Here is a 57671-nt window from a genome sequence, read left to right as displayed (position 1 = left end):
ATGAAAGAGAATTAACAGCCCTGGAAAACTTCACCAAAATGCCGCGCGAACAATTCACCGACCCCATGGGACCAACTTATGCCGATGGTCACTTTTTGAAAACCAAAGAAAATGGCGATTGCCTGTTTCTGAAAGAGGATAATGGCTTTTTTTCCTGTGGTGTGTATGAGGCGCGAGCTGATATTTGCCGCAACTATCCGGTTAACGAGCACCATTGGAAGTGGTGTAATGAGAATAGGGTGAAGTAAACTACTTTAAAAGCTCCACTAATGGAATCAAATCAAACTCCCCTTTGTCCGGATGGGCTGTTTTAATGTACTCCTTATTCATCATAAAAAGGCGGCTATTGTAGGTATCCTGTGCATAGCAATTATCCTCATGAAAGTAATCCTCATCCACCGAGGTAAAATTAAGCTCACAATGCGATAGCTCCCACTGATCGCCAGCTTCGTTCATATACAATAAAGGATAACCGTGCGTGCGGCAAATAATGGGGCGGGCTTTGTAAATGGTGCATTGGTGCTCTTTTAGGAAGAAGCACTGCTCTCCTGCTTCAGCAGGAGCCGAATCGTTTAACACATCGGGATACAAGGCTTCTACCTGTTGCTTAATGTAATCGAACTCAATGGGAAATACATCAAAATTCAAGCAGCATTTATCGCATCCTTTTTTACAGGCCATGTTACTTTGGTGTTCGTCCCATAGTTGAATTGTCGCCGCATCAATCTCATCGCGCAAGGCTTTATAATTATCCAGAGTTGCCATATTTAAGTGTTTTGGGCAAAGGTATTAGAAACTGTTGAATTGCTGAATTGTCGAATCGCGTAATTGATAAATTAATTAAACGAAAAGTTTCAACCAAGTATAAACGGATGCGATTTCTATGAGCATCTTGTCAATTAAAGATCGCATCCTACCCCACAAGAAGCGCACTCGTTGCACCACTTGCATTTTTCCTGTATCTTGCCACATCATTAACCTTAATCAAATGAGCGCACCGATCGATTCTTTACAATCTCTTGTTTCTAAATACATTAACACCACCAATCGCAGTGTTTTCCTGACGGGTAAAGCCGGTACAGGCAAAACCACCTTATTACATCGCATTAAAGAACATACGCACAAAAACATGGTGGTGGCCGCTCCTACGGGTATTGCTGCTATTAATGCCGGTGGTGTCACACTTCACTCGCTGTTTCAGTTGCCTTTTGGGGCTTTTATACCCGACAACAATGGCATTGACCCAAGCCGCATGCAAACATTGGCGCACTTCAATACGCCCCGCTCACTGATTAAGAATATCCAAATGCATTCGACCAAGCGCAATCTCATTCGTAATATGGAGTTGCTGGTTATTGACGAGGTGAGTATGTTGCGGGCCGATTTACTGGATGCCATTGATTTGATTTGCCGCCATGTGCGACGCGATCACAACACACCGTTTGGTGGTTTGCAAGTACTGTTTATTGGCGATATGCTGCAACTACCTCCTGTGACAAAGCAAGACGAATGGAATTACCTGAGCCGTTATTATAAGAGCCCTTACTTTTTCGATGCACAAGTTCTGCAACATCATCATCCGGTGCACATTGAATTACAGAAAGTGTACCGACAATCGGATCAACAGTTTGTGGATTTATTGAACCACTTCAGAGACAACCAGGTGACCAATGAAGACATTCATTTGCTCAACCAATATTACCAGCCGGGTTTTAACCAGCAAAACAACGATGGCTACATCCAGTTAACCACACACAATGCCATTGCCGATGCCAAAAACAAAGAGTGCCTCGGGGAATTAAGCGGTCAGCTCTACTCTTTCGACTCAACCATAAAAGGCGATTTTAAAGAGCATCAGTATCCTTTGCAGGAAACCATGCAATTTAAAAAAGGCGCCCAGGTCATGTTTATCAAAAACGATTTCTCGGGACAGCAGCGTTACTTCAACGGAAAGATTGGCACCATTACACACATTACTTATGATGAGATTGAAGTGAGTTTTAGTGATGGAACAGAACCCGTAATTGTTGAGCCTTACACCTGGGAAAACAAAAAATACTCGCTTAATAAAGAAACCAATGAGGTGGAAGAAAATGTGGTGGGAGAATTTATCCAGTACCCCATTAAGCTGGCCTGGGCCATCACGGTGCATAAAAGCCAGGGTTTAACCTTTGAGAAAGCCATTATTGATGTGGGCAAAGCCTTCGCTTCAGGTCAGATTTACGTCGCTCTCTCGCGCCTGACATCACTGGAAGGGCTGGTCCTTAAAACACCTATTCCGCAGCACGGCATTGAAGCCGATGCCTCGCTTCGCAGCTTTGTGAGTCAGAAAATGAACCCTGATGAGTTACAACCCATATTAAATCAGGAATCGCAACGCTACTTTAACGACTTTGTGTTGAAAGCCTTTGATTTTAACAACCTCATCATTTCACTTCATCAGCATGTAAAAGGCTATTCAAAAGATGAAAAACGGTCGAAGAAACAGCAATATAAAAGCTGGGCAGAGCAATTACGAAAAGACACCGAACCACTGTTGAGCGTAGGAAACAGCTTTCGCTCACAGGTTTATCGCATAGCCCATTCGGGCGAAAGCAATTATGTGAATCTGCTGATTGAGCGGGTTGATAAAGCCATTGCCTATTTTCATCCGCTTATAAAGAAAAACCATAGCACTATTGTTGCGCATATCGAAGTGGTGAATAAGCTCAAAGGTGTTAAAGCTTATCTGACTGAACTGAAAGACCTGGCCGCACAGTATTATGCACTGTTGCACAATATGCTTAAGGCCAAAACTCTGCTGGAGTCATCGCTGAAAGGCCTTGATGTTAATAAGGAAGATATTGACCAGCCGGAGTTGGATAAACAGCCTGAAGAGAAAAAAAGAAAAACCAAAACATCAAAAGAGAAAGCGGTAAAAACGCCTAAAGTGGCGACTTACCTGATTACTTGCGCCCTCTACAAGCAGGGTAACGACATTGCCGCTATTGCCAAAGAGCGCGGCTTGGTAAAAACAACCATTGAATCACACATTGCTCGTTGCATAAAAGAAAACATATTGACACTCAATGATTTTGTTGACCATGAAACGCGCGAAGCTATTCAACAAGGCGTTAGAGAATGTGAGGGAACGGCTTTGTCCGAAATTCGGGAGCACCTGAAATACAAATACACTTATCCGGAAATCAAGTATGTACAAGCCTGGATGCAGTCCGATGGGGTGTTATAAAACTCCACCTCTGCTTTATCAGGAAACTATGAATGGAAAGTTTAAATGCAGAGGCGGAGCTTTCTGGTTAAGGGGTTGTTAGAATATTATCAATAAGGTGATTATTATCAATATAATCAGTTGATACAACAATACCAGCTGTGGAAAATCAGGTGATTTTATCAATCCAACCAGCCTGGCCGAAAGAGCTTTCTTCATAAAATTAGCGTTAAAGTTAGGTCGATAATCAAGCAAAATTTGTGCCGTAATTACGGAAATAATGCATTAATTGTAAATTTGGAAATCATTTATTCAAGCGACCTCTTTATCTCCACTATTTTATCTTTACATTTGTAACAATAGAAGCATCAATACATCATATTTATGGAGGTAATCAACAGCGACTTCGGTCGATATTTGGAAGACTTTAAACAAGATACGATAATAAAACACTGGCCTGGTAAAACCATTACAGAGTCAGATAACAACTTGTTCTCTTTGCTAACAATGAACCACCATCCAGTTCATTTAGATCAGTACTATGCAGGTCAGCAACAACATGGTCAGGTTTTAGTTGTGGGAACACTTGTTTTCTCGCTTGTTGTCGGACTAACTGTTCGTGACATTAGTGGAAAAGCCATTGCAAACCTTAATTACTCCGAAATTAATCATCACGGCCCTGTTCATATTGGTGATACGCTTTATGCTGAAACAGAAATACTGTCTGTTCGTGAATCTAAAAGTAAAACCGATCGCGGAATTGTAAAAGTAACGACTAAGGCATACAACCAGAAAGAAGAAATGGTGTTATCTTTCTCAAGAGAAGTTCTCGTGAAAAAAAGACCAATCAATGAATAAACAATTATATACCGGTCAATTTGTTGCCCGAACCTTGCTTTTTACGGCAGGGCACAACTGGCATTATTTAAACAAAGCATTTGAATCAGATGCCGATGTTATTGTATTGGATCTGGAAGATGCGGTTCCTGATACGAAAAAAGAAGAAGCGCGAACCACCATCATTGAAGTATTAGATTCTGAATTACTCGATAAAAGACCTGTTTTTGTTCGTATCAACCCAATGGAAACCGGTGACACGCTAAAGGATTTAGATGTTGTGGCCGATCCCCGATTGTATGGATTCGTGTATCCCAAAGCCTATAATGCCAAAGACATTGAGGTGTTTGATGCACAATTGACCATGAAGGAAAAAAATCTGGGTATAACAAATGGTCATTTTAAAATCATCGTCCTGCTCGAAACCCCAGAATCAGTTTTAAATGCACATGAAATAGCTAAGGCATCCGATCGTGTTGTAGGTCTTCTATTTGGCAGCGAGGACTTTTTGGCTGAGATTGAAGGAGAACATGGTGAGGGTGGTCGCTCTATTTTAGCACCACGGCATATGGTATCTATGGCAGCACGAGCAGCTGGCATTGTTCCAATCGATACGCCTTATGTGAAAATTGGCGATACGGAAGGCTTAAAGATTCATATTCAACAGGCTAAGGAACTGGGATTTGAAGGCATGCTGGTGATGACACCTAAAGAAATTGATATTGTCAAAAGAGCCTATACGCCAACCAAGGAAGAAGTTGATAAAGCAAAAGACATACTTGACTTATCTGCTCAGACCAATAAAGCCGACAGAGGTATTTCGGTAAAAAAAGGTCTATTTATTTCACCACCAACTGTGTCGAGAGCAAAAAAAGTGCTGAAGCGCATTGAAAAAATTAACGCATTCGAAGCATTTATAAAAGATGAATAATTCAATGACTATTGGTAAAGAGGAACTAATCCGTGATTTAAAAAATGCCGGAATTCCGGATGGTGCATTGCTTCATCTCAAAGTATCGCTTAAAGCAATAGGAAAAGTTGAAGGCGGACCTAACACATTATTAGACGCTCTAATAGAAACTGTGGGGCCCAAAGGCACATTAGTAATCGATTCGTTTATCACCTCTTATCCATTACCTCTCAACGAAGAGAATGCTAAAATTATCAGTACCGAAGCCTCTCCCTCCTATGCTGGTGCACTGGCCAATGCTATGATACAACACCCGGATAGTGTTCGCAGCCAACACCCCATTCAGCGATTTACTGCCATTGGCCCATTAGCCCATGAGCTAATGAATAAGCACACACCCGAAAGTGGTGGATATGATGTGCTTGACCGAATGGCCGAGATGGATGCCCTCAACCTTTCCATTGGAAGAAAAACAGTAGGCGTTGGCACCACTCATGTGGCCATTGAAAAAATGGGTTTTGTAAAGAGGGGATCTCAAATGGGTTTGAATTATCAATCATCAGACGGTAAGGTTCGTACTTTTGAGGTTAATTGGAATGGTGGCTGTGGCCGCGGATTCCCAAAATTCCTCCCTCTATATGAAAAAGCCGGTTACCTGAAATGGGTAAAAATCGGCCATGCCGATGCGGTGGTTACCAACATGAAAGGCACACTTGATGTTGAAATGCAAACCCTGAAAGAAGATCCTGCTTTTTATTTTTGTGCTGATCCAACATGTAAAGATTGCCAGTTAAACTGGGAGCACTCAAAAGGTAATTGGTTAAAAGTAAAGTACCATTCATTAATCGCTATTATTAGAAACAAGCTGAATAAATAAAATGCTGAACAAGCTCCGAGAACTCTTTAAAGAAAGCTTCTTCTATGGCATTGGTAATTTTTTAACTAAAGCCAGTGGCCTATATCTTTTGCCACTTTACTCCACTTATCTAAGTAAAGAAGAGATTGGCTTAATGGGGCTCTATGAGACCGCCTTCTTTTTTTTAATGGCCATTGCCGCCTGGGGTACCAAAAGTGGATTTACACGTTGGTACAACGAAATGAAAACGCGACAAGATCGACAATCGCTGTTTTTTACCACTTATGCTTTTAATGTGGTCAGTAACACAATCGGAGTTGTACTCACTGCTTTAATTCTCTTTAACCTGAATGTGTTTGAAACCGAAGGTAGCGAACGCATTATCCCCTATTTTTGCCTGGCTGGTTTATTCCGTTTACTGTACGATGTGCCTTTTATAATGCTCAGAGTGCAGCAAAAAGCCTTTAAGCAAACCTCTTACCAAACACTGAGTATTGCCTTTACTATCCTTTTCACCTTTTACCAGTTGGAAGTTGAAAACAATGGCTTTGAAGGCATCTACATCGGGCAATTAATGGCTAATGGCTTAACATTTTTAGTAACCTTGCCCTTAATTATTAAAAGCTGCCACTTTCGTTTTAAATCCAAGCTGTTAGGAGAAATGATTCGCTATGGGTACCCATTGGCTATCTCTAATGTATTGCTGCATGTGTTAGCTATTAGCGATCGTTATATTCTCGAAGCTTATTATTCTCTGGCTGATGTTGGCAGTTATTCGGTGGCCACTAAAGTAACTAACCTCTTGCAGTTTTTGGTAATGGGTACTTTCATTACTTCATACACCTATCAATATTACAAGTCACTGAATGAAGAGGATAACTCACGGTACCACATAAAAATATTCAGCTATTTTATGCTCTTTATGGTATTAGCAGGAATAGCCATAACTTACTTCGCAAAAGAGATAATTTTCATCATCATGGCAGGGAAAGTCGAGTATTTTGATGCCATCCCCGTTATTCCTTTCCTAATGGTCGGTCTTATATTCTCAGGCATGCAACAGGTGTTTAAGCTGCCACTTACTAAAGCGAAGCTTACCAGGCTGATTTCAATAGTGACCATTGGAGCTGGGGCCTTAAATGTTGGTTTAAACTTTCTGGTCATTCCGCAATTCGGGAAAGAAGGAGCGGCTGTAACAACAGCCATTACGCAGTTAACCGCTGCCCTTTGTTTTCTGTATCAAAGCCGTAAAATTGAAGGCACGCAATATGAATGGCGTAAAATTGCTTTATTACTAACTTTGGGCATTGTGTTCTGCGGGGGATTCTTTCTGATTCCATCGTTTAGCATTGTTGTTGACATCCTGATAAAGATAGGCTTACTGGCCTTATTTATTCTGTGCCTGTTCGTCTTTAATTTTTTCGAACCTATTGAAAAACAACGCATAACAGAAGCCTGGCTTAAATGGAATAAGCCACGAGCTATAATCGATAATATTAAAAGCTTAAATAAAAAATAGTGCAACTTAAAAAGTCAATCATACAACTATACCGGTTTTTACGGGGCAAATCTCCACTCATCCGTTCTACCATCAAAGTTAATCACGAATGGGTTGGCAGTTCAAACGGTGGTTTTTTTGTGGCTCCTGAATACATTAAGCCAGGGTCGGTAGTTTATTCCTTTGGCATCGGTCAGGATATTAGTTTCGACAGGTTGTTGATTGAAAAATACAATTGCCAGGTTTTTGGCTTCGACCCGACACCAAAATCAATCGACTGGGTGAAGGAACAAGGTGCTATCAACAATTTTCATTTTGTGCCAGTTGGGATAAGCGATAAAACAGGCGAACTGGAGTTTTTCCTGCCCGTAAATGATAATCATGTATCAGGCAGCTTGGTTGACAACGCTGTAACCAATTCAGATAACACCATAAAAGTGCCGGTTAAAGACCTGAAGACAATTGCCAAGGAATTAGGTCACCAAAGCATTGATGTGCTAAAAATGGATATTGAAGGCGCCGAATACGATGTTATTCCAAGCATTCTTGAATCAGGCATCAACATCAGGCAGGTTCTTATTGAATTTCATCATCGTTTATATCCACAAGGCAATCAAAAAACCAAAGAAGCCATAGAATTGTTAGCTCAACATGGCTATCGTGTTTTTGCCACATCCGAAATATTAGAAGAAATTTCTTTTATCAAATCTGAAGTATAAATGCAGAAAGCACTTAATCAAAATCAGCTTGACTATGTCCTTTTTCACCTGAATCAACACATTGATTTAACAGATGAGATTAAAGAAACAATTTGCTATTCGGACAATTTAAATATTAATAACAAACTAATATTCAAACCTTCTAATAGCTCTATTTCATTAAACAATCGAATTGATTATAATGGCGAATCTATTCCCTGTCTGTTTCCAGTTGATGATAAGCAGCAATGGTTTGACCAAGTGGGTGATTCAGTTATTTTTTACCAGGATATACTAAAATCCGCCTTTTACTTATTAAGTGCATACCAGGAGTATAACTCCGAAAGTGTTGACCACATGGGACGCTTTCAGTATAAAGATTCCATTCAGGAGCAGCTGCAGATTATTCAAAAACCCATTGTCAACTATTATTTCGAAATAATCAGCGATGGTATTGAATTGTTTTGCCAGATTAACAACATTGCGTTTCAGCGTAAACGCTTGTTCGATAATTATGGATTTATGCTCACGCATGATGTCGACCGGGTTGACTACTTTCACTGGAGGGAAACTGCTTACAAAGTGATGCAATTATTAGGATTAAAGAAAGCGCACTATGACAAAAAACGTCTTGCAAAAGCCACTTTCGATGCTCTCCTGCCAACATTCTTCCCTGGTTATACCAATGATCCCTGGTGGAATTTTAAAGAACTTCGACGATTCGAAAAATCACTTAAGCTTAAGTCGACCTGGTACTTTCTTAACCGCGATGGTTCGCCGCACGATGCTAAATACAACCTTGAAGAACCACGCATCAAACAACTGGTTTTTGATTTGGAAAGTGAAGGCTGCGAAGTTGGTCTGCATGGCTCCATTAAAACAGCCAGTGATGCTAAAGCCATGAAGAAAGCCAAACAGCGCTTTGAGAAAATAGCGAACAAACCAATTGTTGGTACGCGCCAGCACTTCCTCAAATTCAATTATGCCTGTACACTAAAAGTTCAGCAAGAAAATGGTTTACTATATGATACTTCAATGGGTTTCGCCGAACATGATGGCTTCCGTACCTCCTACTGCTATCCGTTTAAAGCCTACGATCATACCAATGACCAAATGATGGATATATGGGAGTTTCCTTTAACAATAATGGACACTACTTTATTTGGCTATAGAAAATTGAATTACAACGAAATGCAATATACATTTCAACAATTAACTGAAGAAATTGCAAAGTTTGGAGGATTAATGGTTATGCTGTGGCACAACTGCAACTTTGACGAATACGAAAACCCAGGCATCAAAGACTATTACAATACACAGCTTCAAACCATTGTGAACACCCAACCAGAATCGGTGACCGGAAAAGACGTGCTGCAAAAATTACCCTAAACTTTTCATCTTATTTTGGATGGCCTCATCAATTACAGCGGCACGGCTTCCAAACGTGTGTTCTCTTAGAGTTCGCTGCTGACCTTTTTGCGCAATCGCCTCCATTTCGGCTGGATTATTTAGCAACCAGGTTATTTTTTCTTTCGCCTCATCTATTGATTGATAAGATACTAACTCATCTTTTTTAAAGTATAACTCTAAGTCAGGCTTCCAGTCTGTTAATAAACAACTGCCCATGCCGGTAACCTCATACATACGCATATTAGCCGCAAAATCTTTGGCAATATCACCATGAATATTAAAGGCTATTTTAGATTGTGCAATTTCTTTAAACATCTCCATTGCAAATACCGGCTCTTTAATTTTTTGCAGCAAAGCATTGCTCACCTTCGACGATTGCGGAAAATACTCAAGCTTACTGACTTTTTTAAAACCAGCAACCTTATCATTAATCACATTAAGTCCGGTTTTCTTAAAAACACGGCTGGCTACATAAGCAATCTGACGAGCAGCCAATCCTTTTGATGATTTTGTGTTTAAATTAATTAGAAGATTAATACCAACATTTTCTTTAACTAAATTTTCAAGCAATTGAATCCGTTCTTTATGAAAATTCTGATCCAGGATTAAAGAACCTGTAAACAAAAAATCATGCTTATTCTTTTGCACATTTTTTACCTCATCCAAGATGCGACTATCAAAAGCATGAGGTACCACAATGCATTCGGGCAGCCCATTTGATTCCAGCAAGTCTTTAAAGTATGGTGCACAAACTGTAATCAAATCAAAAGCCTTAAAATCGGAATAATATTGAGGAGATATTGGTGAACAACAGTTGCCTATGGCTAATTTTATAGATGGGATCTGTCGTTTTAAAAACTCGATAAAATCCCCGTTAAAGCTATAACTATCTTGCAACCAAATAACTTCGGGCTTTAACTGCTTTAATTGAGCCACTAAAATTTCTTTATCATTCTCTGGCTTACTATTATTCTCTTCACACCATTGTTCCTGAAGAGGGCGTGCATTGGCCACAATTTCATGGGCATCGTACCACATTTGCCTGAACGCAAAAGCATAAGCATCCGACCAGGCAAAGCGCTGTTGCATTAAATGCGCATGCTGCTGCTCATAATTCAATGCCTTCACCTTTGGGTTATTAATGTAATAATAACTCAAAAAATCTTTGTAATAAGAAGTTATCTTAACCAGTCGGTAACTCATAGCTGAATATGTAAGTCCTACAAAAGTGCAAAATCTTTAATGATTTTTGGCAACCAACGCCTAATTCACAAGTCATCATCCCTGGTTAATTTTTGTTAATTCAAAGATTAATTGCCATCTTTTCTCACTCATCTAAAGGCATTTTATATTTTTGCAGTAATTCTGAAACATGGCAAGCAACAAACAAATAACAAGCGGTCGCAAATTACGCAGCTCCTACATCACTACAACCATCAGTATTGCATTGGTTCTATTCCTGTTAGGCATTATCGGGTTGTTGTTTTTAAATGCGCAACGTTTATCGACGTATGTAAAAGAAAACATTGGGTTCACTATCCTAATCAAAGATAATGCGCGCGAAGCTGAAGTGAAGCGATTAGAAAAACTACTAAGTACCTCGCCATACATTAAGCAAACCGAATACATCGATAAAGACCGTGCGGCCAATGAATTGAAAGACGAATTGGGTGAAGATTTTGTTGAGTTCTTAGGTTACAACCCGCTACTGTCATCAATTGATGTTAAGTTATTTGCTAAATATGCCAACCCGGATAGTTTGGTTAAAGTGGAAGCAGTCATCATGGATTTTCCGCAGGTCAAAGAGGTTATCTACCAAAAAAACCTGATTCATTTAGTTCATGAAAATGTGCGTAAAATTGCCATTGTGCTGGCTGGTTTTGCTGTGATGCTACTACTCATTGCAGTGGCACTTATCAACAATACCATTCGCTTATCGGTCTATTCAAAACGCTTTATTATTCGCACCATGCAGCTGGTTGGTGCTACCAAAGGTTTTATCAGGCGCCCCATACTTTGGGGTAGTATCCTGCACGGTTTTGTTGGTTCAGTTCTTGCCATCGCACTATTGGCCGCTATGATTTACCTGAGCAGTCAGGAGTTGGCGGGCGTTGTAGGTTTTAACAACATCGATTTAGTCTTTATATTATTTGGCATTGTAATCCTACTCGGTATTTTCATTACTTTCTTATCCACCTTTTTTGCGGTTAATAAGTATTTGAATTTACGAACCGACGATTTGTACTTCTAATACACTAAGACTATTGCAATTTATTATTAAATAATTGAACATGAAGGAAGAAGATAAAAAATTTCAATTTGCGCTGGCAAAAGAAAACTACATACTTTTAGCTATTGGATTCGGCATCATCATCTTAGGATTTGTATTGATGATTGGAGGCCGTAGTGAGGACCCAACTGTATTTAACGAGGAAATTTTCAGTTTCCGCCGCATAACACTTGCTCCTATCGTGGTGCTGTTTGGTTTCATGTTTGAAATCTATGCCATCATGAAAAAGCCAAAGAGCGATAAATAATTCACTATTAAAGTATTTTAATTCCTTGCATGTTACGCGAGGTCTATAATTTCTTGATCTAATTTTATGGGAGTTTTTGAAGCATTAATTCTTGGAATTATCCAGGGATTAACAGAATTTTTACCTGTAAGCAGTAGCGGCCACCTCGAAATTGCTAAAGCCATTTTTGGCGATAAAGTTATTGCCGAAGAAAGTATGTTTATGACTGTGATGCTGCATGGCGCCACAGCCATTAGCACCATTGTAGTATTTCGTAAAGAAATATGGAAAATCCTCACGGGATTATTACAGTTTAAATGGAACAGCCAAACTGCTTTTTCAGTTAAAATCATTTTATCTATGCTGCCAGCAGCTTTTGTGGGCATTACTTTTAGCGAAGAAATGGAAGTGCTGTTCGACAATCAGATTCTCTTGGTAGGTTTTATGCTGATTATCACATCTGGCTTATTGTATTTTGCCGACAAGGCAAAAAAAACAAAGAAAAAAGTGACGTTTCAAAGTGCTATTGTCATTGGTGCGGCTCAAGCATTAGCAATCATGCCCGGCATTTCGCGTTCAGGCGCAACTATTGCCACCTCGGTGCTTTTAGGTGTCGATCGCCGAAAAGCAACACGTTTTTCCTTTCTAATGGTGGTGCCTTTAATTTTGGGTAAAATGGCAAAAGACCTGCTGTCAAGCGACTTTACTACTGCCGGCGCGCAAGTGCTTCCTGTTATTGTTGGCTTTATTGCAGCATTTGTAACCGGACTATTTGCCTGTACATGGATGATTCAACTTGTTCGTAAAAGTAAGTTGACCTATTTCTCGGTCTACTGCGTCATTGTGGGTTTAATCGCCATTATTCACCAAGTATATTTTTAAAAATTAACAATGAAGATAGAGTATAGTGAAGAGCGCTTTCGTGAAGGGCAGGTTTTGTTGATTAACAAGCCTTTGGAATGGACATCGTTTGATATTGTTAATAAAATTCGCTTATCGTTAAAGCGCTATTTAGGCATTAAAAAGATAAAAGTAGGCCACGCAGGCACACTTGATCCACTAGCAAGCGGATTGGTTATTGTTTGTACCGGCAAAGCCACTAAGCAAATCGACCAGTTTCTGGGTATGGATAAGCAATACCTGGCCAATGTTCGATTGGGCGCTACCACACCGTCTTTCGATTTAGAAACAGAGCCGGATAAACATTTTGAGACGATGCACATCACCCAAGAAATGATGGATAAAGCCATTGCCTCATTAACTGGAGAAATCGAACAGGTTCCTCCCATGTTTTCTGCACTGAAAATCAATGGTCGAAAAGCATATGATTTGGCTCGACAAGGAAAAGAGGTCGAATTGAAAGCCCGAAAAATTACCATCAGTGAGTTAAAATTGCTTAAATGGGAAGAAAAAGATTTGCAGCTAGACGTAGCGTGCAGCAAAGGCACATACATCCGCTCTTTGGCGCGCGACTTGGGCTACGAGCTTAATTCAGGTGCTCATTTAAGTGGTTTAATTCGCACCCGAATAGGACCTTATATGCTTTCCGAAGCCATCTCAATTGAGGAATTTGAAAAAAATCTTGCTACTTTTGCAACAAAATAAAAAACGCCACGTATAAGGTACGCTTATTGTGTGCAACTTTTTTAGTTTAACTGCGTTGTAAACAAGCAATTTAAACAAACCTGTCATCTTGCAGCTTTTGCAGGGTGATTTTCTTTGTTTCGTAGATGATACAAGCAAATTAGTAAAACGAATATATATGAAGTTATCAAAGTTTAAGTATAAACTGCCCGAAGAGCTAATTGCCCTCCATCCCACCCACAATCGTGACGAATCGCGTTTAATGGTTTTAAATCGTCAGACCAAAGAAATAGAGCACCGCATTTTTAAAGATGTGATTGAATATTTCGACGATCAGGATGTGATGGTTTTTAATAACACAAAAGTGTTTCCGGCCAGATTATATGGTAACAAAGAGAAAACGGGTGCCGAAATCGAAGTATTCTTATTGCGTGAGCTTAACCGTGAGCAACGCTTGTGGGACGTACTGGTTGATCCGGCTCGTAAAATCCGTATTGGTAACAAATTATATTTTGGCGATGATGATAATTTAGTGGCCGAAGTTATTGACAACACAACTTCGCGCGGACGTACACTGCGCTTCCTTTACGATGGTTCTTATGAAGAATTCAAAGAAACCTTGTACGGCATGGGTGAAACGCCACTTCCAAAGATTATCGATAGAGAAGTTGTGCCTGAAGATAAAGACCGCTACCAAACGATTTACGCTAAGCACGAAGGAGCCGTAGCCGCCCCAACCGCTGGTATGCACTTTAGCCGCGAGCTTATGAAGCGACTGGAAATTAAAGGCGTGGATTTTTCAGAAGTAACACTTCACGTTGGTTTAGGTAATTTCCGCCAGGTAGATGTGGAAGATTTAACCAAGCACAAAATGGACTCGGAACAAATTTTTATTACCGAAGCTGCTACAGATATTATCAACCGTGGCAAAGACCGCAAGAAACGTGTGTGCGCCGTTGGAACAACTGTTATGCGCACTCTTGAAAGCTCGGTTTCTACCTATGGACACGTTAAGCCTTTTGAAGGATGGACCAACAAATTTATCTTCCCTCCTTACGAATTTCAGGTGGCTAATTCGATGATTACCAACCTGCATCTGCCGCTTTCAACACTCATGATGATGGTCGCTGCTTTTGGAGGTTACGACTTCATTATGGATGCCTATGAAGTGGCTGTTAAAGAAAAGTACCGCTTTGGAACCTATGGCGACGCTATGCTAATTATCTAATTAACTCATATATTGACATTAAAGCCGGCTCTTAAAGCCGGCTTTTTTATTTCCATAACCGTTCCTTTTTTGTAACTTGTGTTAACCACAGTAAAATTTATCAGGTTATGGTACGTCTATTTGTCCCTATCAATTATTCCGATTACTCTGTTAACGCTGTAAACTATGCCATTAAATTGGGGCAAAAAATTCCATCAACAATCACCTTAATCACCTGCAAAGATCCAATTATCAGCAAAGAAGAGTCAGGCAACAAGGAGCTTAAGTTGGATGAGTTTAAAAAGGCCATTGAAGCAGGTTTTAACGAACAACAAAAGCAAAACATTAACTTGAGTTCTCGGATTGTCACTGGTTATCCCGAAGATATTTTGGTAGAGATTAGCATTCAGGAAGAACCAGATGCTATAATAATGGGCACACGCAGCAAAGGCGAAACCATTAAAGAACTATTGGGAAGCATCACCAGCGATGTGATTAAAAATGCCAAAGTACCCGTATTGGCTGTTCCGGCCAATTCAACGGTTGATACTGACAAACTTAGCAACATTCTGTTTGTTACTGATTTTGGCGATAATGATTATCGCTCTCTGCACAAGCTCATTCGCTTAATCACACCGTTTCAGACCCATATTTTTGCAACACATTTTAAAGCTGCCCAGCCCGATAAATGGGATAAAAAACGCCTGGAAGAGATGCGCCTTTATTGTAAGCAAACCTACCGCAACTATAACATCAGCTTCGATTTTATTACAGGAGATGATTTTATTTCCGCTTTGGATACTTTTATCGAATCCAATCAGATTGACCTGATAGCTATGACTCGACATAAGCGCAATATGATTTCAAAAATATTACACCCAAGCATTACGCGTAAAATATTGTTTCATACAGATATACCTTTATTGGTTTTCCACGAATAAAGAAACTTTAATTAACCCGGATGGATTTTATCTATAAAAGCAGTAATTTACATGCTTAGTTGAATAAGTATACAAATCAAACTCCTTGCATTACTAAAGACAGAGTTAATAAATCAAGATACTATGGGAACAGGTAAAAAAAGAATTGGGATTTTATCAGCCGGTGGTGATTGTCCCGGAATCAATGCGGCCATCAGAGGTGTTGGAAAAACAGCCATTGTTAAATATGGCATGGAAGTGGTTGGAATAGCCAATGGTTTTAGTGGCCTCATGGATATGGAAGCAACCCATATGGAAGAGAAAGACCTTTCGGGTATTATCACTGTTGGAGGTACCATTTTGGGAACTTCGCGCTTTAAACCATTCAAAAAAGAAGAAGGCGAAACAGAAAATAAGCCCCAAATCATCAAAGAAAATTACGATAAGCTTGGTTTAGATGCATTGGTGTGTATTGGCGGTAATGGTACACAAAAAACGGCTAATTTACTAGCTCAGGAAGGTCTTAATGTTATCGGCATTCCAAAGACCATCGATAATGACGTATATGGCACCGACGTTACATTTGGTTTCGACTCGGCGGTGGACATTGCCACCGAAGCCATTGACCGCCTTCATACAACAGCTAACTCACATAAGCGCGTGATGGTGATTGAACTGATGGGACACAACGCGGGCTGGATTACCTTGCACTCAGGCATTGCTGCTGGTGGTGACGTTATTCTGTTGCCCGAATTGGACTTTGACCTCGACAATGTTTGCAACTGCCTGATGGAGAGAAGTAAAGTTGGTAAACCCTACTCCATTGTTGTGGTGGCAGAAGGAATTGAAAAACCTAAAAAGAAATCAGCAGCCAGTTATATTGGTCGTAAAATACAAAAAATGACCGGCATGGAAACGCGTGAAACCATTTTGGGTTACATTCAACGTGGCGGAACACCAAGCCCTCAAGACCGCATTTTAGCAACCCGCTACGGGGCACACGCTGCCGAATTAATACACCGTGGCGAATATGGCACCATGGTATCACTTAAAAACGATGTTATTACTTCTGTTCCTTTAGAAGACGTTGGTGGCAAACTAAGACTGGTTAATCCTGACCATTACCTGATTGATCAGGGCCGAAGCATGGGTGTATGCTTTGGATAGGTCGATAGGCAAAGAAAACGTTAGAATGAGTACTACAAAATAGTAGCAGCAACAGGAAGAAGTATCAATTCCAGTTGCTGTTTTTTTGTTTCATTCTATAAAATCAACACCTCAATATTAAGTGTCATTTATAAACTATTATAATTGTTATATTTGCGCAAAACATTGGATTATGCAAGCAGAAGAAATCAAGCAGTTGAACGAGCAGTTTGCCAACTCAACACCGCAAGAAATATTAACCTACTTCATTGAACGTTTTGGCGATAAAATAGGGCTAGCCTCTAGCCTTGGTGCCGAAGATCAGGTGCTGACCGAAATGGTAGTAAACATTAATCCGGATACCACTATTTTCACCCTTGATACCGGTCGTTTATTTCCGGAAACGTATGATTTAATTGACCGCACCTCTAAAAAATACAAGAAGAACCTGAAAGTATATTTCCCAAAGAAGAAGAAGGTGGAAAAAATGGTCAATGCTAAAGGCATTAATCTGTTTTTCGATAGCGTGGTAAATCGTAAAGAATGTTGTTTTAATAGAAAAATTGAACCTCTTCAGCGTGCTTTTAAAAAGTTAGATGTTTGGATTTGCGGTTTAAGAGCCGAACAATCGGTGACCCGAACAGATATTCAGAAAGTGGAATGGGATGCAAATAACAATATGATTAAAGTTAATCCGCTAGCTGATTGGAGCGAAGAAAAAGTTTGGGATTACATCAAAGAAAAAGGCATTCCATATAATACGCTGCACGACAAAGATTACCCAAGCATTGGTTGCCAGCCATGCACACGTGCCATTATGGAAGGTGAAGACGTGAGAGCCGGCCGCTGGTGGTGGGAAAACCCGGATACCAAAGAGTGTGGATTACACAAGAGATAAAACGATATTAAAAAAAACAAGGGCCGTTCTCTATTAATAGAACGGCCCTTGTTTTTGTCTTATTATCTAAAATCTGAATATCAACCCACCGGAAAAGTCACCCTGAACAGTTAAAACTCCAGTGCTAACACTAGCACCCGAACTCGTACCACCCGAACCTATCCCAACAAACAGTCCGCCTCCTGAAAAATACATTGGTAACAACAATCGTCCTTGCAGGCGGATACCAATTCTGTCACTAAAATAGTACTTAATACCGCCTCCTAAAGCAGCCGAAAACGATACATGATCGGAAACACCATGCGTCGTCATATTAAACCAGGTAATACCCAATGATGCCATTCCAAATGGAACCAAAGGGCCATCGTTTAGCTCCCTAACTGTTCCCAACTGGAAATAGTCAATGGCCATATCATAATTGGTGCGTTCCCCGGTCAGAAAGTCTTCAAAACGGGCACTGGTTTTGGCTCTCGTATACGAAAATTCGGCCAAAGTACCCGACGAAAGTGCAACCGATAGTATTCCTCCAAAATGATCCGAATTGTCCATCTTGAATTTAGCCCGATACAGATTGATATGTCCATTTAATGAATAACCATAAATGGGTGTTAATTCAATTCGAGGCCTTGTTGTTACAGGTTTTTTTGCAGGTTCTTCCCACTTATAAGTTTGCTGTAAGGTTCCTCCTGAACTCCTTGGATTTTGCCCCATCAAACTGGCTGAAACAAAAGCTGCTGTTAATAGAACAAGTGTTTTGAGTTTGGTTAATTTCATAGTTATAGGTTAATAATTAAACTTCTTTGAAAAGATAACAATTACTACCCTATTTTGATTACTGAAAACCGCATTAAATAAACCCAAGTATCTGCACACAAATAACCAACAATACCATTGCCACCGGATAAACGGTTGCATAAGCAATTGCTGCAGCATTACTATCAGTCATACTATCAACTGCTGCTAATCCGGGTGTACTGGTCATAGAGCCCGTAATTGTTCCAAGCAAGGTCAGAATATTTAGTGACTTCATAAAATAAGCGGCCACAACTGCCATCATCATCGGAAATAGGGTTAAGATACCTCCTACAACAAATAATTGTGCACCATAATTATTATAAGTATCCACCAATGTTGCACCAGCTTTTGTTCCTACAGAGGCCAAGAATAGCATTAAACCCAACTGACGAAGCAGTTGATTGGCTGCACCTGACATACTCCAAATAACAGGCCCTGTACGTCCAATACGAGCCAATATCATGGAAACAGCTAACACCCCTCCTGTTAAACCCAGGCTAAACGAGAATGAACCACCAAATGATAAGGACATCTTGCCAAACAATACGCCCAAAACAATTCCCGCAGCAACAGGGAAAAAATCCGTATCGGATAACTTTTTATCATTGTTACCAAAAATGCGAATGACCTGCTTCATGTTCTCGCGGCTACAGGCCACCATCACTTTATCACCCATCTGCAACTTAACCGATGGTGATGGTGTGATATCGATTCCACTTCGTCGAATGCGGGTTACTGTAGCCTGGTAATTGGTCCATAAATTGAATACGCTTAATGCTTTGTTGACAGCCTCGGTATTGGTTACCAATATGGATTGTACTTCATAACCGGCATCCAATGGGATTTCCTCTTTGGTTTCTGAACCAATTAACATTGCTATTTTCTCCAAAGCATCTTTTGTTCCAACCGCTCGCACTAAATCACCTTTGCTTAATACAGTATTTATATTGGGCGTTGTTGTACAACCATCGTGCATCACTCGCGAAATAACCGCTTGTGTCATAGAACGGACGCGGAGATGACCAATTGTTTTGCCAATGACATTTTCGTTCTCAACCATTAGGTTGCGGTGCATTATTTCAGGAAAACCCGATTCGGCACTTTTTTCATAATCCTTCTCTGCCTTTTTAATATCGGCTTTTATAATTTTAGGATAGAACTTGGCAAACAATATAACACCTATGACGCCGAAGGGATAGGCCACACCATAGCCAATGGACACCAAAGGCGAATTAGTCGTTTCAATAGCTGCTGCCAAACCAGGAGTCGAAGTCAATGCACCCGTTAACAGACCTGTCACAATTGGCATATCCAATCCAAATGCATAATACAGGATATAAGCCATTACAGAGGCTGAAATAATTACCACAGTTGCCAGCAAAGCTAAATTACGTCCATTCTTCTGAAACGAATCAAAGAAACCAGGACCTGCCTGAACACCAATGGTATAGATAAATAAAATAAGTCCAATTTTTTCAAGAATACTTGGCATCACAATACCGAAGTGCCCGAAAACCAAAGCCACAAAAATGATGGCAGATATGTCGAGCGACACACCCTTAACCTTTAGGTTTCCAATAATAAAGCCAAGACAAATAATAACGAATAAAGCAAAATAGCTGGTTTGTATTAATTCCATTACGAATAAATTGTTAAGTAGAACAGATGTTATCGATGTAATTATGGATAATTCGGAAGTTGGATTTAAATATTCGCAAAGATACACTTTCCATCTCAACGATAGTTTTATAATTTTAGATAATTATAGCATAGACCAAAAGATGAAAGACATAAGACAATAGACAGCTAGTCGTGTTCCGCCCATCTTTTATCTTAAGTCTTGTGTCTTAAATCTTAAAAAATGAAACGAGTTCGGATTATTGTTGATGGAAGAGTTCAGGGAGTTGGATTTCGCTATTTTGTGGCTAATGGTGCCCGAACGCATAACATTAATGGTTATGTACAAAACCTGCCCGATGGCAAAGTGGAGATTGATGCTGAAGGCGAAAGCGAAAACCTGCATCATTTTTTAGTGGAATGCAAACAAGGACCTCAACTATCAAGAGTTGATACGTTTATGGTGAGCGACATTCCGTTTTATGGCTATCGGCAATTTAAGATCAAACAACGTTGAAAGGATATTTGATTTTCGATGAGAGATCTAATATCAAAGACTTAACTCTGAACTAAAAAAAATGAAAATATCCTGTAACATCTCAATAAACCAGCGCGTCCTATAACTGTCAATTGGCAAAAATCTATGACTGTAGAAGAATTTAACCAAGCCGTAAATCTCTATTCTGATGGTGTTTACCGCTTTGTTCTTAAAAACATTAAGGACGAAGACAAAGCGAAAGACATCATTCAGGATACGTATGAGAAATTGTGGAAGAAACATGCGGAGGTTAATTTTCAAAAAGTGAAAAGTTATTTGTTTTCTGCCGCCTACCACACGCTGATTGACCTGACTCGTCGTGAGAAAAAACAAGCCCAATGGGATGAAGTTGACTTTAAAAACCATTCACACTCCGAAGGCTACAGCGACCTGAACGAAGTATTGCACAAAGCCATTGAACGCTTGCCCGAAACGCAGCGTATGGTTGTGATGATGCGCGATTATGAAGGTTATTCGTACAAGGAAATTGGTGAAATTTGTGGCTTAAACGAAGCCCAGGTGAAAGTTTACATCTTTAGGGCCCGAAAATTTTTGAAAGAATACATTGGTAAAATAGAAGTTTTAGTTTGATGATGATTAATAAAAGTAATTACGAAGCCTATCTGTTAGACTATCTTGAGGGAAGCATTTCCACGCAGGACAGGGAAGCTTTATTGTTATTTTTTGATTTAAACCCTCAACTAAAATCCGAGCTTGATACCGATATTAGCCTGTGTTTAAACCCTAAAGCCCAATTGGCAGATGACTTTAAGGAACAGTTATTAAAACACGAAGCAGATGTTTACGACTTGCCTGTTAGCGATTATCTCTTCATCAAAAAACAGGAAGAAGGCTTAAGCAAAACTGAGCAGTCTGAATTATTACTCATTGAGCCCAATAAGCATAAACAAGAAAAAATAAGTTTAGATTATCAAAAAACAATTCTTAGGTCAGATACGACTGTTTTGTATGATGATAAATCAAAACTACGTCGTTTTGCCTTGTTTCCAGTATTTAAGCAATATGTCATCAGAAGAAGCATTGCAGCCGCTGCCATTATCGCCGTATTTGCTTCTGTTTGGTTTATAACTGAAACACCTGATATTAGCACGCCTCAAGTGGCAAATACTGTAACTTCTCATGTAGATGAATTAGAAAAACCAATTGTAGCCGAAAGCAAAATATTAGAAAAGCCATTACCAGATGAAAAACAGCCATCGAAAGACAGCTTATTAAAATTAGCTAATGATCCGATGGAACTGAAAAAAGAAAGCGCTGCAAAACAAAAACCGGCATCAACAAAAAATGCTAATTATTTGGCAAGTATTGGTCATATAAAGCCATTGAACAATCATAAAATTAATGCCTACGAACATGGTTTAAATGTGATGATGCCTCAATACATGAATAACAACCTGTTACGTGAGGAGCTGGCATCTATTTACCGAAAAATAGAAGTGGACGAAAGCAGCAATCCTTCTATTTCATTTGCCCTGCTTGAAGGCGGTGTGAAAGTGATGAATTTCTTGTCGAAAGAATCGGTTAAAATGCAAAAGTACTACAACGACAATGGCGAAGTGGTAGGCTATAAGGTAAAAGGTGAAAACCTGGAACTAAACAGAAAAGTAAAATAAATCAGGCGCTTACTTTCTCTATCGGCATTGAAAAATAAAAGTTAGAGCCTTTTCCCGATTCCGATTCGAGCCATATTTTACCACCCAATAGCTTCAACATTTCTTTACAAATGGACAAACCCAGACCTGTTCCGCCAGTGCGATTTGCCAGCTCAATCTCGGCCTGCTTAAAACGCTCAAAAATGGTTTGGTGTAGCTCTGGTCGAATGCCAATACCCGTATCTTTCACAAAGAAAACAATGTCATTTTTATCTATTTGATAACCAAACTGAATACACCCTTTATGCGTGAATTTAATAGCATTATTCACCAGATTATGAAACACACGCGTCAGCTTTTCTTTATCTGTATAGATTGATAAATCCACACCTTCCCTCTTTATCTCAAGCTTAACATTTTCTTTCATTAGTGGCTCAAAATAAGCTTGTACATTATCCATTAACTGGCATATGGCAAACTGCTCATTATGTACATAACTATTACCCGACTCAAGTAATGAAGTGTCCATTACGTCATTAACAATTGATAATAATTGCTTCGAACTATTCAGGATAATCTCAAGGTATTGCTTCGTTTCATCCGGACTAACGCCTTCTGTTTGGGCTATTTCAGTAAATCCCACAATGGCATTCATTGGCGTGCGCAGTTCGTGTGAAATATTTTCGATAAAAGCCGTTTTTAACTTCTCATTTTCTCGCGCCAGACTTTCGGCTTTGCGCAAGCGTTTTAAATGTGTTTTGCTTAAAAAGAAAAGTAAAACGGCTGTAGCAAGCACATAAAACCACCCTTTATAATGTTGGATGAGCGTGAGCATTGCCTCATTCTCAGATAATTTAGCAGCCACATTGTCTGAGAATAAAATCCAAAGCGCACCCAAGACCAGATAAATGGCCGATAGTCGATACTCAAATGGAATTTTATAATATAGTTTCTGCAATCCTTTCATGTGCGTAATTATTAACAATAACAACGATGTAATATCGTAAATAATTACACACATGTCATGCAAAGGTACGTGGTATTTGACTAACCGACCTAAATCATTGATTGAGCTTTATAAGCGAATATAAACATAATACATATGTTACATCTTCAATATAAAATAGTACGGTTTTAATGTTTATTCATCATATTTAAAAAAGGAGATCCGCTCGTGAAGCTCTTCTGAATATGCACTTAACTCATTGGCTCTCTCCGACATGTTTTCGGCTATCTGCGCATTGGATTGAGTCGAATTATTAAGTCCCTGAATAGCATTATTAATTTCAGTGACAGCGGTACGTTGCTCTTCACTTGAAGAAACAATTTCAGCCAATAAATCAGATGTCTTATTGATTTCGGGTACTAATTCAGATAACTTTCCTGCTGTGTTGCCAACAACTACCATTCCTTCGGAGAATCGTTTATTAATCGTGTTTGCAGATTCTTTACTTCGGTCAGCTAATTTACGCACTTCAGCTGCCACAACAGCAAACCCACTGCCATATTCTCCAGCCCTTGCTGCTTCAACCGAGGCATTTAACGATAAAATATTGGTTTGTTGCGTAATTTCTTCTATCGAGGTCAATTCTTTCCGAATAGAGTTCATAGAATCAATGGCCTGGTTTGACGAATCGTTTCCTGACTTGATTTCCTTGGCAGATGTTTTAGCAATCTGTTCCGTCAATGAAGCATGTTGACTATTTGATTCTATAGTGGCAGTCATTTCTTCCATCGAAACAGAAATTTCCTCCACTGAAGCAGCTTGCGAATTGGTTGATTCTGCCAGTTGTTTGGATATATTACGTGTCTTTCTGCTCTCCCCATTAAGTACCTGAGTGGTTTCATTAACCGATTTAATTACCGAACGAATCGAGCCTATCATCAGGTTAAGATTGCCGCCAATCTCTGAAAATTCATCATTCCCTTTATCATTATACTGCTGGGTTAAATCCCCGCTGGCCACTTTCTTATTTACATTGATGATATCACGTATCTTAAAATTAGTATTACGTATGAAATAAATACTAATGGCAGAAACAATCATCAACACAAACAACATGATTAGAATTATTTTATATATAGCTACCCGAATATTAGCCTGAACATCATTCGAGTGAGCATCAAGACTTGACTTAATGATGAATAAACCAACAATATCGTTATCATCGTAGTTTTCCATTGGGTAACCAAGTATATCTTTACCATTATTCCAGGGGCTGGTATTGGGATGCCCATGACAAAGTAAACATCCTTGCTCTTCGGACAAGCGGACTGGGCGCATTACCCACAATTCATTTGTTTCTTCGTGTGTATATGTTAGCACTTTTAAGGCCGGTTCTGTTTCAAATCGCTTAATGAGATCCGCCTCTATCTCATTGGCTGCATTAGCACTATTTCTTGCGTGTAGTGAGGCTACGCGGAATGTATAATTATCATCACCTGTTACATTTTCACCGACGGCCATTGATGCGAAAATCGGCACTTTTTTAAGCAAGTCTTTTTTATCGTCCGCTGATATCTCACCATCTGGATGCAATGCCTTCAGTTCATCAACTTCTGCCTCCATATCAAATTGTGTTGCTACATAGGAGCGCACAGCTTCCATACGACTTAAAATGGCTTTTGTCTTTCGCTCAAGCGTTTCTACCCCTTGCTTTTTTAACATTGATGAAGCAACGTAAACAGCAATACCTGTTGCCATAAAAATAGGAACAAAAATGATTAGCACCAGTTTTGTCCTGAAACTCACTTTACTCATTAAAGTCTTTTTAAATTTCCCAATTAGCACATCCTTTTAATGATATTAGGATGTTTTTATCTTTAACGCAACTTTATCATTAGAGTTTCACGTAAAATTCAAATAATTCAAGAAATCCTCTTAGTCACCTGTTAGACTAATATTTAAAAATCTTATTTTTCCTTTAAAAAAGGATTTGTGATACATAACTAATGATAACAATTCCACAGACATCCAGAATAATGCCTTATCAATTATTTTGTTATTCATTTGGTATAAAATGTAAACGCACAACTGAAAGAGATAAATAATTACATTATACATGGAACTTCCCCATCGGCGGATATATGACAAATAAAAACGGACATTTTTAAAAAAAATGTCCGCCCTAGTATAATACTAACCACCTAAAAAAACAAGCTACTCATATACCAAAACTGCTTTACCATCAACACTCTCAATTCCCTTTGGAGCTATTGGTGTTTCTTGAGTGCAGTCGACATCAGCATACCATTTTTCAACATACCTGATTGAGGTTTTTGTATAACCTTCTACCTGCTTTTGGAAAAGAATGGTATTGGCACTTTGATGAACTGGTAAATAATGCAATGGATGACCGCACGCATTTTGCCCGACCTCAACAATTGACCATTCTTCAATATTAACACACTCAACACTTTCTGAAACTCCCTTGAGTTCGGCATAGGTTTCTTCTAACCAAGCCTTATACTCTTCTTTTGTCCGCTCATCGTCGCTGCACGATGCAAAAATCACCAACGACACAATCAATAATGTGAAAATTCTCTTCATGTTACACCATTTTTAATCCTTTATATCAAGACGCAAAAAAAGGAAAAATGTTGCAAAAATCATCGCACAAACCTCACTCTATACATTTAACTAACAACACCTTACAATATACTCATCTGACTATTTTAAAAGAATTTCGGACAAGTAGTCTAATAAAAACACGCCAATCGAAAAACAAACATTACTTTTTTATATAAGAGCATTACTTTTTTCACCTGTAGTAGGTTGATTTTTATCTTTTAGATTTCTCTATTTTTTAGAAAAATCTCGATCTTTTTTTCAAAACAATAAAAAAAGGGATGATTTTAATAACCATCCCATTCATCATTTCTGATGCTATTTCACATTTATTCTAATGCTGTATCTTAAGATCCATTTCGTAACCTTCAATTTTAATAATCGGTGAAGATTCATCAACATTGCCAAATTCGTACAAAAATTCAAGCTCATTACTATCGCCAATTTTCCTTCTGATAGTATATCTTTCTTCAGGTAAATCTATATCAGGATATTGAACATTGCCCGTTATTTTATGAGCCTTTACATTCTCCAGAGACATATTGGCTTCGATGTATTTTCCTTTGAGTTCAATCTTTTCAAAATCACTCCCTACGAATTCTATTTCTAACTCTTCTTCGTAACCAGATACAATACAGCTCTTCTCCAGCCTGGAAATAGTAAACTCGTTATACTTTCCTTCTTTTGAATCAATAGTGGTTATTGTATTCAGCTTTATTTCATTCTCATAACCCTCGCGCATTGTCAGAGAGCTCAAATTCCCGCCTTTTATTTCGAGATATTTGGCATTTAAATCTAATTCTCCAATGTTGTTAAACTCCAACCCGCCTTCATAGGCCGAAAAATTAAGTTTTGTTACATCATCGAACTGAAGACTGGTGTATTTACTGGTTAATTGTGCATCATTAACACTTCGTGTAACCAGACTTCCTTCATAGGTTTCTATGTCTAATCGCTCAACCTGGTCAATATTAACATCGGTATATTTTGCATCTATCCTCACCTCCCTGCACTCAATCGCATTAAATTTACATTCGTATAAATTAATGCTTGTGCGTTTGTTATTTCTCATTTTCACAGACGAATATTTAGCTTCGCCAATCAATGTTTCCGATACATTATTCAGAAGCAAATGCGAATCATATAAGTCTAATTTACAAGACCCAACAATATCATTATTAAACTTTAAGTTGGAATACTTGAGGTTTAAATCAATATTGGCATTTTTGGGCAACCAAATCAGACAACGCTTCACCTTGAATTCTTTGAGTTTAATCGACTCTTTCTTATTAGATTTAAAAGTCACCTTGCTCCATTTCATTCCCATAATTTCCAAATCGAAATTACTCTGAAACATCAAATCCACTTTCACTTCATTTCCACCTGATAGAGAAGTTAAAATCGTCGATTGCATAGCTTCTTTTAGCCGTTTGAGCTCTTCAGGCTTACCGTCGGCTAAATACTCCAATTCAATTTTCAAGCTTTGACTTTCACTAGGCAATACTTCGGCTGTTATATCATACAAATTAAGCTCGATATTCGGCGAAGCTCCCAATTTTACTTCATTACTATAGGTAATAGGTTCAGCAGTCTGTGCCAATACATTGATGGACAGAACCAAACACATTACACCAATTAAATACCCCTTAAATACTGATTTGCTGAGATTTATTTTCATTTTTCTGAGTTTTGCGTTTTTCACTAATCAACCGTTCAATAATTCGAAGACGTTTTTCATAGGTATCCAGCATAATTAACACGGCGCGCTCATTGTAACCATGCTGTTTAATATCATTTAATCCATTATTATATATCGTATCCAATAAGGCCAACTCATCTAACAGCATTCTATCCAGTTCAATATCAACTGAAGGCATGGACTTAAATTCATCCCATTTTAAATTAACCTGATTGATGTAGCTAGTTTCCTGCTGTGCCAACTCCTTGTTAATAGCTGCCAAGCTATTAATTTGTGCCTGCATCATCATTTCGTGCCGTACAAACCAGCCAACAGCAAAAATAACTCCGACAGCGATTGCAGCTTTTGACAGCCAACTTCTCCAACGAATTGCAGGCCGCTTTAATTCTTTATCAATGTTGTGCCACATGCGTTGCACCTCGGGCTCATAAACATCTTGCTCTGCCCTCTTTTTTTCAAAATATTCTTCCCAACTATCAGGCATACAATATGGTTTTTAGTTGATTATTCAATATTTTTTTAGCTCGATGAAACTGCACTTTGCAATTATTAACTGTTTGACCTGTCAACTCTGCTACTTCATTAAAACGATAACCTTCTATTGCTCTCAAGGTAAATACAATGCGAGCCCCATCGGGCAATTCCTGAATTGTTTTCATCACTTGTTTTATCGGTAGCCCATCAGCCATTTCTTCCACTTCAACATCCGGCACCTCATCTACATATTCTGAAATCAGTTGCATTTTCTTTTGTTTCCGAACCAAACTAATAGCCTCATTGACCACAATCTGCTTCAGCCAGGAAGTTAAAGCCTTAAACTCCTTTAATGTATTAATCTTTTTAAATGCCTTTACAAAAGCATCCTGAACCACATCTTCGGCATCAAACTGATTACCCAAAATACGATAGGCCACATTATACATTGGCTTCACATATTGCTGATAAAGTGCGTAACGAGCACGTTCATCACCACACTTACAACGCTCAATTATTTGCTCAGTCAGATTAATCGATTGACTCAAAATTCAGGTTCTTTACTTAAAAGATGAGTGAAAAGTAAAAAGGTTAAAATAAGCAGTGAAAAAATTTTATTCAGACAGAAATTGCTGATAAAACTGGTAGTTTTCATCATCGTAACAAACAAACACAACCTTTGTAAGCACTTTACTTTTAAAACTCTTTACCGCATTGATAGCTACTTGAGCTGCTTCTTCTTTTGGGTAACCGTATACGCCCGTGCTTATATTTGGGAATGCTATTGTTTGAAGATGTTGAGACTCGGCCAACTTTAATGAATTAATGTAACAGGCGGTCAGTTTATCTTTTTCTCCATTATTTCCACCCTTCCATATGGGACCAACCGTATGTATCAGTTTTTTGACCGGCAATAAACCGCCAGTTGTCATAACAGCTTCTCCGGTTGGGCAACCTCCCTCTTGCTCACGAATTAAACTACATTCATTCATAATTTCAGGACCTCCGGCTCTGTGTATGGCACCATCAACGCCACCTCCACCCATCAAGCCAGAGTTGGCTGCATTAACAATTGCATCCACGTGCATTTGAGTAATATCTCCTTTAACTAGTTGCAGTTCCATACTATTTATTTTAGGTACTTGTCTTTTAAATAATCCATCAACTTAACGATGCGTCTGGCTTTAGTATCTTCTTTTTTGGCCTCATAAATCCAAGTAACGATCTCCTGTTGTTGGTTGGCCGTTTCTTGATTAAATGCTTCAACTAACCGGCCATCCTCCATCTCAAAACACTCGATAATGTCCTGGGGAATATCGGTCGGTAAATTATCCGGGTAAAGTTTTATATGTACTATATCGCCAGCTTGCTTACCTATCGCTTTTCGAATAGCTGCCTTTACTGGCAACATCATATTTCCATTACCTATGGGCATCAGGCGCGCATGTTTTATTTCGCATTCATCAATAAAACCATGCACTTTTATCCAGTTAAACCATGAATGTTTATCCGGTTCTATTTCGAGTATCTCGGCATATGTCCAGCCGCCTTTCCCTTCAAACTTTTGAAGCCGATATTTTTTGTCGACAAGTGGTTTTTTATTGGAAACCTTATTCATTGATATTGCTTTCAGTGCTTAATTCCCATCAAGTTAATTCCTTTTTATGAATTATCTTTGTCGCATGCGTCATAAACTTACAAAACAAGAACAAGCCTTTGTACAGAAAGTGCGTCAAACAGCTGGCAAAGCCATTAACCAATATCAAATGATAGGTGCTGATGATACGGTGATGGTAGCCGTCTCTGGCGGGAAAGACAGTTTGGCCTTGTTGGAGATTTTATCGTCGCGTCGAAAAGGTATGCCTATTCATTACAACATTCACGCAGCACACATTATTACCGAAGATGTACCTTATCAAATAGATACCGAATGGTTACAAAGATTCTGCAACGAATTGGATGTAACGCTTCATCTGGTTAAAACACGCGCTAATCTGGAATCAGCAGGCAAGAAAAAACCTTGCTTTGCCTGCTCACGTAATCGTCGAAAAGAACTATTCCAACTAACACATGCTTTGGGCATTAAAAAACTGGCATTTGGCCATCATTTAGATGATGCTGTAGAAACACTGGTAATGAACATGGCGCAACATGCCAACATTTCCTCCATTCCAGCTCAATTGAGCATGTTTGAAAATAAACTTGAGGTTATACGCCCTTTAATCTTATTAACCAATGCAGAAATGAAGGAATATGCCCGGTTAATGAACTTCCAATCACTCAAACAAGAGTGTCCTTACGAGGACCATACCATTCGTCAGAAAGCGCGTGATATCGTTGAGCAAATGACCAACATTAACCCCAAAGCACGCATCAATCTGTTCAATTCAATGAAGAAGATTGATTTTGAGTATTTGCCGTAACGAAAAAGTCTCAAAAAACTAATTATCAAATTACAAACATATTAGTTTGGCGTATTTTTTGCTTGCAAAAACATCGTAAAATTAAACCAAACCTAATATGAAAAGAACTACGTTTTACCTGATCCTTGCATCAGTTATTCTATTCGCATGTGAAAAAGATGATATTTCACCTTCAATTACTACCATTCTTGAACAGCAAAAAGAATTCACAATTACTGAAACTAAAGAGTTAGAAAATGGAGAACAACTTATTAAATTTACAATTAAACAACCGTTAGATCACAACAACCCAAATGGTCATTATTTAATACAAAATGGCTCTCTACTTCACCGAAATTATAAATTACCCATTATTTTTATGCCAAGTGGATATGGAAGAAGTCAAATTAGACACTATGATTTAACACGTTTTACATTCTCAAATAATAAAACATCGGGTCAACCCAATATTCTTGCAGTAGACCACCGATATTATGGCAATTACAGTGAGGATTTTGCAAAGCAGGACCCTAAATATCTAAACATTGAGCAAGCCGCCAAAGATCTTCATCAGGTGGTGAAAATATTTAAGAAATCCTATAAAAGTAAATGGATAAGTATGGGATATAGTAAAGGTGGCATGACTTGTATCTACCATAAATACTTTTTCCCAGAAGATGTAGATGCAACATTGTCTTTTGTTGCCCCCTTGACTTTGAAAGAAGAAGATGATCGATTCTATGAGTTTATTAAGAATATCAACACCTCCGAGGAATATGATAAAATGCTGCAATTCCAGCGTTTACTTTTACTAAAACGTGATGAATTATCGCCATTATTAGAAGAATGGTATCAAAGTCATAACCTGGTTATGGACCGCGAACCTGATAAAGTTATTGAAGGAATTGCTTTAGGTTATCCTTTCACCTATTGGCAATACAGATCTTACTGGCGAAAAGATGAAAGTTCAATTTTAGACGCTCCTACAATAGAAGACAATGCTGAAATTGTTTTCAAATTTCTTTCGGAAACCTATTTCTTAGATACATATTCAACCTTACACGATCTTAAATACGACCCATATCTTTATCAATCAAGAACTCAACTTGGTTACCCTTTATATGCTGAATACGAGCAATTATCAGATTTACTTAAATACTATAAAAACCAAAGCGAAAACACTTATGATTTTAACTCTAAACCCGTGCAAAATGTCATTAACTGGCTTGACCAAGAAGGCAATAATATAATCCACTTCTACGGTAGTAAAGATCCATGGACAGCAGCCATGTATAACAATACACCTTACTGTGATGCCCTCACGTTAACTGCTCAGGGAAAGGATCATTTGATAGATCTTTTATCATTATCAACAGATAGTTATGCCATTAGCAAACTTGAAAAGTGGACAGGATATACAATAGAGAACAATTATAGTGTTACAGTGTTAAAAAACAATACTCGCACTTGGTTACTCGAAGAACTTTCAATACCGATTATACCGAAATAAAAGATCGATAGGGCTATCCAACACTCACATTAAGCAACCTCAAAAACTGTCGCATTTTATCGGGCACTCCCAAGTAGATATGAAAATAAGACGACCAGCAATTTTCACTTCGGTAAATGGGCATGTCTATTTTTGTTCCTCGCGCAGTTTTTGCAGTTGCTTTTGCTTGTTCAACACAATCTTTGGCGATTAATGAATAATGAAATTCGTGACCTTTAAATATTTCATTTTCAATTTCAACCGAACGATACCCTAACTTTAACTTCATATTCTTAAGCGACGTTTCATAATCAAAAAGCCCAAGCATTTGATGAGCTGAACCATCTTTCAATTCAACCGATTGTCCCAAATACATCATTCCACCGCATTCAGCAATCAACTTTCCACCCTTCTTTTCAAATTGCTTTATGGCGTTGAGCATGTCTTTATTGGTCGCCAGTTGATCAGCATACAATTCTGGATAACCGCCCGGGAACCACAACAAATCACATTCTGGTATCTTATTATCATGCAGCGGACTAAAATACATTACCTCTCCTATTTGTTTTAATGCATCAACATTGGCCGGGTACATAAAATTAAAGGCTTCATCGTGTGCAATGGCAAAACGTAACAAACCATTTATTTTATCTTTTACTTCAAATTTATAAGCATTAAAATCTTTTGATGAGATACTTAAAAGCTGATTCAAATCAACATACTTATCAATTAATGCTGCTGAGGCTTCAACAGCTTTCATCATATTCGAAGTATCTGTGAGTGATAGACCAAGGTGACGCGACTCCAGTGCTAAGCGCTCATCTTTGGGCACATAGCCCAAAGAAACAACACCAGCATCTTCAGCGGCTTCTTTTAAAAACTGATAATGCGACTCACCGGATACACGATTGAAGATAACCCCTTTGACTTTCACATGTGTGTTGAAATTTTTATACCCATATAACAGCGGAGCCACTGAATAGGCAGTAGCCGCGGCATTGACAATCAGCACTACGGGCAAATCAATAAGTTGGGCAATTTCGGCAGAACTGCCTTTATCGCGCTTCGCTCCATCAAACAAACCCATGACACCTTCAACAACACCCACATCAGCATTTTGCATTTGTGTTTGAAAAATAGCTTTCACATGATCTTCATCCGACATCCATAAATCAAGATTATATGATGAGCAACCGGCAACTTGCGCATGGTGCATAGGGTCAATATAATCGGGACCACACTTAAATGGCTGGATTTTCAAACCCTTATCACGCAAAGCTTTTATTAAGCCTAGGGTGATAATCGTTTTACCTGAATTACTGGATGGTGCGGCAACTAAAAAGGCATTCTTCATTCTTCTTCTGTTTAAGTATCCTTGCGGATTGAACAACAAAGATAAGAAAACATGTAGCTTCACTATCGCTATATTCAGCACTAACAAAGCTGTTCTTTTTGCTCAATTTTACTCGCATATCTGCAATTTGAACGAAACAAGACATCACTTTTAAAAACCAATTTATCTTTTTTAATACTTGCATAATGCTGTAAACCAAAAAATAGCAGTACCTTTGCGGCTCATTTGGATTTTAGCTATGCAAGAGATTAGAAACGTAGCCATCATCGCGCACGTTGACCACGGTAAAACCACACTGGTTGACAAGATGTTAATGGCTGGAAAGCTTTTTAAAGATCACCAGGAAGTTGGTGAACTCATTATGGACAATAACGACCTTGAGCGTGAGCGTGGTATCACTATCTTGTCGAAAAATGTGTCGGTAATGTGGAAAGGGGTAAAAATTAACATTATCGACACACCGGGTCACTCCGATTTTGGAGGTGAGGTTGAGCGTGTATTAAACATGGCCGATGGCGTTTTGCTATTAGTAGATGCCTTTGAAGGGCCTATGCCACAGACTCGTTTTGTACTTCAGAAAGCAATCTCACTTGGCTTAAAACCAATTGTGGTGATCAACAAGGTTGATAAACCCAACTGTCGCCCGGAAGAAGTTCACGAAGATGTATTTGACCTGATGTTCTCATTGGACGCTACTGAAGACCAGTTGGATTTCCCATCGGTGTATGGTTCAGCCAAGGAAAACTGGATGAGCACCGATTGGAAAAAGAAAACCGATAACATAGAGGCCGTTTTCGACGCTATCTTAGAGCACATCCCAGCTCCTGAATACAATAAAGGAACGCCTCAGCTACAAATTACTTCATTGGATCACAGTAAATACTTGGGGCGTATTGCCATTGGTCGTTTACATCGTGGTGATTTAGCAGTGAATCAAGACGTCAGCCTTGTAAAACGTGATGGCAGCATTACGCGCACACGCATCAAAGAATTAAATGTATTTGACGGTTTAGGGCGAACAAAGGTTGATAAAGTATCATGCGGTGAGCTGTGTGCTTTAATTGGTATTGAAGGTTTTGATATTGGTGATACAATCGCCGATTTTGAAAATCCGGAGCCTTTGGAACCAATTGCCATTGACGAGCCGACTATGAGTATGTTATTTACCATCAACAACTCACCGTTCTTTGGTAAAGAAGGTAAATATGTAACATCACGCCATATTAAAGATCGTTTAGATAAAGAGTTGGAAAAAAATCTCGCACTGCGTGTGGAAGAAACAGATTCAGCGGATGCGTGGAACGTATATGGACGAGGCGTTCTTCATTTATCGGTTTTAATCGAAACGATGCGTCGCGAAGGTTATGAACTACAAGTAGGTCAGCCACGTGTTATTATCAAAGAAGAATTAGGCGAAAAACTGGAACCGGTAGAAGATTTAACCATCGATTTACCTGAAGAACATTCAGGAACAGCCATTGAAATGGTATCTAAGCGCAAAGGTGATTTAAAATCCATGGAGAAAAAAGGTGATCGTGTTCATTTGGAATTCAACATCCCATCTCGTGGAATAATTGGCCTGCGAAGCAACATGCTAACAGCTACCCAGGGAGAAGCGATTATGGCGCACCGCTTTATTGAGTTTCAACCTTGGAAAGGCGATATTGAGAAACGTATCAATGGTTCACTAATTGTGATTGAATCAGGTACTTCTATCGCATACGGAATGGATAAACTTCAGGATAGAGGTAAATTCTTTATAGCTCCACAAGAAGACGTTTATATGGGCCAGGTAGTTGGCGAAAACAACCGTGAAGGCGATTTAACTATCAATGTTACCAAAGCCAAAAAGATGAGCAACATGCGTTCTTCAGGTGCCGATGATAAGGTTAAATTAGCACCTCCGATTCGCTTTAGTCTTGAAGAAGCTTTAGAATATATTCAGGGTGATGAGTATGTTGAAGTGACACCATCAAGCATACGTCTAAGAAAAATATTACTTTTAGAGCACGAACGAAAACGAGCTACTAAGTAATATTAATAACATAACCGGTAATTTTTGAATTATCGGGTTAGCAACCCTAGGGAGATGGCTGGAAACGGTCATCTCCTTTTTGTTTGCTACTTCTCAATACACCCAACATATAGCCAATTCCAATTCCATAATAAACCTGTTGCTTATTCCAGATAAACTGAGGCGAAGCTGACAAGCCAAACACTCTTGTAAAGGCAAATTCAAATTTTGGATTGATGACTAAACCAATTGTCTGGTTCCTGTCATAATCGAAATCATAATTTCTACCAATCTGAATTCCCCCACTGTCCTCAAATTTCGTCCAATTTACGGGCATTGTTAGCCTGGAAAACATCATACCAGCCTGCAGGTTAACACGAATCGTTTTTTGTTGATTAATAGAAAAATAACGCCCACCAAGTATTTGTAAGCTTTCCATCTCATCATGAGAACCGTCTAAGCCAAAGACTGCCACTGAAGCCAGACCTCCTGCATAATCAGATGGTTTCGATTTTGGGTTGCTTATCGTGGATGAATATTCAATAGCCAATGAATACTTTCCTCGAAACAGATAAGTCACCCCAAAATCAGCATAAAAATAATTACCTGCGTTCATATCACACGTTGCATAAACAAATCTATCTTGCCCAACCTGTGAATATGCTTGTATATTTATTACAAATACCAATATTAACAAGTAAATCTTCACGTTAACAGGCTTATTTTAAACTCAGGCTTTAACCTTTTGTGACTTGCTTTTTCATATAAATGCGCTATTTGAATCAAACGACTTTCTGTCCAGGGCTTACCAAAGAACGAAACACCAATGGGCAAACCTTTGATATTGCCAGCTGGCACAGTAATGCTTGGATAACCTGAAACAGCTGCCAATTGAGAACTTCCTCCACCAAAATTATCTCCATTAACATAGTCGATGCTCCAAGCAGGTCCATTAGTAGGTGCTATAATGGCGTCTAGCTTATGCTCATTCATCAGTTTGTCGATACCTTGTTTTCGCGATAATTCAACACACACCTTTTTCGCTTCATTATACTTTGGATCATCTAAACCTTTGGTTTCATTAGCCAACTCAAATATCTCTTGTTCAAACCATGGCATTATTTTACTTTCATTCTTCTTATTGAAATCAATTAGCTCACTAAGTGTTTGAAATCCACATTCAGGGTGAGATGCTAAATACTTTTCAATCCCCTCTTTAAACTCGCACAACAAAATTGTCCACTCATATTGTCCCAATTGATTCACTTCATCTGACACAGTAATATCAATCACATCAGCTCCTTTGCTTTTTAACACTTCAACCACCTCATTCATAATGGACGAAACACGTTTATCAAAAGCAGATGTTTTACTTAGGTAGCCTATCGTGGCACCTTCCAAAACCGTATCATCAAAATTGAGGTACACTGCCGGATCGGCCGGTTGAGCTTTTGTTTTTTCATCCGTTGCATCAATGCCTGTTAATGCGGATAATAAGATTGCTGCATCAGTTACTGTGCGCGCCATTGGACCAGCCGTATCCTGACTTTCAGAAATAGGTATTATGCCTGAACGCGACAACAAACCCACCGTTGGCTTAATTCCTACAACGCCATTAATACCAGAAGGACAAACAATGGAGCCATCGGTTTCGGTACCAATGGCCAAAGGCGCCAAATTAGCCGAAACAGCCACAGCAGAGCCTGACGAAGAACCACATGGCGTTCGGTCGAGCACATAAGGATTTCGCGTTTGACCTCCACGACTGCTCCACCCACTACTCGATTTAGTGGAACGGAAATTGGCCCACTCACTCAGGTTGGCTTTACCCAATAAAACGGCACCAGCCTCGCGAAGCTTTTGGACAATAAAAGCATCTGTTTGAGCTTTATGATTACCTAAAGCCATAGAACCAGCCGATGTTATCATTTTATCAGCAGTATCAATATTTTCTTTGATAATTACCGGTATGCCATGCAATGGACCACGCACTTTTCCTTCTTTTCGTTCAGCATCCAAAGCACTTGCAATGAGCAATGCATCAGGATTTACCTCAACAACAGCGTTGGTCTTTGGTCCACTTTGGTCAAGCTGCACAATGCGTTTTAGATATAGCTGCACAATTCGCTCAGAAGTCAAGTCTCCCGACTTCATTTTTTGTTGCAGCTCAGCGACTGTTACTTCCGATAATTGAAAATCATCAACAAAAGCTTCTTCATTAACTGGTGCTTTATTATTGGTTTGACAGGCAGCAACACTTAGTCCCAGGCTGGCCAAAATCGAACTTTGTAGGAAATTCCGACGTTTCATAGTAGGTAGATTTGAATGACAATCTAAAAATAAGTATTTATCGCATTCAGTCAGCACATAAGAACAAGTTTGTTCTTAATCAGTACATTTGCATAATACCGTTTCAGCCATGTTTATAAATACCCATACACACCATCTTTCTAAAGAATCAGGCCAACACCCAGAGCTGATTAATTGCATTGTACTCCACAGTGAAGGATTAAACAATGGCTGGTATTCCATCGGCCTTCACCCGTGGAACATTAATTCATCCTATTCAGAACAACTTACAACCGTAGAACATCTGGCTAAAAAACCCAATGTATTGGCAATCGGCGAATGTGGTATTGACAAGCTTAAAGGCCCTTCACTAGAAATACAGACAGAAGTATTTAAATTACAAATTGATCTTTCAGAAGAACTTCATCTACCAGTTATTATCCATTGTGTTAAAGCTTATTCCGAAATAATTAAAATTCGCAAACAACTACAGCCAAAGCAAGCCTGGATTTTCCACGGTTTTAATGCTCCCAAAGAAACAATGGAACAGGCATTAAAACATGGTTTTTACTTTTCACTTGGTGAAGCTATTCTAAAAAAGAATTCAAAGGCTAGTCAAACTTTGCCATTTATTCCGCACAATCGACTATTTTTGGAGACAGATAACAATCCTCAGCTTCACATTGAATCCATTTATGAAAAAGCTTCAAAATTACTAAATCTTGAATCTACTCAATTACAATTAATTATTCAAGATAACTTTAAGCAACTATTCAATGTTAACATCTGAATTAATCAATCCTTTACAAAGCAACTGGACCACTTGGAGCATAACACTTTTGTCCGCTTTTTTCATCGGCGTTTCTAAAAGTGGCTTAAAAGGCCTGTCTATGTTTGTTATTCCCTTATTTGCTCACCTTTATGGTGGTAAAGCATCGGTTGGTATACTGCTGCCTTGTCTGCTTATGGGCGATTTAATGGCGCTTCGCTTTTTCTACAAAAGCGCCAATATAAAATTGATATTAAGATTAATACCACCTGCTGTTATCGGCATCCTGATAGCCGTTTTTATTGGTACAAAAATTAGTGATGTACACTTTAAATACACCATGGGAACAGCCATATTAATCTGTGTTGGCTTATTGCTCTACAATGAATTTAAAGGCAAAATTGATATTTCCGGCTCAAAGGTCTTTGGTAATACTTTAGGATTAGCTGGTGGTTTTGCTACCATGATTGGAAATGCGGCCGGCCCTATTTTCAATTTGTATTTATTGTCGATGCGTTTACCCAAAGCTGCTTTCATTGGCACAGGAGCCTGGTTTTACTTATTGCTTAATTCATTTAAGGTACCCTTTCACATTCTAAGTTGGGAAACCATCACCTGGCAAACCTTTCAGCTCAACCTGATGATGTTCCCCATACTTATTCTTGGCACCTTTACCGGCAAACGAATCGTTGGCTATATCCCGGAAAAACCGTACCGATATTTGATATATACTATCACATTGTTATCGGCTATCTTTCTGTTTGTCAGATAATATGTTTTACAACCCCTGCTAGAGATGCCTTTTGTCATTTAAATTATAAGTTGATTATTGTACCTTTACGTGCAGATAAAGAAAAATTACACTCGTACTAAATCATACAGAAATGAGCGATATCAATTGGAGCGACTTGTCTTTCAGCTACATGAAGACAGATTACAACGTTAGATGTTACTACCGCGATGGTAAATGGGGTGAACTGGAAGTTCATTCATCAGACCAGGTAAGCATTCATATGGCTGCTACCGGTTTGCACTATGGCCAGGAAGCTTTTGAAGGATTGAAAGCCTTTAAAGGTAAAGATGGTAAAACTCGTCTTTTCCGCATCGAAGAAAATGCGAAACGCATGTACAATTCGGCTGTTGGAACCATGATGGCTGAAATTCCGGAAGACATCTTTGTTAATGCTGTACTAAAAGCTGTTGAGCTGAACAAACGTTTTGTTCCGCCTTATGAGTCAGGTGCTTCGTTATACATTCGTCCTTTATTAGTTGGTACCGGCGCTAAAATTGGCGTAGCTCCAACCGACGAATATTTATTCATGGTATTTGTGATGCCTGTTGGCCCTTATTTCAAAGAAGGCTTTAAGCCAACTAATATGATGATTTCTCGCAAATACGACCGTGCCGCTCCACTTGGAACAGGTAACATTAAAGTAGGTGGTAATTATGCGGCTAGCTTACGTGCCGGTCACGAAGCGCATTCAAAAGGTTATTCAGCCGTTCTTTTCTTAGACAGCAAAGAGAAAAAGTACATTGATGAGTGTGGCCCTGCTAACTTCTTTGGCATTAAAAACAACACTTATGTGACGCCCAAGTCAGAATCAATTCTTCCTTCAATCACTAACATGAGCCTTTGCCAGTTGGCCGAAGACATGGGCATGACGGTTGAACGTCGTCAGGTTCCTTATGAAGAGTTAAGCACTTTTGAAGAAGCTGGCGCTTGCGGTACTGCTGCAGTAATCAGCCCAATTGGACAGATTGATGATGTAGAAGCGGGTAACTCATTTGTATTTAGCAAAGATGGCAAACCGGGTGAAGTATCAGAAAAGCTTTATAACAAATTACGCGCTATCCAGTATGGCGACGAGCCAGATACACACGGTTGGGTAACGGTAGTTGAGTAATATAGATTATTAAGTCGATAGACTATTAGAAATATGAAATGGGTTTCGTTATACGGAGCCCATTTTTTATGTAGTGCCTTAAAGTCTAACATTCTATTACTACCTTTGGGTCATTATCGAGAAACAATATGACAGATTTAAGGATTGAGAACCTCAATGTTTTTGCAGAAGAACCAATCATCACACCAGATGAATTAAAGCGTCAGTATCCATTAACCGACGATATTACCAAAACCATTCTGGACGGACAAAACACTGTTAAACGCATACTTCATAAAAAAGACGAACGTTTATTGGTAGTGGTTGGTCCCTGCTCCATTCACGATATTAAAGCCGCTAAAGAATACGCTCAAAAACTAAAGCTTTTAGCCGATGAAGTGAGTGATACGCTTTATCTGATCATGCGCGTTTATTTCGAAAAACCACGGACAACTGTTGGCTGGCAAGGTTTAATCAATGATCCATATCTAGATAATAGCTGCAACGTAGAAGACGGCCTTAAAATGGCTCGTGAATTACTATTATACATAGCAGAGCTTGGGCTCCCGGCAGCTGGTGAAGCATTGGATATTGTCACGCCACAATACATCCAGGACTTATTTTGCTGGACAGCCATTGGTGCACGAACAACAGAATCACAAAGTCATCGCAACATGGCCAGTGGCCTGTCATCAGTTGTTGGCTTTAAAAACGGTACCAAAGGCAGCATCGACATTGCCATCAATGCGCGCGAATCGGTTGCAGCACCACATAATTTTGTCAGCATCAACCCAGACGGCAAAGTAGCTGTGGTTAAAACGAAAGGCAATCCTAATTCGCATATTATCCTTCGCGGCGGTAAAGAACCCAATTATTCGGCCGAACAAATTGCTCAATATGAATCAGAGTTGAAAATAGCAGGATTAGAACCACGCATCATGATTGATTGCAGCCATGCTAACAGTGGCAAGAAAGCCTGCAACCAATCAATGGTTTTAAACGATATTGCCAATCAAATTACCAGTGGAAATAACTCCATTATGGGTGTGATGATTGAAAGCAACCTTAAATTTGGCAATCAAAAACTTACAAAAGACACCTCAAGTCTTAAATACGGCGTTTCTATCACTGACGAATGCATTGGATGGGAAGAAACGGAAGAAATATTACGAGACTTAAGAAATAAACTTAAAGCTTAAAAGCGCTTATTTTTCGCTACGTATGATAAAAAGCGAATCCCAATTGGAATATGTTTAAATATCGTCTGAATTAAGCCAAAATAGCGCCTCATAATATCGAAACGCTCCTTGAGTCCGGGTACGATGTTTTGCTTCGTCAAACCACCGTCTAAAAACCGCGAGAGCGTTTGATTGGTATTATGAATCACTCCAGCATCTTTTAAAGCCTGTAAACACCACTCAAAATCCGCAGAAAAACGATATTTAGTATTATACAGTTTTGCAATTTTTGTTGAAACCAAAATAGACTGATGACTAACCAACATGCCATTTCTAAAATCTTTCCAACTCAATTGTAAGGGCGGCTGAAGTCGTCTCTCTCCTATTTCCCGCCCCATAACATCAATCATCACAGTATCACCATAAATAACATCGGGCCATTGCTCTTCAAACCCACTAACCATTCTTTCTATAGTTGATGCATCATACACCTCATCACCTGAATTTATAAACCATACAAAATCGCCAGTGGCCATTTTAAGGCCTTTATTCATGGCATCGTACAAACCTTTATCAGGCTCAGTAATCCACTTTGATACTAAAGCTTCATTTGCTTTAATTAAATCAACAGTTCCATCGTTTGAAGCGCCATCAACAATGATGTATTCCACTTTTGAGTATGACTGCGAAGCGATGCTGTCAATGGTTTTCTGAAGCGTTTCAATCCCATTATAAACAATTGTTATGATGGAAATAACAGGATTTTTCATCAATTATTACTTTAATAATGATTTGTAAACAGCTTTATACTGATTCGCCACTACTTCCTCTGAATAATGCTCAACAGCTTTTTGACGGGCATTGGCACTTAGCTGCTCCAAATCACTCACAAACAAGGTTTCATAAATACCTGTTGCCAGACTTAATGAATTTTTCACTTCTGCCAAATAACCCGATTCTTTGTGCGTAATCATTTCAGGCACACCACCAATACTAAACCCAACAACAGGCGTTCCGCAAGCCAATGATTCCATAACGGTATTGGGTAAGTTATCCTGCAAAGAAGGCAAGACATAATTATCGGCTGCACTGTATAAATCAACCAGCACATCAGGATCGGAAACAAACTTAAATGAATTGGTTTTAAACGGAAAGAGCTTTGCCGTTTCAGCATTCATCTTACCAAACACGACCAACTCCGTTTTATCTTTTACTACCGGAAAGTTCTCTGCCAGGATACTTAGCGCTTCTATAAAATAACGCATGCCTTTTCGTGGATCATTTACATTGGCTGCACCAAATAATATTAATCTTTTATCTTCAGGTAAGCCTAAACGTTTACGAGTTTCCTGCTTGCAACGCGGTTGATAGAAATCGGTATCAATTGGATTAGGAATATTATAAAACTCCTTCCTTCTTAATAACTTACTCTCCTGAGAAAGAGTCCTCAACCATTTACTACATGTAACAATACTTAAAGGCGACTCATTATAAATTTTACGTTTCTGTGCAAAAATTCGTGCTGATAAGTCTTTTTTACCCGACTTGCGCAAAAACGGGCAATAGGAACAAAACTCCAGGAATTCGAGACAAGTGCCAGCATAATGACAACCACCGGTAAAACTCCACATATCGTGTTGTGTCCATACAATTGGTTTGCCACACTTAAGTAATTTCCCTAAGGTTTCTATCGACAAAAAACCCTGATTAATCCAATGCAAATGAATGATATCAGCTTCTTTGACTAATGGATGTTCTGTGATATCAATACCCGTGTTAGCAGGTGAAAACGCATATCGCACCGATGCATTACGTTCGTATGGCAAAAAGGTTAATCGCTCCCAGGCGAAACGCGCAAAAGCTTTTTGGCGATAAACAAAACCCTTATCTACTGCATAAACCCCTTCTTCATTGTGAGATAAATCCTGAACCAACAGCTTTGATTCAACACCAAAGCGTCGCAAGGCACGGTTCAGTCGATTAGCCGCTACGGCGGCACCTCCACCAGCATCTGTTTTATTGATTTGCAGGATTTTCAAAGTAGCTGTTCTAATTTCAGCCATAAAAGTAATAAATCTCTCAAATACGCAAAGCTATAAGTGTTTATTTAGCCTTCGAGCTTACCAGGAAAATCAATATTATAATGTAAGCCGCGGCTCTCCTTGCGCTTACGAGCCATCTTGATGATTAAATAACCTACATTAATTTTATTGCGCAAATGGCATATTTTCTCCGATACTTTTGAATCCTGATACAACGCTTCCGTCTCGCGGTAGAGCACTTCTAGACGGTCGTAGGCACGGTTTAAACGAATCTTTGAACGCACAATACCAACATACTTACTCATAATCTGTTGCACCTCTTTATTTGACTGAGTAATTAAAATCATTTCTTCAGGGTGCGAAGTGCCTTCATCGTTCCAATCCGGGATACGCTGGTTGAAATCAATACTGTTTACTTTTTTCACAGCATCAATGGCAGCCGCATTCGAAAAAACCAATGCTTCAATTAAAGAATTACTGGCTAATCGATTGGCTCCATGCAATCCTGTTGAGGCACATTCGCCAGCAGCATATAAATTAGTAATTGAACTTTGCCCTTTTAAGTCGACTTTTATGCCGCCACATAAGTAATGCGCAGCCGGCACCACCGGAATCATGTCTTTGGTAATATCAATCCCCAGCGACATACATTTTTTGTAAATATTTGGAAAATGCTGCTTTGTTTCTTCGGCATCTTTATGGGTAACATCAAGATAAACATACTCTTCACCCCTATTTTTTAATTCATTATCAATGGCCCGAGCCACAATATCGCGGGGCGCCAGACAACCGCGTTCATCATACTTGAGCATAAACTCTTCGCCATTTCGGCGACGAAGAATACCTCCATAGCCACGCATGGCCTCGGTAATCAGAAACGATGGACGCTCTGACAGGTTATACAAAGCTGTTGGATGAAATTGCACAAACTCCATGTTTTCAATAATCCCTTTAGCCCTGAAAACCATCGCAATACCATCTCCTGTTGCAATCAAAGGATTAGTTGTTGTCTGATACACGCTTCCAATACCTCCTGTAGCCATCATGGTTGTTTTGGCCAAATAGGTCTCTATTTTTCCATTGTCCTTGTTGAGAATATAAGCACCGTAACACTCGATATCGCGCATCCAGGGTTCAGTAACCTTCCCCAGGTGGTGTTGGGTAATAATATCTACCGCAAAATGATTTTCGAAAACAGAAATGGAAGGATGCTTTTTTATCGCATCAATTAAAGCACGCTGAATCTCAGCTCCCGTATTGTCCTTATGATGTAAAATACGATGCTCTGAATGACCTCCTTCGCGATGCAAATCAAATCTCCCATCGTCATTCTTATCGAAGTTGGTTCCCCAATCGAGTAATTGCTCAATTTGTTCTGGCGCTTCTTCTACTACTTGTTTAACAGCCTCAATATCACACAAGCCATCACCGGCAATTAAAGTATCGTCAATATGCTTTTCAAACGAATCGGGTTCATAGGTTACGGATGAAATTCCACCTTGTGCATAGGCGGTATTAGTCTCTTTAAGTTCTGTTTTGCTAACCACCGCAACGGTGCCGTGCTTAGCTACTTTTAGTGCATAACTCAATCCGGCAATGCCTGAGCCAATGACTAAAAAATCAAATTCTCTTCTCATCGGAAAAATCTTTGTACAGCACACAAAGGTAGAAAGAATTCAAAACCTATCGATACGATTTCTTAATCCTATTCAACAACAAAGGACTTTGTTGCACATTCTCTTTCACCCTGACTGTTTATCCCGGTTATCACAACGGTATACTCCGAAGTGTCATCGCTTGTATAAAACTCCAGATCTACCTGTTTTTTATTCTGCAAATCAGCAATACTTGCATAATATAGTACATTCCTATAATCAGCTAAACGAGAATTATATAGCTCTTCATTAGAATAGTCAGGACTACTATAGGTGTAAGAATTTAAATAGCCATTGTAAACCTGCCTGAAGATACGATGATCAAATTCCATATTGCCCATATCACTATTACGAGTATAAAACAATACCAAACGCCCAAGATTCTCATCTTTCATGAAATAGTTTAGATTAACAACATCTACTTTCTCCAGGTATTTAGGGTCAATTGCTAAAATACGTTCGATATCACGAACCGGCACTCCATCAACAAAAGATAAAGTACCTCCCTCTTTAGGATATAGCGATTTCTCTTCGTACACCCGAAACTCATATTGTCCCTTGCTCTTTCTTAAACTAACATATGGAACGATTTCCCTAACAACTTCTTCCGTCGTTGGCAAATCAATATATTTATCAATAACAATGGTATTTTCCGGTTGACCATAAAACGACTCCATATTTTCAATCGAATCAGCTTGCGCAACATTAACAAAGTGACTGGCATAAATTGTATTAATCTGCATATTAACGATAGCTTTGTTAATTTGATTCACTTGCGCAGTATCAAGGCTTAATTCAGGGAAGCTACTTTTCGAATAATTCCCCGAAAAGTTATTCTCTAATTCAATTTTATAATGCAGCTTTGTTGTATCAGGCGAATAAGGTTGGATTACCATCTCTTGCCTGCCAAAGCGATTGGCTTCAAAAATAAATTCTCCATTTGCATCTGTTTCTGAAAATTTTAATATCGGATTTTGACTGACGAAAGACAACATCATCTTCTCTTTTGTAATCAAATCATTTGATCTTAAATCAATCACCCGACCTTTTATAATTTCACCTTTGTATTCAGGCACCTTTATGTTTTCTATACTCAAATCAGGATTAACAATTGACTTTTTTAAAGGCTTGCACATTGGACTATACAAACACTTTTTAACAACAGAAACAGTTAAACTACTCCAAGCTAAATCGTCAGTGCTAAAACTAAAACTCACCAATTTCCTATGTTTGTAATTACTCTTCAAACCTCTAAAAAACAGTTTAGACAAGCTGCTGTCAGACATATTATTAGCAATTGCAACATTATTATCTCCACCTCCTTTGGGCAGTGAATTATTTGCAAATGGATTTACTATTGAGATGACTTTACTCTCATAATTATCAGGAGAATAATTTGTCATCCAACGTGTATATACCCTCAACAAGTAATTACCAGTTGAAACTGAATCCGGAATATCAATCAAAGATGTTATATGCCCATCTTTTAAGTACACCTTTTCTTGCACAACTGGCATATTGGCATTATTCAATAATTCAATATATGCAACCTTACTAAGGTTAGATGTTTGTTTAGTCTCAGGCTTTATATTACTAACAGTAAACCAAATAGACTCTCCACCTATATAAATAGTTCGATCAGTATTTATTACAAGCTTTTCTTGCGATAAGGCAAAAGAGTGAATTATAAAAAAAGCACCTAGGGTAAGTAGAATTTTCCTCATGTTAGATTATTTAATCTTCCCAAAAATCAGGTTTTTGTGGATTACCAGTAACAGTGCAGTCAGAACAAGGTGGTGGCGCCAAAAGCAGCCCGATAACAGCCATACTCATGTCGCTGTATATGGCATCGTGTAAATTATAGGGACCAGAAACAACAAGTGTTTCATAAATTTCCAGAGCCGAACTATATGATAAGCCATCAGCCTTAAAGGAATCAACGCGACAACCTTCTTTATAAGAACGTATTGGTAGTTCAATGTCTGCAATTTCCTGACGGTTGATATATAATCGTTCGGAAGCAACGCTACCTGTTTGAAAATATCCCAAAACCGGTTCTTTTGCATCATTGGTGTTTTGTATATTTCCGGTAATTGAAAATGGCTGAGAACCAAAAACATCACCCACATCTTCCGTTGATATTTTTAGTTTATTCCAAAATTCATATTCCTGCTTTGATATACTTAACTGCCTGACCAAAACACTATACCGGACAGTTAACTTATCTGTTACTTCTGAAGGAACAAAACAAACTTCTCGATTTTTAATGGTTGGATTTTCCTGGTTCGAAAAAGAATGGATTAAAACTTGATTTGAGTCATAGCTCTTCCAACAATACTCGTTTTCTATTTTTATATATTCCCAATCTTGAGTTTGGTAATTATAATCCATTAAAACCGGATACGGCACCTTAAACTTCCAATCTTCGTCATAGAGCCACCTCACATAAGTATCTTCACTAGCAGTTCCATCTACTAAAATATGTATACCTTCAAATTCCTCGGTTTCATCTGCATTCCACTCTTTCCCCTTTTTATAATGCACTTTGTTAATGCTTGATTTAGGCACAATAGTACAAGGCTCGGATTGATAAGTGTTACCGTTTGATGTGCGAATTGTCAAGGTATAAGTACCACCAACTCTTGCAATAAATTGTAGTTGATCCGTTTCGTATACACCAGGTTCTATCTCTGTTAAAACTTCTTCCTTACCTGTTTCATCTGTAATCATTACCAAAGCACCAGATTCAACAGATGGCTCTGTATCAAGGTTAGGAACCGAACGAGTAAGATATACTCTATGATTTTTAACCTCATCAGTAATCAACGCATCAACAACTAATAAATCTTCGTAATTGGAAATATCTACCTCATATGGTTCAAGGCAAGATGAAATGCTTATTGCAAGCAGAAAAGTGATAACAATAATTCGATTCATAAAGGATTAAGCTGTGTGGTTATGAGTTCAAAACTGCAAAAAAAAAATCACTTTTTTACGAATAGTTATTAAAATCATTAATTTTTAATTAAATAATGTTAACAATTCGAGTCTTTTTATACTTTTGTTATCACAGTTAAACTTAAACCTTTATGCGTAACCCTACCCAATTTATTGTTTTATTGATAAATTTTTTATTAATAAACTCAGTATTACAAGCTCAAGATACGTCTAGACCAAGCACCGATACAACAACTGACTGTATTCTTCAGCTCTATAAAAATAAGTTTTATAATGAACTTAATTACATTGATGGTCGAGAGTATAAGCCATATCATTATCCAACCAATGAAAATCCATATTTACATTCAACAACAGGAATAGGAACCTTATACATTAATGGAAATGAGTATCCTAAAAAGAAAGTCCTTTACGACATTTTCAAAGATAAGTTAATTGTAAATCCTGATTTTTATAAATTCTCAAATACGTATATCGAACTCAATAAAAATGAAGTTGATTCATTTAAAATTCAGTTCGATTATCGCTCATATATGTTTATCAATTTTAAAAAGGATAAACAAAACATGGGATTAACACCTGGATTTTATGAGCAAATCTATAATTCAGAAAACTCTGCTCTTTTGATAAAGCATTTTGTAAAAAGAGGAGTTAACGACGCCCTGCCAACATACTCATACACTACAGAACGCTATCTTTTCTATGGAAATTACTATTATAACATTACGAACAAAAAAAAGCTATTAGCACTATTCCCACAGCATAAAAAACAACTGAAGAAAAAAATAAAATCCATCAACCACTCCTATAAAAAGATGAGTCCACATCAACTTTCACATCTATTACGTTTTATCGACACACTCTAAGCCTAACCTATGAAACGCCTTTTAATAATTGTTTTTTGTCTTCCTTTATTCAGTGCTGTTAGTCAGAATATTACTTTACAAAAAGACTCAATCTCATTTAATGAGTTAATCGATGTACTTGAAAGCAAATCAGACTACAAGTTTTTCTATACACAAAACTGGACTGAAGATTTGAAGTTAAACCCTAGTTTCAGCCATCAACCTATTAACAAAATTATTGAGTGGTTATCGAAAGAAAGTCAATTGGAATATACGATTATCGATAATACCAAAGTCGTTTTCACAAACGATTACAAGATTAAAACTAATTATGCGCAGCTATACTCCAACTACATTAAAGACAAAGCATCCATCACATTGGATTCCATTGTTTATGCAGCGCCTCAAAAAGAAGACCTAACAGAAGAAAAAATCAACAAAGAATACCTGGTTTTTACCATTGGTAGCCAAGCCAAAAACCTATACTCAAACAAAGCAACTTTAAGCGGCAAAATAACTGACATAGAAAGTGGTGAACCATTGGTAGGAACAGTTGTTTACATCGATGATTTAAAAAATGGTACTGTCACCAATTTATACGGACACTACTCGTTTTCATTGCCCAAAGGCCAATACAAAGTGGAGTACCGTTCGGTTGGTATGAAAACGACCTATCGAAACATTGTGATTCATTCGGATGGTTCACTGGATGTAGAAATGAAAAGTAAACCAACTTCATTAAAGGAAGTAACCATCACGGCTAAAACCGAAGACCCGGTGCGAAACCTGCGCATGGGAATGGAAAAAATAACCATGAAAACACTAAAACAATTGCCACTGGGCATGGGCGAAGCTGATGTCATCAAAACTACCCTTCTTTTGCCCGGTGTGCAAAGTGTTGGAGAAGCATCTAATGGTTTTAATGTGCGTGGTGGTAGCACCGACCAGAATCTGATTTTGCTTAATGATGCCCCCATCATCAACACTTCGCATTTCTTTGGCTTTTTCTCAGGTTTTAATGCCGATATCATCAAAGATATTACCCTTTATAAAAGTGGCATTCCGGCAAAATATGGCGGTCGTGTTTCATCGGTAATGGACATGACCGTTAAGGAAGGGAATCGAAAAGAAACCAAGCTTAATGGTGGCATTAGCCCGGTATCAGGGCGATTAACATTAGAATCGCCAATCAAAAAAGATAAAAGCTCGTTTATTCTGGCCGCACGCACCACCTATTCCGACTGGGTTTTGAAACTACTTGATGATGCCAAACTTAAAAACAGCTCAGCCAATTTCCATGATTTACAAGGAAGCTTTTCATGGGATATTGATGACAATAACAGTATCTACCTAACGGGTTATTACAGTCACGATGACTTTGATTATTACACAGAGGATGCCTTTGAATACAACACTTTAGCTTCGACTGTTAAATGGAAACACATCTTTAGCCCCAAGTTATTTTCGACTTTCTCGGGCATTGTCAGCAATTATGATTATACCACCGAGTCGCGCACCGATTCGAGCTTATTGCATAAAATTGATTATCAATTGAATCAATATAGTTTTAAGTCAGATTTCTCGTACCTATCCAACAAAAATCACAAGATTGATTTTGGCTTACAGGCTACCTGGTACGATTTAATGCCGGGTAAACAACGTCCTACATCCACCGAGTCACTTATTGCCTACAAAGAGTTGGAAAGTGAGCGAGCATTGGAAGCTGCACTATATATCAGCGATGAGTTTGAACTGACGCATTTTATGTCCCTTTCGGCCGGATTAAGGTATTCGATGTACAGTAACTTTGGCCCTAAAACCCAATATAACTATACGGCCGGATTACCACGCACGGTTGATAATATCACTGATACAACACATCATAATAGTGGCGGTATTTCATTTTATTCGGGTCCCGAACTGCGACTCTCTTCCAATATCCGACTAAGTGGCAATAGCTCGCTTAAAATCGGTTATAACCGCATGTACCAATACATCCAGATGATATCCAATACGGCCGCCATGGCACCTACCGACATCTGGAAATTAAGTGATAAATATCTGAAACCTCAACGAGGCGACCAGTATTCAATAGGGTTTTACAAAAACCTAAGAAACAACAGCATTGAAGCATCTATTGAAACCTATTATAAAAGTTTGGATAACATCATTGATTACAAAGGAGGTGCACAATTAGTGATGAACGAACATCTGGAGACCGATGTGTTAAATGGTAGCGGTAGAGCATATGGTGTAGAATTGATGGTTCAGAAAAAGCGAGGAAAACTAACGGGATGGATGAATTACACCTATTCGCGCATTGAACACAAAATAGAAAGTGACTTTGATGAGGAACAGGTGAATAACGGCGATTTCTTCCCGGCCAACTACGATAAACCGCATGATTTTAAATTTGTTGCTAACTATAAGTTCAACCGACGCTTAAATATATCGTCTAACTTCTTTTATAGTACCGGACGACCATTTACAGCTCCGGTAGCTTATTACAACTTTGGCGGAGCTGATAAAGTGTATTATTCCGACCGAAATTCGATGCGCATGCCCGATTATATTCGACTGGATGTAGCCGCTACGCTTAACGGAAACCTGGTGGCTAAAAAACTAAATCACAGCTCCTGGACCTTTGCTGTTTACAATATTTTAGGTCGTCAGAATGCGTATAATATTTTCTTCCGCTCCGAAGGGGAAAGAATTCAAGGCTATAAGATGTCCATCTTTGGTAAGCCTATTTTTACGGTGACTTATAATTTCAAGTTCCTGGGCAACGCAAAAGACGACTTCTAATCAACTCATCACAAAAACATAAGGGGTGTGCCTTTGTTATATCTGCAAAGCACATCCTTTATTTTTGAAAAAATCGCTCCTCATATTATTAGCATTGGTAAGCTTAATCGCTTCTTCAGGTGACTCATTTATCCTTTTGGTTTTTAAAATGAATCAACAATACATTGCTGAAAATTTATGTGAGCAAAAAGAAGTTAAAAACAATACTTGCCAGGGATGTTGTCATCTTAAAAAACAGATGGAGCAGCAAAACGAGCAGGACAAAACCAGTCCTGAGCCTACAAAACGCAAACTGCTTATCGATTTTTTTAATGATTTTAGAAATCCATACAAAGCTTTAAACACCTCAAAAAGTATCTCTTATTGCGTTCGAACACATTTAAGCCTTCAGGCCGTTCACGCCGATATTTTTCATCCTCCCCGCCATTGATTCCTCCATATCGACTTTATTAAAAGCACCCGTTCAGCGCTAAGCACTGAATGAGATTTATGTGCCATTTTTTAATCATTTCACACCTCCAAAATGAATAAATTCATCTTTTTGGTGGCATTACTAGTGTGTGTAATTTTTAACCCCATCCATAGTCAATCGATTCAATTGCTTGACCGGGCGTTAAAAACACCTATTGTTAATGCCAACTACCAATATGGTAGTCAACAAGGAATCAGCGATCAACAAGGAGTTATCACAATCAACTACGAATCAAACAGTTCATTAATTGTTTCACATATTATCTATGGTGCAATTAATTTGAAGCCATCAGAAGTTGAGGCTCTATTAAAACAAGGAACCTATTTATTGACCAATCATGATTACCTGCTGCAACCCGTCAGTATCATTGCTCTTCACCAGCCAGTTACCGATTCTCTGTCGGTGCTGTTTAATAATCAAAACCGCCTGTCGCACGATGCTTCAGCCTTATTGGCTCAGATGCCAGAAGTAGCTTTCATTCGCAAAAGTGGCAGCTATGGATTCGACCCGGTACTGCGGGGCTTTAAATACGACCAGCTCAATATAGTGATGGATGGGGCTCAGAGCGCCAATGCCGCCTGTCCCAACCGCATGGATCCGCCCAGCAGCCAAATGCCGGTTAACATGCTATCGCAAATTACGATTTTAAAAGGCCCTTATTCCTTGCGCTACGGTAATGCCTTTGGTGGCACCATTAATTTCCAAACGGAACAGCCAGGGTTTGGAGATGAACCGGCATTGAATGGCCGCTTGTCGGGTAGCTACGAAAGCAATGGACGCATTTACCGCAGCGAAGGTCTGATCGGTTTCAATGGAAAATCGCACGATATAAAGGTGTTTGGTTCCCTCTCAACAGGTGATAATTATGAAGATGGTAATGGTAATGAAGTGCTTTCATCCTTTAGTAGAAATAACATTGGTACATCCATGGCTTTTAGCTTAAATCACAACCAGGATATTCGCCTGAATGTCAGTCATAACTACGCGAAAGATGTTGACTTTCCAGCCTTACCAATGGATTTGCGAAAAGATGATACCTGGCTGGGCAGCCTCCATCACACCGTGCGCTTTAATAAAAAGCTAAGAAAATGGACGACCAGCCTTTACTCAACGTATGTCGATCACCTGATGGATAACTTCGGTAAAGTGCTCGACCCGCGCACGGTAGATGCCGAAACAGCGGCTAAAACCTATAATTACGGAGGACGATCAGAAGGCCAGTGGTTATTGGGCCCGAACCTTTTATATCTTGGACTTGATTTTCGCGCTGATAAAGCCGAAGGCGAACGTAGTCGCTATTTTTTAATGGGCCCTAATGTGGGAAAGACAGTTTACGATAATGTCTGGCAGAATGCCTGCATTAACAAGGCGTCTCTTTTTACTGAATTCCAACAAGTAGCAGGCAAATGGCAATTGGTATACTCGGCTCGCTTCGAATACAACACAGCCAATGCCGGCCAGGCAGATGCCAATTTCGCTTCCAACTATACCGACCTGTCTTCCAAGACTATCAATCCGGCTATTAGCTTTGGTCTGACGCGACAGTTGAATGCAAAGCTCAGTGCTGAATTATGGCTGGGTCATGCCCAACGCAGTGGTAGTTTAAGCGAGCGTTACATTAACTTTTTACCCGTTGGCGTCGACCCTTACGAAATGCTGGGAAACCCTGAGTTGGATGCGGAAAAAAATAACCAGATGGATTTGAGTCTGACTTACAAATCTTCATCGACACATATTCAGCTAACCGGTTTTATGGCCTTGATGAACGAATATATTTCGTCCGAAATTCGTGACGATATAGCACCTAAATTACCGAGCAGTCCGGGTGTGAGGCAGTTTACCAACATCGATAACGCCCGGTCAACGGGTTTTGAAGCGGTTTGGTTGCAACAACTACCTGCTCACCTTCAGCACCGATTGAGCATGGCATATACCTATGGAAAAAACGATGATAGCGGCGAAGCTTTGCCCGAAATTCCACCGATGGATTTCAGGTATTTATTAAGTGGTCATTACCTCAATGGCAAACTACATCCTGAATTGAGTTTACGCCATGTGTTAAAGCAAAATCGTATTGTCGGCAGTTTTGGAGAAACTAAAACACCTGCTTTTACATTGGTTGATGTATCAGTCAATTATGCGTTGAACCAACACCTGGAGTTGACGGCCACGGCTCATAATATGTTTGATGAAACGTATTATGAACACCTGACGCGCTCAGTAAAAGGAAGCAGTCAGGCTATTTATGCACCCGGAAGAAGCTTTGTGTTGACGCTTGTGGCTAAGCTATAACGTCATATCACTTTAATATCCAATAATGAATAGATTGTTCAGACATATTCACCACAAAGGCACTAAACTCACGAAGGATTAACTTAGTGCCTTTGTGGTTATTTTTATTACATAACGCGTAAATAACAACTGCGGACTTGATAGAAAAGCGTCTTTTAAACCTGTCAGGCTTGCTAAACCTGACAGGTTTCTTAATTTTGAAAGCCATGAAAATGGCTTTTCGCAGCAACAAAAGGAAGTGGTTTTGGACAGGTCTGGTATTGATAGCAATAGCCTATTATTTCTGCCTGCCCAAACAACTATTTAATACGCCCTACTCCTTCATTCTTAACTCCAGGCATGGCGAACTGTTGTCGGCGCACATAGCCAACGATGGCCAATGGCGCTTTGAAGCCGGCGACTCAGTCCCTGATAAATTTGAGCAAGCCATTATTCATTTCGAAGATGAGTATTTTCGCTATCATCTGGGCTTTAACCCGGTTTCCTTGCTGCGTGCCACCTGGCAAAACCTGATAGCGGGGCAAATCAAAAGCGGTGGCAGCACACTCTCCATGCAAGTGATTCGCCTGGCGTACAAACGCCCTCGCACCGTTTGGAATAAATTGATTGAAACCATTCAGGCAACACGCCTCGAATTACGTTATTCCAAAGATGAGATTCTGAATTTATATGCCGCACATGCGCCCTTTGGCGGTAATGTGGTGGGTATCGAAGCCGCTGCCTGGCGCTATTTTGGCCGTGCAGCACATGACCTGTCCTGGAGCGAATCGGCGCTGCTGGCCGTATTGCCCAATGCACCGTCCATGATTCATCCGGGAAAAAACCGTGAGGCTTTAATGCGCAAACGTAATTTTTTACTCAATAAATTACTGGATAATCACCTAATCGATTCAACAGAGCATTACCTGGCCTGCGCCGAGCCGTTGCCCGATAAGCCATTGCCACTTCCACAGAAGGCTCCTCACCTTTTGAATACACTCATCCAGAATCATACGGACAACAGCTTTAACTCAACACTCAATAAAAACCTGCAGGAACAAGCCAGTCAGATTGTTGAGAATTTTCACAGCATCAACAGGCATAACGAAATTCATAATATAGCGGCTATTATCATTGATAATAAAACAGCCGAAGTAAAAGCCTATGTGGGCAATTCGTCGTTTAACACCCATGGCTACGGGCACGATGTGGATATTATCCAATCGAAGCGAAGCACCGGAAGTACGCTAAAACCCTTTCTGTATGCCGCCGCTCTGGATGATGGTTTGTTGTTGCCACAAATGTTACTCTCCGACATCCCCACCTATTACAGTGATTTTTCGCCACAAAATTACAACAAGCAATTTGATGGAGCCGTTCCTGCTCACACCGCACTCTCACGTTCTTTAAATGTCCCTTTTGTGCGTCTTCAGGATAATTACGGAACCGAAAAGTTTCATACGCTTTTACGCCAACTGGGTATCAGCACCATTAACAAACCGGCTTCTCACTATGGTTTATCCCTGATATTAGGCGGCGCCGAAACCTCTTTGCACGAGTTATCATCCGTTTATTCATCCATGGCACGTTGCCTGATGACTTACACCAATGAGTCGGCTCAATACGACAAAAATGATTTTCGCTTAGCCCGGTTAACCAACACTGACGAAGGCTCAGAGCCCCAACTCAGTTTTCAGCCCACGGTGTTATCTGCCGCCGCTATTTATCACACTTTTGTGGCTTTAACCAATGTGCAACGGCCTGAGGAAGAAACCGGCTGGGAAAACTTTTCATCGGGACGAAAAATAGCCTGGAAAACAGGCACAAGCTATGGCTTTAGAGATGCCTGGGCCGTTGGTGTGACGCCGGAATACACGGTTGGTGTCTGGGTGGGTAATGCCAGTGGCGAAGGACGTCCGGGCATCATCGGCGGAAGCGCAGCAGCTCCTGTCCTGTTTGAACTGTATCGTCAGTTACCGCCCTCATCATGGTTTGCAGCACCTTATGACAATATGCAGCAGACCGCCATTTGCCGGCAAAGTGGTTATAAAGCTTCCCAATTCTGCACCGACATTGATTCGGTATTCATTCCTGCTATTCAACACGATCTGCCAGTGTGTCCTTATCATCATCTGGTACACTTAAGTGCCGATAAACAATACCGTGTGAATGCCGACTGCTATCCAACGGAAAAAATGCAGCATGAAAGCTGGTTTACATTGCCTCCGGTGATGGCCTGGTATTACCAGTTTCGAAATCCGCTTTATAAAACGCTGCCTCCGTTCAAAAAAGGCTGTTATGAGCAACAACAGGCTATTGAAATCATTTATCCACAAGCCAATACGCAACTTTTTGTACCTAAGGAAATAGATGGTAGCCTGGGGCAGATCATTTGCAAAGCTACCCATCAAAAAGCATCGACTCACCTGTTTTGGCACCTCGATAATGCCTACCTGGGCGAAACCGTTCATCATCATCAAATGGCCATCGCACCCGAAAAAGGCTGGCATACCCTTATTGTCACTGATGAAGATGGTAATTCGGAGCGTTGCCGGTTTGAGTCCTTGGGCAAAGGGGAATAGTGTGTGTAAGTCCTAAGTCCTCGGCGGGTTTCTGTTGTGGTTCTGAGTTCTGGGTTTTCAGATAAAGCAGTTGACCAGTTTATCAGTTCGACATTTTTGAACCTTCTTCCCTGCCAATTGGTTAATAATAAGTTAAAGTCCCACCCGACCTTAGCTTGACAGCTTGATTCTTTTGTATGAAATATTAACTTTGTGAACCACGCTAGTGAGAACGATTCGCAAATTTTATAAAATGAATCACGTTTAAGCTAGTCCCGACTTAGAGTCAGTTTAACTTTTGAAAAAAATTCTTTACTGAATCTTAGTCGCTGTCGGAGACAGAAATAATTTTTGAATTATTTGGACGATGGTAAGGTCTTTGCATATTGCCGCAACAGACAAATTAACTCAGGTAAAAAATATTAAACATTGAATATGAACAACTTTCTGAGAACACGTAAAGTAAGATGGATTACAGGCGTTTCGCTTGTAATGGTGATGATGTTAGGACTTTACAGTTTTAACGATGATAAACGCAATTTCGAAGTCGTTAAAAACCTCGATATCTTCTATACACTCTTCCGCGAAGTGAACAGTTACTATGTGGATGAGACTGACCCGGAAGAATTGATTACCGAAGGGATTAATAATATGTTGGAGTCGTTGGACCCATACACCACGTATATTCCTGA

The 57671-nt window shown here is 39.2% G+C and carries 52 protein-coding genes (2 of these 52 cut by a window edge); 32 read left to right on the top strand and 20 right to left on the bottom strand.

Features of this window, described 5'->3' with window-relative positions; translation table 11 throughout:
* Window positions 1-248: the 3' portion of a YkgJ family cysteine cluster protein gene (locus J1N10_RS11940; RefSeq protein WP_262326940.1), read on the top strand. Its footprint begins 76 nt before the window's first position; only the last 248 of its 324 coding nucleotides appear in the window; its start codon lies off the left edge, out of view; its stop codon occupies window positions 246-248.
* Window position 249: 1 nt separating this feature from the next.
* Here the strand turns inward: J1N10_RS11940 and J1N10_RS11935 are convergent, their stop codons facing one another.
* Window positions 250-765 (bottom strand): YkgJ family cysteine cluster protein, encoded by a 516-nt coding sequence (locus tag J1N10_RS11935; RefSeq protein WP_262326939.1) that lies wholly within the window; start codon window positions 763-765, stop codon window positions 250-252.
* 223 nt (window positions 766-988) lie between these two features.
* On the opposite strand from J1N10_RS11935, the gene J1N10_RS11930 reads away from it, so the two are divergent.
* The 7 genes from J1N10_RS11930 (at window position 989) to J1N10_RS11900 (ending at window position 9396) form a co-directional block, all read left to right on the top strand.
* On the top strand, window positions 989-3229 hold the full coding sequence (locus tag J1N10_RS11930) for a helix-turn-helix domain-containing protein (RefSeq protein ID WP_262326938.1): 2241 nt from the start codon (window positions 989-991) through the stop codon (window positions 3227-3229).
* A 363-nt stretch (window positions 3230-3592) separates the two neighbouring features.
* Window positions 3593-4066 (top strand): MaoC family dehydratase, encoded by a 474-nt coding sequence (locus J1N10_RS11925; protein ID WP_262326937.1) that lies wholly within the window; start codon window positions 3593-3595, stop codon window positions 4064-4066.
* The gene (locus J1N10_RS11920; protein WP_262326936.1) at window positions 4059-4976 is read left to right on the top strand and encodes an HpcH/HpaI aldolase/citrate lyase family protein; all 918 of its coding nucleotides are present in this window, start codon (window positions 4059-4061) and stop codon (window positions 4974-4976) included. The genes J1N10_RS11925 and J1N10_RS11920 overlap by 8 nt, the downstream gene beginning before the upstream one ends.
* On the top strand, window positions 4969-5832 hold the full coding sequence (locus J1N10_RS11915) for an AAC(3) family N-acetyltransferase (RefSeq protein ID WP_262326935.1): 864 nt from the start codon (window positions 4969-4971) through the stop codon (window positions 5830-5832). The genes J1N10_RS11920 and J1N10_RS11915 overlap by 8 nt, the downstream gene beginning before the upstream one ends.
* Before the next feature lies 1 nt (window position 5833).
* Complete coding sequence (locus J1N10_RS11910; RefSeq protein WP_262326934.1) at window positions 5834-7330, top strand: lipopolysaccharide biosynthesis protein; 1497 nt, start codon at window positions 5834-5836, stop codon at window positions 7328-7330.
* The gene (locus J1N10_RS11905; protein WP_262326933.1) at window positions 7330-8028 is read left to right on the top strand and encodes an FkbM family methyltransferase; all 699 of its coding nucleotides are present in this window, start codon (window positions 7330-7332) and stop codon (window positions 8026-8028) included. The genes J1N10_RS11910 and J1N10_RS11905 overlap by 1 nt, the downstream gene beginning before the upstream one ends.
* Window positions 8029-9396 (top strand): polysaccharide deacetylase family protein, encoded by a 1368-nt coding sequence (locus J1N10_RS11900; protein WP_262326932.1) that lies wholly within the window; start codon window positions 8029-8031, stop codon window positions 9394-9396.
* Here the strand turns inward: J1N10_RS11900 and J1N10_RS11895 are convergent.
* A complete protein-coding gene (locus J1N10_RS11895; protein WP_262326931.1) occupies window positions 9388-10620 on the bottom strand; it encodes a glycosyltransferase family protein in 1233 nt (410 codons plus the stop codon). The genes J1N10_RS11900 and J1N10_RS11895 overlap by 9 nt on opposite strands.
* Window positions 10621-10789: 169 nt before the next feature.
* On the opposite strand from J1N10_RS11895, the gene J1N10_RS11890 reads away from it, so the two are divergent.
* The 8 genes from J1N10_RS11890 (at window position 10790) to J1N10_RS11855 (ending at window position 17688) form a co-directional block, all read left to right on the top strand.
* Window positions 10790-11668, top strand: coding sequence for a cell division protein FtsX (locus tag J1N10_RS11890; RefSeq protein ID WP_262326930.1), 879 nt, complete (start codon window positions 10790-10792; stop codon window positions 11666-11668).
* 40 nt (window positions 11669-11708) lie between these two features.
* On the top strand, window positions 11709-11954 hold the full coding sequence (locus J1N10_RS11885; protein ID WP_262326929.1) for a DUF3098 domain-containing protein: 246 nt from the start codon (window positions 11709-11711) through the stop codon (window positions 11952-11954).
* A 66-nt stretch (window positions 11955-12020) separates the two neighbouring features.
* Entirely contained in the window at window positions 12021-12815 is a 795-nt protein-coding gene (locus J1N10_RS11880; RefSeq protein WP_262326928.1) for an undecaprenyl-diphosphate phosphatase, read from the top strand.
* Between the two features lie 9 nt (window positions 12816-12824).
* On the top strand, window positions 12825-13538 hold the full coding sequence (truB, locus tag J1N10_RS11875; protein ID WP_262326927.1) for a tRNA pseudouridine(55) synthase TruB: 714 nt from the start codon (window positions 12825-12827) through the stop codon (window positions 13536-13538).
* A 157-nt stretch (window positions 13539-13695) separates the two neighbouring features.
* Window positions 13696-14745 (top strand): tRNA preQ1(34) S-adenosylmethionine ribosyltransferase-isomerase QueA, encoded by a 1050-nt coding sequence (queA, locus tag J1N10_RS11870; RefSeq protein ID WP_262326926.1) that lies wholly within the window; start codon window positions 13696-13698, stop codon window positions 14743-14745.
* Window positions 14746-14852: 107 nt separating this feature from the next.
* Complete coding sequence (locus tag J1N10_RS11865) at window positions 14853-15665, top strand: universal stress protein (protein WP_262326925.1); 813 nt, start codon at window positions 14853-14855, stop codon at window positions 15663-15665.
* Between the two features lie 123 nt (window positions 15666-15788).
* On the top strand, window positions 15789-16811 hold the full coding sequence (locus J1N10_RS11860) for a 6-phosphofructokinase (RefSeq protein WP_262326924.1): 1023 nt from the start codon (window positions 15789-15791) through the stop codon (window positions 16809-16811).
* A 172-nt stretch (window positions 16812-16983) separates the two neighbouring features.
* A complete protein-coding gene (locus tag J1N10_RS11855) occupies window positions 16984-17688 on the top strand; it encodes a phosphoadenylyl-sulfate reductase (RefSeq protein ID WP_262326923.1) in 705 nt (234 codons plus the stop codon).
* Window positions 17689-17754: 66 nt separating this feature from the next.
* Here the strand turns inward: J1N10_RS11855 and J1N10_RS11850 are convergent, their stop codons facing one another.
* Window positions 17755-18462 (bottom strand): porin family protein, encoded by a 708-nt coding sequence (locus J1N10_RS11850; protein WP_262326922.1) that lies wholly within the window; start codon window positions 18460-18462, stop codon window positions 17755-17757.
* 73 nt (window positions 18463-18535) lie between these two features.
* Window positions 18536-20122, bottom strand: coding sequence for an aspartate:alanine exchanger family transporter (locus J1N10_RS11845; RefSeq protein ID WP_262326921.1), 1587 nt, complete (start codon window positions 20120-20122; stop codon window positions 18536-18538).
* 222 nt (window positions 20123-20344) lie between these two features.
* Between J1N10_RS11845 and J1N10_RS11840 the strand changes: the two genes are divergently transcribed.
* The 3 genes from J1N10_RS11840 (at window position 20345) to J1N10_RS11830 (ending at window position 22272) form a co-directional block, all read left to right on the top strand.
* The gene (locus J1N10_RS11840) at window positions 20345-20617 is read left to right on the top strand and encodes an acylphosphatase (protein ID WP_262326920.1); all 273 of its coding nucleotides are present in this window, start codon (window positions 20345-20347) and stop codon (window positions 20615-20617) included.
* A gap of 126 nt (window positions 20618-20743) precedes the next feature.
* Complete coding sequence (locus J1N10_RS11835) at window positions 20744-21229, top strand: RNA polymerase sigma factor (RefSeq protein ID WP_262326919.1); 486 nt, start codon at window positions 20744-20746, stop codon at window positions 21227-21229.
* Complete coding sequence (locus J1N10_RS11830; RefSeq protein ID WP_262326918.1) at window positions 21229-22272, top strand: hypothetical protein; 1044 nt, start codon at window positions 21229-21231, stop codon at window positions 22270-22272. The genes J1N10_RS11835 and J1N10_RS11830 overlap by 1 nt, the downstream gene beginning before the upstream one ends.
* 1 nt (window position 22273) lies before the next feature.
* Here J1N10_RS11830 and J1N10_RS11825 read toward each other — a convergent pair whose 3' ends face one another.
* The 8 genes from J1N10_RS11825 to J1N10_RS11790 all read right to left on the bottom strand — a co-directional run bounded on the left by J1N10_RS11825 (window position 22274) and on the right by J1N10_RS11790 (window position 29610).
* On the bottom strand, window positions 22274-23218 hold the full coding sequence (locus J1N10_RS11825; protein ID WP_262326917.1) for a sensor histidine kinase: 945 nt from the start codon (window positions 23216-23218) through the stop codon (window positions 22274-22276).
* Window positions 23219-23392: 174 nt separating this feature from the next.
* The gene (locus J1N10_RS11820; protein ID WP_262326916.1) at window positions 23393-25012 is read right to left on the bottom strand and encodes a methyl-accepting chemotaxis protein; all 1620 of its coding nucleotides are present in this window, start codon (window positions 25010-25012) and stop codon (window positions 23393-23395) included.
* 399 nt (window positions 25013-25411) lie between these two features.
* A complete protein-coding gene (locus J1N10_RS11815; protein WP_262326915.1) occupies window positions 25412-25801 on the bottom strand; it encodes a hypothetical protein in 390 nt (129 codons plus the stop codon).
* Window positions 25802-26153: 352 nt separating this feature from the next.
* Window positions 26154-27497 (bottom strand): hypothetical protein, encoded by a 1344-nt coding sequence (locus J1N10_RS11810; RefSeq protein WP_262326914.1) that lies wholly within the window; start codon window positions 27495-27497, stop codon window positions 26154-26156.
* Entirely contained in the window at window positions 27466-28002 is a 537-nt protein-coding gene (locus J1N10_RS11805; RefSeq protein WP_262326913.1) for a hypothetical protein, read from the bottom strand. The genes J1N10_RS11810 and J1N10_RS11805 overlap by 32 nt, the downstream gene beginning before the upstream one ends.
* Window positions 27995-28540 (bottom strand): RNA polymerase sigma factor, encoded by a 546-nt coding sequence (locus tag J1N10_RS11800; RefSeq protein ID WP_262326912.1) that lies wholly within the window; start codon window positions 28538-28540, stop codon window positions 27995-27997. Before J1N10_RS11800 ends, J1N10_RS11805 begins: the two co-directional genes overlap by 8 nt.
* 66 nt (window positions 28541-28606) lie before the next feature.
* Window positions 28607-29116 (bottom strand): O-acetyl-ADP-ribose deacetylase, encoded by a 510-nt coding sequence (locus tag J1N10_RS11795; protein ID WP_262326911.1) that lies wholly within the window; start codon window positions 29114-29116, stop codon window positions 28607-28609.
* Window positions 29117-29121: 5 nt separating this feature from the next.
* Window positions 29122-29610 (bottom strand): YdeI/OmpD-associated family protein, encoded by a 489-nt coding sequence (locus tag J1N10_RS11790; protein WP_262326910.1) that lies wholly within the window; start codon window positions 29608-29610, stop codon window positions 29122-29124.
* Between the two features lie 46 nt (window positions 29611-29656).
* Between J1N10_RS11790 and J1N10_RS11785 the strand changes: the two genes are divergently transcribed.
* Together J1N10_RS11785 and J1N10_RS11780 are read left to right on the top strand one after the other, a co-directional pair.
* Window positions 29657-30415 carry a tRNA lysidine(34) synthetase gene (locus J1N10_RS11785; RefSeq protein WP_262326909.1) on the top strand — a complete coding sequence of 253 codons (759 nt, stop codon included), beginning with the start codon at window positions 29657-29659 and terminating at the stop codon, window positions 30413-30415.
* A 97-nt stretch (window positions 30416-30512) separates the two neighbouring features.
* Complete coding sequence (locus J1N10_RS11780) at window positions 30513-31904, top strand: S28 family serine protease (RefSeq protein ID WP_262326908.1); 1392 nt, start codon at window positions 30513-30515, stop codon at window positions 31902-31904.
* Window positions 31905-31917: 13 nt separating this feature from the next.
* Here J1N10_RS11780 and J1N10_RS11775 read toward each other — a convergent pair whose 3' ends face one another.
* Window positions 31918-33237 carry a cobyrinate a,c-diamide synthase gene (locus J1N10_RS11775; RefSeq protein ID WP_262326907.1) on the bottom strand — a complete coding sequence of 440 codons (1320 nt, stop codon included), beginning with the start codon at window positions 33235-33237 and terminating at the stop codon, window positions 31918-31920.
* A gap of 238 nt (window positions 33238-33475) precedes the next feature.
* Here J1N10_RS11775 and typA point away from each other — a divergent pair, with 238 nt between their 5' ends.
* Window positions 33476-35272, top strand: a complete 1797-nt coding sequence (gene typA, locus J1N10_RS11770; protein WP_262326906.1) for a translational GTPase TypA — start codon at window positions 33476-33478, stop codon at window positions 35270-35272.
* Window positions 35273-35318: 46 nt separating this feature from the next.
* Here the strand turns inward: typA and J1N10_RS11765 are convergent, their stop codons facing one another.
* Together J1N10_RS11765 and J1N10_RS11760 are read right to left on the bottom strand one after the other, a co-directional pair.
* The gene (locus tag J1N10_RS11765; RefSeq protein ID WP_262326905.1) at window positions 35319-35867 is read right to left on the bottom strand and encodes a hypothetical protein; all 549 of its coding nucleotides are present in this window, start codon (window positions 35865-35867) and stop codon (window positions 35319-35321) included.
* A gap of 89 nt (window positions 35868-35956) precedes the next feature.
* Window positions 35957-37561: an amidase gene (locus J1N10_RS11760; protein WP_262326904.1), complete on the bottom strand. Its 1605-nt coding sequence runs from the start codon at window positions 37559-37561 to the stop codon at window positions 35957-35959.
* 109 nt (window positions 37562-37670) lie between these two features.
* On the opposite strand from J1N10_RS11760, the gene J1N10_RS11755 reads away from it, so the two are divergent.
* The 4 genes from J1N10_RS11755 to J1N10_RS11740 all read left to right on the top strand — a co-directional run bounded on the left by J1N10_RS11755 (window position 37671) and on the right by J1N10_RS11740 (window position 41391).
* Entirely contained in the window at window positions 37671-38330 is a 660-nt protein-coding gene (locus J1N10_RS11755; protein ID WP_262326903.1) for a TatD family hydrolase, read from the top strand.
* Entirely contained in the window at window positions 38317-39081 is a 765-nt protein-coding gene (locus J1N10_RS11750) for a sulfite exporter TauE/SafE family protein (RefSeq protein WP_262326902.1), read from the top strand. The genes J1N10_RS11755 and J1N10_RS11750 overlap by 14 nt, the downstream gene beginning before the upstream one ends.
* A 112-nt stretch (window positions 39082-39193) precedes the next feature.
* Window positions 39194-40213 (top strand): branched-chain amino acid aminotransferase, encoded by a 1020-nt coding sequence (locus J1N10_RS11745; RefSeq protein ID WP_262326901.1) that lies wholly within the window; start codon window positions 39194-39196, stop codon window positions 40211-40213.
* A 128-nt stretch (window positions 40214-40341) separates the two neighbouring features.
* The gene (locus tag J1N10_RS11740; protein ID WP_262326900.1) at window positions 40342-41391 is read left to right on the top strand and encodes a 3-deoxy-7-phosphoheptulonate synthase; all 1050 of its coding nucleotides are present in this window, start codon (window positions 40342-40344) and stop codon (window positions 41389-41391) included.
* On the opposite strand, the gene J1N10_RS11735 is transcribed toward J1N10_RS11740, so the two are convergent.
* The 5 genes from J1N10_RS11735 to J1N10_RS11715 form a co-directional block, all read right to left on the bottom strand.
* Window positions 41388-42140 carry a glycosyltransferase family 2 protein gene (locus J1N10_RS11735; protein WP_262326899.1) on the bottom strand — a complete coding sequence of 251 codons (753 nt, stop codon included), beginning with the start codon at window positions 42138-42140 and terminating at the stop codon, window positions 41388-41390. The genes J1N10_RS11740 and J1N10_RS11735 overlap by 4 nt on opposite strands.
* Window positions 42141-42146: 6 nt before the next feature.
* Window positions 42147-43433, bottom strand: coding sequence for a glycosyltransferase family 4 protein (locus J1N10_RS11730; RefSeq protein WP_262326898.1), 1287 nt, complete (start codon window positions 43431-43433; stop codon window positions 42147-42149).
* 44 nt (window positions 43434-43477) lie between these two features.
* Entirely contained in the window at window positions 43478-45049 is a 1572-nt protein-coding gene (gene nadB, locus J1N10_RS11725) for an L-aspartate oxidase (RefSeq protein WP_262326897.1), read from the bottom strand.
* 68 nt (window positions 45050-45117) lie between these two features.
* Window positions 45118-46791: a hypothetical protein gene (locus tag J1N10_RS11720; protein ID WP_262326896.1), complete on the bottom strand. Its 1674-nt coding sequence runs from the start codon at window positions 46789-46791 to the stop codon at window positions 45118-45120.
* A 10-nt stretch (window positions 46792-46801) separates the two neighbouring features.
* Entirely contained in the window at window positions 46802-48004 is a 1203-nt protein-coding gene (locus tag J1N10_RS11715) for a DUF4249 domain-containing protein (protein ID WP_262326895.1), read from the bottom strand.
* Window positions 48005-48156: 152 nt separating this feature from the next.
* Between J1N10_RS11715 and J1N10_RS11710 the strand changes: the two genes are divergently transcribed.
* The 6 genes from J1N10_RS11710 to J1N10_RS11685 all read left to right on the top strand — a co-directional run.
* A complete protein-coding gene (locus J1N10_RS11710; RefSeq protein WP_262326894.1) occupies window positions 48157-48891 on the top strand; it encodes a hypothetical protein in 735 nt (244 codons plus the stop codon).
* Between the two features lie 9 nt (window positions 48892-48900).
* Window positions 48901-51675, top strand: a complete 2775-nt coding sequence (locus J1N10_RS11705) for a TonB-dependent receptor (RefSeq protein ID WP_262326893.1) — start codon at window positions 48901-48903, stop codon at window positions 51673-51675.
* Window positions 51676-51739: 64 nt separating this feature from the next.
* Complete coding sequence (locus tag J1N10_RS11700; RefSeq protein WP_262326892.1) at window positions 51740-52105, top strand: hypothetical protein; 366 nt, start codon at window positions 51740-51742, stop codon at window positions 52103-52105.
* A 93-nt stretch (window positions 52106-52198) separates the two neighbouring features.
* A complete protein-coding gene (locus J1N10_RS11695; RefSeq protein ID WP_262326891.1) occupies window positions 52199-54439 on the top strand; it encodes a TonB-dependent receptor domain-containing protein in 2241 nt (746 codons plus the stop codon).
* A 137-nt stretch (window positions 54440-54576) separates the two neighbouring features.
* On the top strand, window positions 54577-57000 hold the full coding sequence (gene pbpC / locus J1N10_RS11690; protein ID WP_262326890.1) for a penicillin-binding protein 1C: 2424 nt from the start codon (window positions 54577-54579) through the stop codon (window positions 56998-57000).
* 414 nt (window positions 57001-57414) lie between these two features.
* Window positions 57415-57671, top strand: partial view of a S41 family peptidase gene (locus tag J1N10_RS11685; RefSeq protein WP_262326889.1) — the beginning only. It continues 1465 nt past the right edge of the window; only the first 257 of its 1722 coding nucleotides appear in the window; it begins with the start codon at window positions 57415-57417; its stop codon lies off the right edge, out of view.

The organism is Carboxylicivirga litoralis (genome assembly GCF_025499605.1).
GTDB classification, from domain to species: Bacteria; Bacteroidota; Bacteroidia; order Bacteroidales; family Marinilabiliaceae; genus Carboxylicivirga; species Carboxylicivirga litoralis.
Note: the sequence above shows the minus strand (reverse complement) of the source record. Positions and strands in the feature narration are given on the sequence as shown.

Bases quoted from the DNA above. Each gene is read 5' to 3' on its own strand.
- J1N10_RS11935 (WP_262326939.1), bottom strand. From the start codon at position 765: ATGGCAACTCTGGATAATTATAAAGCCTTGCGCGATGAGATTGATGCG.
- J1N10_RS11930 (WP_262326938.1), top strand. From the start codon at position 989: ATGAGCGCACCGATCGATTCTTTACAATCTCTTGTTTCTAAATACATT.
- J1N10_RS11925 (WP_262326937.1), top strand. From the start codon at position 3,593: ATGGAGGTAATCAACAGCGACTTCGGTCGATATTTGGAAGACTTTAAA.
- J1N10_RS11920 (WP_262326936.1), top strand. From the start codon at position 4,059: ATGAATAAACAATTATATACCGGTCAATTTGTTGCCCGAACCTTGCTT.
- J1N10_RS11915 (WP_262326935.1), top strand. From the start codon at position 4,969: ATGAATAATTCAATGACTATTGGTAAAGAGGAACTAATCCGTGATTTA.
- J1N10_RS11910 (WP_262326934.1), top strand. From the start codon at position 5,834: ATGCTGAACAAGCTCCGAGAACTCTTTAAAGAAAGCTTCTTCTATGGC.
- J1N10_RS11900 (WP_262326932.1), top strand. From the start codon at position 8,029: ATGCAGAAAGCACTTAATCAAAATCAGCTTGACTATGTCCTTTTTCAC.
- J1N10_RS11895 (WP_262326931.1), bottom strand. From the start codon at position 10,620: ATGAGTTACCGACTGGTTAAGATAACTTCTTATTACAAAGATTTTTTG.
- J1N10_RS11890 (WP_262326930.1), top strand. From the start codon at position 10,790: ATGGCAAGCAACAAACAAATAACAAGCGGTCGCAAATTACGCAGCTCC.
- J1N10_RS11885 (WP_262326929.1), top strand. From the start codon at position 11,709: ATGAAGGAAGAAGATAAAAAATTTCAATTTGCGCTGGCAAAAGAAAAC.
- J1N10_RS11880 (WP_262326928.1), top strand. From the start codon at position 12,021: ATGGGAGTTTTTGAAGCATTAATTCTTGGAATTATCCAGGGATTAACA.
- truB (WP_262326927.1), top strand. From the start codon at position 12,825: ATGAAGATAGAGTATAGTGAAGAGCGCTTTCGTGAAGGGCAGGTTTTG.
- queA (WP_262326926.1), top strand. From the start codon at position 13,696: ATGAAGTTATCAAAGTTTAAGTATAAACTGCCCGAAGAGCTAATTGCC.
- J1N10_RS11865 (WP_262326925.1), top strand. From the start codon at position 14,853: ATGGTACGTCTATTTGTCCCTATCAATTATTCCGATTACTCTGTTAAC.
- J1N10_RS11860 (WP_262326924.1), top strand. From the start codon at position 15,789: ATGGGAACAGGTAAAAAAAGAATTGGGATTTTATCAGCCGGTGGTGAT.
- J1N10_RS11855 (WP_262326923.1), top strand. From the start codon at position 16,984: ATGCAAGCAGAAGAAATCAAGCAGTTGAACGAGCAGTTTGCCAACTCA.
- J1N10_RS11850 (WP_262326922.1), bottom strand. From the start codon at position 18,462: ATGAAATTAACCAAACTCAAAACACTTGTTCTATTAACAGCAGCTTTT.
- J1N10_RS11845 (WP_262326921.1), bottom strand. From the start codon at position 20,122: ATGGAATTAATACAAACCAGCTATTTTGCTTTATTCGTTATTATTTGT.
- J1N10_RS11840 (WP_262326920.1), top strand. From the start codon at position 20,345: ATGAAACGAGTTCGGATTATTGTTGATGGAAGAGTTCAGGGAGTTGGA.
- J1N10_RS11835 (WP_262326919.1), top strand. From the start codon at position 20,744: ATGACTGTAGAAGAATTTAACCAAGCCGTAAATCTCTATTCTGATGGT.
- J1N10_RS11830 (WP_262326918.1), top strand. From the start codon at position 21,229: ATGATGATTAATAAAAGTAATTACGAAGCCTATCTGTTAGACTATCTT.
- J1N10_RS11825 (WP_262326917.1), bottom strand. From the start codon at position 23,218: ATGAAAGGATTGCAGAAACTATATTATAAAATTCCATTTGAGTATCGA.
- J1N10_RS11820 (WP_262326916.1), bottom strand. From the start codon at position 25,012: ATGAGTAAAGTGAGTTTCAGGACAAAACTGGTGCTAATCATTTTTGTT.
- J1N10_RS11815 (WP_262326915.1), bottom strand. From the start codon at position 25,801: ATGAAGAGAATTTTCACATTATTGATTGTGTCGTTGGTGATTTTTGCA.
- J1N10_RS11810 (WP_262326914.1), bottom strand. From the start codon at position 27,497: ATGAAAATAAATCTCAGCAAATCAGTATTTAAGGGGTATTTAATTGGT.
- J1N10_RS11805 (WP_262326913.1), bottom strand. From the start codon at position 28,002: ATGCCTGATAGTTGGGAAGAATATTTTGAAAAAAAGAGGGCAGAGCAA.
- J1N10_RS11795 (WP_262326911.1), bottom strand. From the start codon at position 29,116: ATGGAACTGCAACTAGTTAAAGGAGATATTACTCAAATGCACGTGGAT.
- J1N10_RS11790 (WP_262326910.1), bottom strand. From the start codon at position 29,610: ATGAATAAGGTTTCCAATAAAAAACCACTTGTCGACAAAAAATATCGG.
- J1N10_RS11785 (WP_262326909.1), top strand. From the start codon at position 29,657: ATGAATTATCTTTGTCGCATGCGTCATAAACTTACAAAACAAGAACAA.
- J1N10_RS11780 (WP_262326908.1), top strand. From the start codon at position 30,513: ATGAAAAGAACTACGTTTTACCTGATCCTTGCATCAGTTATTCTATTC.
- J1N10_RS11775 (WP_262326907.1), bottom strand. From the start codon at position 33,237: ATGAAGAATGCCTTTTTAGTTGCCGCACCATCCAGTAATTCAGGTAAA.
- typA (WP_262326906.1), top strand. From the start codon at position 33,476: ATGCAAGAGATTAGAAACGTAGCCATCATCGCGCACGTTGACCACGGT.
- J1N10_RS11765 (WP_262326905.1), bottom strand. From the start codon at position 35,867: ATGAACGCAGGTAATTATTTTTATGCTGATTTTGGGGTGACTTATCTG.
- J1N10_RS11760 (WP_262326904.1), bottom strand. From the start codon at position 37,561: ATGAAACGTCGGAATTTCCTACAAAGTTCGATTTTGGCCAGCCTGGGA.
- J1N10_RS11755 (WP_262326903.1), top strand. From the start codon at position 37,671: ATGTTTATAAATACCCATACACACCATCTTTCTAAAGAATCAGGCCAA.
- J1N10_RS11750 (WP_262326902.1), top strand. From the start codon at position 38,317: ATGTTAACATCTGAATTAATCAATCCTTTACAAAGCAACTGGACCACT.
- J1N10_RS11745 (WP_262326901.1), top strand. From the start codon at position 39,194: ATGAGCGATATCAATTGGAGCGACTTGTCTTTCAGCTACATGAAGACA.
- J1N10_RS11740 (WP_262326900.1), top strand. From the start codon at position 40,342: ATGACAGATTTAAGGATTGAGAACCTCAATGTTTTTGCAGAAGAACCA.
- J1N10_RS11735 (WP_262326899.1), bottom strand. From the start codon at position 42,140: ATGAAAAATCCTGTTATTTCCATCATAACAATTGTTTATAATGGGATT.
- J1N10_RS11730 (WP_262326898.1), bottom strand. From the start codon at position 43,433: ATGGCTGAAATTAGAACAGCTACTTTGAAAATCCTGCAAATCAATAAA.
- nadB (WP_262326897.1), bottom strand. From the start codon at position 45,049: ATGAGAAGAGAATTTGATTTTTTAGTCATTGGCTCAGGCATTGCCGGA.
- J1N10_RS11720 (WP_262326896.1), bottom strand. From the start codon at position 46,791: ATGAGGAAAATTCTACTTACCCTAGGTGCTTTTTTTATAATTCACTCT.
- J1N10_RS11715 (WP_262326895.1), bottom strand. From the start codon at position 48,004: ATGAATCGAATTATTGTTATCACTTTTCTGCTTGCAATAAGCATTTCA.
- J1N10_RS11710 (WP_262326894.1), top strand. From the start codon at position 48,157: ATGCGTAACCCTACCCAATTTATTGTTTTATTGATAAATTTTTTATTA.
- J1N10_RS11705 (WP_262326893.1), top strand. From the start codon at position 48,901: ATGAAACGCCTTTTAATAATTGTTTTTTGTCTTCCTTTATTCAGTGCT.
- J1N10_RS11695 (WP_262326891.1), top strand. From the start codon at position 52,199: ATGAATAAATTCATCTTTTTGGTGGCATTACTAGTGTGTGTAATTTTT.